The 53,910-nt window shown below is 68.7% G+C and carries 52 protein-coding genes and 1 tRNA gene; 23 read left to right on the top strand and 30 right to left on the bottom strand.

Annotated elements, in window-relative coordinates:
- Positions 1–390 (bottom strand): alcohol dehydrogenase catalytic domain-containing protein (locus VGR06_RS03875; RefSeq protein ID WP_327557542.1); only part of this gene is annotated, 390 nt, incomplete at its 3' end.
- Positions 391–476: 86 nt separating this feature from the next.
- Here VGR06_RS03875 and VGR06_RS03880 point away from each other — a divergent pair.
- Together VGR06_RS03880 and VGR06_RS03885 are read left to right on the top strand one after the other, a co-directional pair.
- Entirely contained in the window at positions 477–920 is a 444-nt protein-coding gene (locus VGR06_RS03880; RefSeq protein WP_327557543.1) for a MarR family winged helix-turn-helix transcriptional regulator, read from the top strand.
- 67 nt (positions 921–987) lie between these two features.
- Positions 988–2,406 carry an aldehyde dehydrogenase gene (locus VGR06_RS03885; protein WP_327557544.1) on the top strand — a complete coding sequence of 473 codons (1,419 nt, stop codon included), beginning with the start codon at positions 988–990 and terminating at the stop codon, positions 2,404–2,406.
- A gap of 51 nt (positions 2,407–2,457) precedes the next feature.
- On the opposite strand, the gene VGR06_RS03890 is transcribed toward VGR06_RS03885, so the two are convergent.
- The 7 genes from VGR06_RS03890 to VGR06_RS03920 form a co-directional block, all read right to left on the bottom strand.
- Positions 2,458–4,737, bottom strand: coding sequence for a M4 family metallopeptidase (locus VGR06_RS03890; RefSeq protein ID WP_327557545.1), 2,280 nt, complete (start codon positions 4,735–4,737; stop codon positions 2,458–2,460).
- Positions 4,738–5,093: 356 nt separating this feature from the next.
- The gene (locus VGR06_RS03895) at positions 5,094–6,392 is read right to left on the bottom strand and encodes a condensation domain-containing protein (protein ID WP_327557546.1); all 1,299 of its coding nucleotides are present in this window, start codon (positions 6,390–6,392) and stop codon (positions 5,094–5,096) included.
- 104 nt (positions 6,393–6,496) lie between these two features.
- Positions 6,497–7,795 carry a condensation domain-containing protein gene (locus VGR06_RS03900; RefSeq protein ID WP_327557547.1) on the bottom strand — a complete coding sequence of 433 codons (1,299 nt, stop codon included), beginning with the start codon at positions 7,793–7,795 and terminating at the stop codon, positions 6,497–6,499.
- A gap of 50 nt (positions 7,796–7,845) precedes the next feature.
- Complete coding sequence (locus VGR06_RS03905; RefSeq protein ID WP_327557593.1) at positions 7,846–8,256, bottom strand: TIGR03668 family PPOX class F420-dependent oxidoreductase; 411 nt, start codon at positions 8,254–8,256, stop codon at positions 7,846–7,848.
- A 15-nt stretch (positions 8,257–8,271) separates the two neighbouring features.
- Positions 8,272–10,521, bottom strand: coding sequence for a TOMM precursor leader peptide-binding protein (locus tag VGR06_RS03910; RefSeq protein WP_327557548.1), 2,250 nt, complete (start codon positions 10,519–10,521; stop codon positions 8,272–8,274).
- Entirely contained in the window at positions 10,521–10,781 is a 261-nt protein-coding gene (locus tag VGR06_RS03915) for a hypothetical protein (RefSeq protein WP_327557549.1), read from the bottom strand. The genes VGR06_RS03910 and VGR06_RS03915 overlap by 1 nt, the downstream gene beginning before the upstream one ends.
- A 69-nt stretch (positions 10,782–10,850) precedes the next feature.
- Positions 10,851–11,093, bottom strand: a complete 243-nt coding sequence (locus VGR06_RS03920) for a hypothetical protein (RefSeq protein WP_327557550.1) — start codon at positions 11,091–11,093, stop codon at positions 10,851–10,853.
- Between the two features lie 153 nt (positions 11,094–11,246).
- On the opposite strand from VGR06_RS03920, the gene VGR06_RS03925 reads away from it, so the two are divergent.
- The 3 genes from VGR06_RS03925 to VGR06_RS03935 all read left to right on the top strand — a co-directional run bounded on the left by VGR06_RS03925 (position 11,247) and on the right by VGR06_RS03935 (position 13,240).
- Complete coding sequence (locus VGR06_RS03925) at positions 11,247–12,119, top strand: helix-turn-helix transcriptional regulator (RefSeq protein WP_327557551.1); 873 nt, start codon at positions 11,247–11,249, stop codon at positions 12,117–12,119.
- A complete protein-coding gene (locus VGR06_RS03930) occupies positions 12,116–12,358 on the top strand; it encodes a DUF397 domain-containing protein (RefSeq protein ID WP_327557552.1) in 243 nt (80 codons plus the stop codon). Before VGR06_RS03925 ends, VGR06_RS03930 begins: the two co-directional genes overlap by 4 nt.
- Before the next feature lie 69 nt (positions 12,359–12,427).
- Complete coding sequence (locus tag VGR06_RS03935; protein WP_327557553.1) at positions 12,428–13,240, top strand: alpha/beta hydrolase; 813 nt, start codon at positions 12,428–12,430, stop codon at positions 13,238–13,240.
- A gap of 61 nt (positions 13,241–13,301) precedes the next feature.
- On the opposite strand, the gene VGR06_RS03940 is transcribed toward VGR06_RS03935, so the two are convergent.
- The 5 genes from VGR06_RS03940 to VGR06_RS03960 form a co-directional block, all read right to left on the bottom strand.
- On the bottom strand, positions 13,302–16,052 hold the full coding sequence (locus VGR06_RS03940; protein WP_327557554.1) for a glycosyl hydrolase 2 galactose-binding domain-containing protein: 2,751 nt from the start codon (positions 16,050–16,052) through the stop codon (positions 13,302–13,304).
- Between the two features lie 170 nt (positions 16,053–16,222).
- Positions 16,223–17,749, bottom strand: coding sequence for a DHA2 family efflux MFS transporter permease subunit (locus VGR06_RS03945; RefSeq protein ID WP_327557555.1), 1,527 nt, complete (start codon positions 17,747–17,749; stop codon positions 16,223–16,225).
- A 3-nt stretch (positions 17,750–17,752) separates the two neighbouring features.
- Positions 17,753–18,214 carry a MarR family winged helix-turn-helix transcriptional regulator gene (locus VGR06_RS03950; RefSeq protein WP_327557556.1) on the bottom strand — a complete coding sequence of 154 codons (462 nt, stop codon included), beginning with the start codon at positions 18,212–18,214 and terminating at the stop codon, positions 17,753–17,755.
- 42 nt (positions 18,215–18,256) lie between these two features.
- Positions 18,257–18,964, bottom strand: a complete 708-nt coding sequence (locus VGR06_RS03955; RefSeq protein ID WP_327557557.1) for a DUF5995 family protein — start codon at positions 18,962–18,964, stop codon at positions 18,257–18,259.
- Positions 18,961–20,196, bottom strand: a complete 1,236-nt coding sequence (locus VGR06_RS03960; protein WP_327557558.1) for an MFS transporter — start codon at positions 20,194–20,196, stop codon at positions 18,961–18,963. Before VGR06_RS03960 ends, VGR06_RS03955 begins: the two co-directional genes overlap by 4 nt.
- Positions 20,197–20,264: 68 nt before the next feature.
- Here VGR06_RS03960 and VGR06_RS03965 point away from each other — a divergent pair, with 68 nt between their 5' ends.
- Together VGR06_RS03965 and VGR06_RS03970 are read left to right on the top strand one after the other, a co-directional pair.
- Positions 20,265–21,194 carry a phosphotransferase family protein gene (locus tag VGR06_RS03965; RefSeq protein ID WP_327557559.1) on the top strand — a complete coding sequence of 310 codons (930 nt, stop codon included), beginning with the start codon at positions 20,265–20,267 and terminating at the stop codon, positions 21,192–21,194.
- Complete coding sequence (locus VGR06_RS03970; protein ID WP_327557560.1) at positions 21,187–21,564, top strand: DUF6285 domain-containing protein; 378 nt, start codon at positions 21,187–21,189, stop codon at positions 21,562–21,564. The genes VGR06_RS03965 and VGR06_RS03970 overlap by 8 nt, the downstream gene beginning before the upstream one ends.
- Here VGR06_RS03970 and VGR06_RS03975 read toward each other — a convergent pair.
- From VGR06_RS03975 to VGR06_RS04005, 7 genes are all read right to left on the bottom strand, one after another.
- Positions 21,546–21,926, bottom strand: coding sequence for a VOC family protein (locus VGR06_RS03975; protein WP_327557561.1), 381 nt, complete (start codon positions 21,924–21,926; stop codon positions 21,546–21,548). The two genes, VGR06_RS03970 and VGR06_RS03975, sit on opposite strands and share 19 nt — an antisense overlap.
- 20 nt (positions 21,927–21,946) lie before the next feature.
- Positions 21,947–23,047 carry an aromatic ring-hydroxylating oxygenase subunit alpha gene (locus VGR06_RS03980; RefSeq protein ID WP_327557562.1) on the bottom strand — a complete coding sequence of 367 codons (1,101 nt, stop codon included), beginning with the start codon at positions 23,045–23,047 and terminating at the stop codon, positions 21,947–21,949.
- 9 nt (positions 23,048–23,056) lie between these two features.
- Positions 23,057–23,659, bottom strand: coding sequence for a choice-of-anchor C family protein (locus VGR06_RS03985; protein ID WP_327557563.1), 603 nt, complete (start codon positions 23,657–23,659; stop codon positions 23,057–23,059).
- A gap of 429 nt (positions 23,660–24,088) precedes the next feature.
- The gene (locus VGR06_RS03990; RefSeq protein WP_327557564.1) at positions 24,089–25,153 is read right to left on the bottom strand and encodes a hypothetical protein; all 1,065 of its coding nucleotides are present in this window, start codon (positions 25,151–25,153) and stop codon (positions 24,089–24,091) included.
- Positions 25,150–25,575 carry an RNA polymerase sigma factor gene (locus VGR06_RS03995; RefSeq protein ID WP_327557565.1) on the bottom strand — a complete coding sequence of 142 codons (426 nt, stop codon included), beginning with the start codon at positions 25,573–25,575 and terminating at the stop codon, positions 25,150–25,152. The genes VGR06_RS03990 and VGR06_RS03995 overlap by 4 nt, the downstream gene beginning before the upstream one ends.
- Before the next feature lie 351 nt (positions 25,576–25,926).
- Positions 25,927–26,706 (bottom strand): IclR family transcriptional regulator, encoded by a 780-nt coding sequence (locus VGR06_RS04000; RefSeq protein ID WP_327557566.1) that lies wholly within the window; start codon positions 26,704–26,706, stop codon positions 25,927–25,929.
- 129 nt (positions 26,707–26,835) lie between these two features.
- A complete protein-coding gene (locus VGR06_RS04005; RefSeq protein WP_327557567.1) occupies positions 26,836–27,882 on the bottom strand; it encodes an aldo/keto reductase in 1,047 nt (348 codons plus the stop codon).
- An 80-nt stretch (positions 27,883–27,962) separates the two neighbouring features.
- Between VGR06_RS04005 and VGR06_RS04010 the strand changes: the two genes are divergently transcribed.
- Entirely contained in the window at positions 27,963–28,874 is a 912-nt protein-coding gene (locus VGR06_RS04010) for a sensor histidine kinase (protein WP_327557568.1), read from the top strand.
- Positions 28,875–28,906: 32 nt separating this feature from the next.
- On the opposite strand, the gene VGR06_RS04015 is transcribed toward VGR06_RS04010, so the two are convergent.
- The gene (locus tag VGR06_RS04015; RefSeq protein ID WP_327557569.1) at positions 28,907–32,674 is read right to left on the bottom strand and encodes a HAMP domain-containing protein; all 3,768 of its coding nucleotides are present in this window, start codon (positions 32,672–32,674) and stop codon (positions 28,907–28,909) included.
- Between the two features lie 164 nt (positions 32,675–32,838).
- On the opposite strand from VGR06_RS04015, the gene VGR06_RS04020 reads away from it, so the two are divergent.
- Positions 32,839–34,062, top strand: coding sequence for a PP2C family protein-serine/threonine phosphatase (locus VGR06_RS04020; protein ID WP_327557570.1), 1,224 nt, complete (start codon positions 32,839–32,841; stop codon positions 34,060–34,062).
- 49 nt (positions 34,063–34,111) lie between these two features.
- Here VGR06_RS04020 and VGR06_RS04025 read toward each other — a convergent pair whose 3' ends face one another.
- From VGR06_RS04025 to VGR06_RS04035, 3 genes are all read right to left on the bottom strand, one after another.
- Positions 34,112–35,623, bottom strand: coding sequence for an FAD-dependent monooxygenase (locus VGR06_RS04025; RefSeq protein WP_327557571.1), 1,512 nt, complete (start codon positions 35,621–35,623; stop codon positions 34,112–34,114).
- A gap of 69 nt (positions 35,624–35,692) precedes the next feature.
- Positions 35,693–36,301, bottom strand: coding sequence for a TetR family transcriptional regulator (locus tag VGR06_RS04030; RefSeq protein ID WP_327557572.1), 609 nt, complete (start codon positions 36,299–36,301; stop codon positions 35,693–35,695).
- Between the two features lie 55 nt (positions 36,302–36,356).
- Positions 36,357–36,545 (bottom strand): hypothetical protein, encoded by a 189-nt coding sequence (locus VGR06_RS04035; protein WP_327557573.1) that lies wholly within the window; start codon positions 36,543–36,545, stop codon positions 36,357–36,359.
- Between the two features lie 202 nt (positions 36,546–36,747).
- Between VGR06_RS04035 and VGR06_RS04040 the strand changes: the two genes are divergently transcribed.
- The 6 genes from VGR06_RS04040 (at position 36,748) to VGR06_RS04065 (ending at position 42,524) form a co-directional block, all read left to right on the top strand.
- Positions 36,748–38,964, top strand: a complete 2,217-nt coding sequence (locus VGR06_RS04040) for a WD40/YVTN/BNR-like repeat-containing protein (protein WP_327557574.1) — start codon at positions 36,748–36,750, stop codon at positions 38,962–38,964.
- A 44-nt stretch (positions 38,965–39,008) separates the two neighbouring features.
- A tRNA-Arg gene (locus VGR06_RS04045) sits at positions 39,009–39,080 on the top strand.
- Positions 39,081–39,702: 622 nt separating this feature from the next.
- Positions 39,703–40,260 (top strand): NUDIX hydrolase, encoded by a 558-nt coding sequence (locus VGR06_RS04050; protein ID WP_327557575.1) that lies wholly within the window; start codon positions 39,703–39,705, stop codon positions 40,258–40,260.
- A gap of 44 nt (positions 40,261–40,304) precedes the next feature.
- Entirely contained in the window at positions 40,305–41,126 is an 822-nt protein-coding gene (locus VGR06_RS04055) for a hypothetical protein (protein ID WP_327557576.1), read from the top strand.
- 5 nt (positions 41,127–41,131) lie between these two features.
- Positions 41,132–41,974: a radical SAM protein gene (locus tag VGR06_RS04060; RefSeq protein WP_327557577.1), complete on the top strand. Its 843-nt coding sequence runs from the start codon at positions 41,132–41,134 to the stop codon at positions 41,972–41,974.
- A gap of 25 nt (positions 41,975–41,999) precedes the next feature.
- The gene (locus VGR06_RS04065; protein ID WP_327557578.1) at positions 42,000–42,524 is read left to right on the top strand and encodes an AAA family ATPase; all 525 of its coding nucleotides are present in this window, start codon (positions 42,000–42,002) and stop codon (positions 42,522–42,524) included.
- Positions 42,525–43,010: 486 nt separating this feature from the next.
- Here VGR06_RS04065 and VGR06_RS04070 read toward each other — a convergent pair whose 3' ends face one another.
- Entirely contained in the window at positions 43,011–43,925 is a 915-nt protein-coding gene (locus tag VGR06_RS04070) for a LysR family transcriptional regulator (protein ID WP_327557579.1), read from the bottom strand.
- A 121-nt stretch (positions 43,926–44,046) separates the two neighbouring features.
- Between VGR06_RS04070 and VGR06_RS04075 the strand changes: the two genes are divergently transcribed.
- Positions 44,047–45,012: an alpha/beta hydrolase gene (locus VGR06_RS04075; protein ID WP_327557580.1), complete on the top strand. Its 966-nt coding sequence runs from the start codon at positions 44,047–44,049 to the stop codon at positions 45,010–45,012.
- A gap of 207 nt (positions 45,013–45,219) precedes the next feature.
- Here the strand turns inward: VGR06_RS04075 and VGR06_RS04080 are convergent, their stop codons facing one another.
- On the bottom strand, positions 45,220–45,522 hold the full coding sequence (locus VGR06_RS04080) for a CorA family divalent cation transporter (protein ID WP_327557581.1): 303 nt from the start codon (positions 45,520–45,522) through the stop codon (positions 45,220–45,222).
- 301 nt (positions 45,523–45,823) lie between these two features.
- A complete protein-coding gene (locus tag VGR06_RS04085) occupies positions 45,824–46,297 on the bottom strand; it encodes an STAS domain-containing protein (RefSeq protein WP_327557582.1) in 474 nt (157 codons plus the stop codon).
- Positions 46,298–47,112: 815 nt separating this feature from the next.
- Here VGR06_RS04085 and VGR06_RS04090 point away from each other — a divergent pair.
- The 3 genes from VGR06_RS04090 to VGR06_RS04100 all read left to right on the top strand — a co-directional run bounded on the left by VGR06_RS04090 (position 47,113) and on the right by VGR06_RS04100 (position 49,348).
- Positions 47,113–47,964 (top strand): hypothetical protein, encoded by an 852-nt coding sequence (locus tag VGR06_RS04090; RefSeq protein WP_327557583.1) that lies wholly within the window; start codon positions 47,113–47,115, stop codon positions 47,962–47,964.
- A 94-nt stretch (positions 47,965–48,058) separates the two neighbouring features.
- Positions 48,059–48,967: a tetratricopeptide repeat protein gene (locus VGR06_RS04095; protein ID WP_327557584.1), complete on the top strand. Its 909-nt coding sequence runs from the start codon at positions 48,059–48,061 to the stop codon at positions 48,965–48,967.
- A gap of 87 nt (positions 48,968–49,054) precedes the next feature.
- Complete coding sequence (locus VGR06_RS04100; protein WP_327557585.1) at positions 49,055–49,348, top strand: hypothetical protein; 294 nt, start codon at positions 49,055–49,057, stop codon at positions 49,346–49,348.
- 313 nt (positions 49,349–49,661) lie between these two features.
- Here the strand turns inward: VGR06_RS04100 and VGR06_RS04105 are convergent, their stop codons facing one another.
- The 3 genes from VGR06_RS04105 to VGR06_RS04115 all read right to left on the bottom strand — a co-directional run bounded on the left by VGR06_RS04105 (position 49,662) and on the right by VGR06_RS04115 (position 50,786).
- Positions 49,662–49,904: a hypothetical protein gene (locus VGR06_RS04105; protein ID WP_327557586.1), complete on the bottom strand. Its 243-nt coding sequence runs from the start codon at positions 49,902–49,904 to the stop codon at positions 49,662–49,664.
- A 16-nt stretch (positions 49,905–49,920) separates the two neighbouring features.
- Positions 49,921–50,418, bottom strand: a complete 498-nt coding sequence (locus tag VGR06_RS04110; protein WP_327557587.1) for a hypothetical protein — start codon at positions 50,416–50,418, stop codon at positions 49,921–49,923.
- Positions 50,419–50,492: 74 nt separating this feature from the next.
- On the bottom strand, positions 50,493–50,786 hold the full coding sequence (locus VGR06_RS04115) for a GlsB/YeaQ/YmgE family stress response membrane protein (protein WP_327557588.1): 294 nt from the start codon (positions 50,784–50,786) through the stop codon (positions 50,493–50,495).
- Between the two features lie 828 nt (positions 50,787–51,614).
- On the opposite strand from VGR06_RS04115, the gene VGR06_RS04120 reads away from it, so the two are divergent.
- The 4 genes from VGR06_RS04120 (at position 51,615) to VGR06_RS04135 (ending at position 53,786) form a co-directional block, all read left to right on the top strand.
- The gene (locus VGR06_RS04120) at positions 51,615–51,995 is read left to right on the top strand and encodes a LapA family protein (protein WP_327557589.1); all 381 of its coding nucleotides are present in this window, start codon (positions 51,615–51,617) and stop codon (positions 51,993–51,995) included.
- Positions 51,996–52,405: 410 nt separating this feature from the next.
- Complete coding sequence (locus VGR06_RS04125) at positions 52,406–52,960, top strand: DUF5994 family protein (RefSeq protein ID WP_327557590.1); 555 nt, start codon at positions 52,406–52,408, stop codon at positions 52,958–52,960.
- Between the two features lie 86 nt (positions 52,961–53,046).
- Positions 53,047–53,202: a DUF6307 family protein gene (locus tag VGR06_RS04130; protein WP_327557591.1), complete on the top strand. Its 156-nt coding sequence runs from the start codon at positions 53,047–53,049 to the stop codon at positions 53,200–53,202.
- Positions 53,203–53,372: 170 nt separating this feature from the next.
- Positions 53,373–53,786, top strand: coding sequence for a dihydrofolate reductase family protein (locus VGR06_RS04135; RefSeq protein WP_327557592.1), 414 nt, complete (start codon positions 53,373–53,375; stop codon positions 53,784–53,786).
- The last annotated feature ends 124 nt before the right edge of the window (positions 53,787–53,910 follow it).

Consider the following 53,910-nt stretch of genomic DNA (forward strand, 5'->3'; position numbering starts at 1 on the left):
GCAGCGGTGTGCGGTCAGCGCCGGGATGCCGAGGCTGGCGCCCAGCTCGAAGGGCGCCTCTTCGGGGAGGGGTACTGCCTGCCGGGCGGGTACCGTCACGTACTCCTGTGCCGTCCCGTCGGTGCGTTGCCAGGCCGCCTCCCACAGCCATACCCGCTGGCCCACGGACAACCCGCCGGCCCCCGGGCCGATCGCGTCGACCACGCCGGCGCCGTCCTGGTTGGGCACGATCTCCCCGTCCGGCTCCGCCGTGCGGCGGTGGGCCTTCCAGTCCGTCGGGTTGACCCCGGACACCACGACCCGCACCCGCACCTCGCCCGGACCCGGTTCGGGCACCGGCCGCTCGATCAGCTCGAAACCGCCGTCCTTCGCGTAGATGATCGCTCGCATATCCGTTCCAAGCCGGTGCGCCGGCGGCTTGTTCCCGACGATCGGCGGGTCCATCTGTTTGGGCCCAAATGGTTACCCTGCGGGGTGTGACCGGCAACCACACGCACCAGGTGCGGATGCGAGCCGTCGCCAATCTGCACCGGGCCGCCGCCGCGGTCCGGCTGCACCTGGAGAACACCGTGCTGCGCGAGCCGGATCTGACCTGGACCGCGTTCACCGTGCTCCGGGTGGTGTGGATCTGGGGTGAGATGGAGACCCGGCACGTCGCCGCCGAGGCCGGGATCAGCAAGGGCACGCTCACCGGTGTGGTGAAGACGCTCGAGGCCCGCGACCTGGTCCGGCGCACCCGGCACGCCACCGACCGCCGGCTGGTCCTGCTCTCCCTGACCCCGTCCGGCGAGCGCCTGATGTCCCGGCTGGGCCCGGAGTTCACCGCGGCGGAGGATCTGGTGACCCGGCGCCTGGCCGCCGCCGACTGCCGCAATCTGGCCGACCTGCTCGGAAAACTGGTGAACTCGGCCGAGAGCTGAACCTGCTAGGTTGTTTGGGCTCAAACGACCTGGGAGGCGCGCCTTGGTTGCTGTGGACACCAGAAACGTGGATTCCAAACATTGGATCGGCGGCAAGCGGGTCGACTCACCGGCGACCTTCCCGGATCTCTCTCCGATTGACGGCACGGTGATCGCCGACATCGCCCGCGGCGGGGCGATCGAGGTGGACGCCGCGGTGGCCGCCGCTCGGGCGGCTTTTCCCTGCTGGGCCGGCACATCCCGGGCCGAGCGGGCCCGGGTGCTGCACGCCGTCGCGGACGGTGTGGAGCGGCGGATCGACGAGCTCGCCGCGCTGGAGGCCGCCGACAGCGGCTCGGTGGTCCGGTGGAATCGCGGCACGATGATGCCCAGGGTGGTACGCAATTTCCGGTTCTTCGCCGATTGGCTGACCAATTCCCTCGGCCATCCGGATTTCCATACCGATGGGCATGAAAACCACGTGACCTGGGAGCCGGCCGGGGTGTGCGCGCTGATCACCCCGTGGAACGCGCCGCTGATGCTGGCGTCCTGGAAGGTCGCGCCGGCGCTGGCGGCCGGCAACTCCGTGGTGCTCAAACCCGCGGAGTGGTCCCCGCTCACCGCGTCGCTGCTGGCCGACATCGCCGCCGAGGCGGGCCTGCCGGACGGTGTGCTCAACGTGCTGCAGGGCTACGGCGACGAGGTCGGCGCGCTGCTGGTCGAGCATCCCGACCTGGACCGGATCAGCTTCACCGGGTCGGTGGCCACCGGCCGGCTGGTCGCGGCGGCGGCCGGGGCCAACCTCACGCCGGTCAGGCTGGAGCTGGGCGGGAAGTCCCCGCTGCTGGTGTTCGCCGACGCCGACCTCGACCTGGCCGTCGACATCGCGGTCGGCCAGTACGCCAACGCCGGCCAGTTCTGCCTGGCCGCGAGCCGGGTGCTGGTCGACGCGGCGATCGCGGACGAGTTCACCGAGCGGTTCGTGGCCCGCGGAGCCGAACTGCGGCAGGGCGATCCCCGTGACGAGCAGACCGATGTCGGCCCGCAGATCCACCCCGAGCACTTCGCCCGGGTGGACGGATTCGTGCTGCGTTCGCTCGCCGGAGGTGCGACGGCCTTGCTCGGCGGCGGCCCGAACGCGGATCTCGGCGGGCTGTACTACCAGCCGACGCTGCTCACCGGCATGGCGGAGGGCGCGGAGATCCTCACCGAGGAGGTCTTCGGGCCGGTGCTCACCCTGCAGACGTTCGACACCGAGGAGCAGGCCGTGGCGATGGCCAACGGCACCCGGTTCGGGCTGTGCGCGGTGGTGCTCACCGGCGACCGGGACCAGGCCCGGCGGGTCAGCGGCGCCCTGGCGGCCGGCACGGTCTGGGTGAACTGCTTCTACGTGCGGGACCTGCGCGCCCCGTTCGGCGGCGTCAAGGAGTCCGGCATCGGCCGCGAGGGCGGCACCTGGAGCTTCGACTTCTTCTGCGACGTCAAGAACACGGTGACAAGGCACTGAATGACCCATTCAGTGCGCCAGGCGCACTGAATGGGTCATTCATGGCACGAACTAGCTCACGTTCAGCGCGAAGTCATCGACCACGAAGGACGTCTGCAGCGAGATGTCCTCGGTGCCGGTGAATCCGAGCGTCACGGTCTGGCCGGCGAACGCGGCCACGTTGAACGTCCGCAGCTGGTAGCCCGCCGCCTTGTTCAGGTTGGAGAACGTGGCGATGGTCGTCGAGCCCATCCGGACGGTCAGCCTGTCGAACTGGGTGGTGGTGGTCGTCTCCGAGGAGTCGATGTGCAACCAGAACGTCAGGGTGTAGTTGGTGCAACCGGCCGGCAGGGTCACCGACTGAGACAGCGTGTCGGTGTGCGTGGTGCCGTAGCCGTCCATCCAGGCGAACCGGGTGCCGCTGTGCGGCACCTGCCCGGCGAACGCACCGATCACGTTGGCCGTCGCCGTCCATGGCGCCGAACCGACCTCGAAGCCCGGGTTGCCGATCTTCTGGCCGGGGCTCGAGCAGCTGCCCGGCGGGACGATCGTCCAGGTGAACGTGGTCGAACCGCTCTGCGGCGGGCTGGCGCTGTCCGTAGCGGTCACGGTCACGGTGAACGTGCCCGCGGTGCTCGGCGTGCCGGAGATCAGGCCGGTGCCGGCGCTGATCGCGAGGCCGGTGGGCAGCCCGGTGGCCGACCAGGTCAGCGCGCCGGTGCCGCCGCTGGCGGTCATCTGCAGGCTGGTGGCCACGCCGACGGTGCTGGTCCGGTTGCCCGGGTTGGTGACGACCGGTGCGCCGCCGACGGTGCAGGTCGGGTCGGCGGTCTGGGCCGGCACGCTCACCGCGTCCCACGCGGCCTTCACCACGTTGAAGTTGGCGCAGTTGCCCGGGGTCAGGTTCTTGGCCGCCTGCAGCGTCCAGGTCCGGTAGCGCAGGTACGAGCTGCCGGTGGTCTTCATCAACATGGCGTTGTAGAAGATCGTCATGGCGGTCTGCAGGCCGATGCCGGTGATCGTGGAGCCGTTGCACGTCGTGCTGGCCGGTTGGCCGTTGGTCGGGTTGCTGCCGTTGACCAGCAGGTAGTACCAGTGGTTGCCGGGCCCGGCCGCGGCGTGCACCTCGGTGCTCGGGATCGCGGTGGACCAGCAGTTCGGGTCGCCGAGCGCCGCCGGGTTGAACATGTTGCGGATCGGGCCCTGGCCGACCAGGTTGATCTCCTCGCCCACCAGGAAGTCCGGCACGTCGAACGGCGAAGGCTCGTTGGCGAAGCCCTCGGTGGTCGCGCCGAACACGTCGGCCACGAACTCCTGGGTGCCGCCGCCGGAGATGCCGCCCGGGGTGTGGTCGTCGATGCCGTGGCCGAGCTCGTGCGCCACGACGTCGATCGAGCTGATCCTCTGGTTCTGCTGGTTGTGCCCGATCTGGACCTGGGTGCCGTCGTAGAAGGCGTTCAGGTCGTTCAGGCCGATCCGGATCGGCCAGCCGCTGCCGTTGCCGTCGAAGCTGTTGCGGCCCAACCACTGCGAGAGCATCTGCTCCTCGGTCTCGGCGGCGAACAGCGCGTCCAGGCCCTCGGTCTCGCGGTCGGTGGTGTTTCCGTTGCCCCACACGTCGTCCGCACCGCTGAAGGTGGCGTTGCCGGTCGCGTTCTGCGCCTGGACCGTGGGGTGTGCCGGGTCGCGCAACAGGAACGTGCTGCCGGACTGGGTGGTGCTGACGGTGATCGGGTTGGGGCCGTTGTAGCCGGACGTGCCGGTGCCGTGCATCACGTGTTCCTGGGTGTGCAGCACGGCGCCGGTGGCGGCGTCGACCGCGACGGTGAGCCGGCTCGGGCCCTCGGCGTTGCTGCCGGCGACCGTGGTCTCCCAGGCCAGCTTCGGGCTGCCGAGTGCGAAGACGGCCAGCCGCGTGCTCTCCACCCGGTCCACGGTGGACAGCTGGCCGCGGGCCACGGACTCGGCCTTGTCCTTGCTGACCGACGGGGTGGTGCTGGCCAGGTTGATGGTCTGGTCCTGGGCGACCGAGGTGCTCAGCACCTGGCCGGCCGCGTTGGTGACCACGACGAAGTCGCCGCCGACCACCGGAAGGCCCTTGTAGCTGCGGTCGTAGGAGACGTACTGCAGGCCGTGGGACGAGATCACCCTGTGCTGGGTGAAGGAGTCGTCGGTGCTGGCGTGCAGCTCGGCGGAATGGTTGGCGACCAGGCTGCTCGCCGCGTCGGCCGCCAGCGTCGCGGCGTCGATGCTGGCGCCACCCTGGGGTTGTGCCTGTGCGGTGGTGGCGGCCACGGTGGCGGCGATCAGCGCGCCCGCCGCGGCTAAGACGACAACGCGTCTGCGTGTCATTTATCGATCTCCTCGCAGGGCGAACGCGACCCCAGAATTGCCCTCGCTGGGATCGCATACGGATAGAGGTTGAGCGGAACAAGGATGGTCGCTCGCAGTCCGTGGCACAAGAGTGGCCGACCGTCAACGTATTAACAGATACGGAGCGGCTAGGGGGTTGCCGTGTTAACGAGCGCAAACCGGGCAAACCGGGGCGCCCCCGGTCACCGAGCGTACCGGCGTTATTGGCAAGGATAACCATGTTCCATCACTGGGCGAGTGCGGCGGACTGACGGTGTGGAACCCGTTCTGGCAGGCGCTTTCCATCGCCATTTCTGAAGGCGGTCTCACATTGGTCAGAAAATGCCACTGAAAGGTCAACGAGATGTCGTGGCCGCGCCGGTGACGGCCGCCTCCATGCCGCGCAGCACGGCTTCGGCGTTGGCGGGGGAGACGTGCCGGGTGTCCACGCGCAGGCGGATGTCCACTGTGGCCGGCACGTTGTTGATGTGGAGGAAGAACCGTTCGCCGGTCTGGTTGACCGGCGGCACATGGCGCAGTGTGGTCCGGCCCGCCGCCCGCACCTGCTCCGCGGTCGGTGCCGGCCGGGTCTGGTCATCGCGCTGTACCCGGCGGTCGTTGTAGTAGCACGACAGTTCGATCCGCTCGCCCCGCTCGGCTTGGACGCGGTTGATCAGCTCCTGCCTGGCGACCGGGTCGGAGTACGCGTTCTTGGTCGCGCGCAGGGATGCCCGCCAGGCCCGGGCGACGACCTCGTCGAAGCTCGCGTCGGCGTCGACGACGCACAACCCCGGGTGGCTGACCGTGCTGACACTGTCCGCGAGGCCGGGCCGGAACCGGTTGCTCACAACGCTTTGCGTGACGACCGGGTTGATGCCGATGACCTTGGCCTGCGCCACCGCGAACGCGGCGAGCAGCACCGCCGAGGTGGTGACGGCGTTGCGGGCCGCGACCGCGAGCGCGGCCAGGTGCGCCGCCGGGGAGGAGAACCAGACCTCCCAGAAGGGAGGCACGTGTGCGTCGGTCGGCCCGGGGAACCGCCGGGCCGGGATCGTGCGCAGCGCGTTCTCCCAGTACCGCAGGGCCGCCTCGCTCTGCCGCCGCCCGGCCGGCGACCGCTGCCATCGGGCCTGCTCCAGCGGCGGCATCCCGGTGACCGGTCCCGCTCGGTCCATTGTGGACAGCTCGGCCTTCAGCACGGCCAGCCCGAACCCGTCGCTCGCCAGATGGCTGCACAGCGACACCAGGTGCGTGGGCCGGCCCCCGTGCCGGACCGCGGCCATCCGCACCGGCCACTCGTTGACGTAGTCGAACTCCACGTCGTAGTAGCGGGTCCACAACGCCTCAGCCACCCCGCCCGGGTCCCCATCGGTGTCCACGATCTCCAACGGGAACTCGCCCGCGCTGCTGACCACCTGCCGAGGCTGGTCTCCGGCGCCGAACTCCAACCTGGTCCGCAGCGAGGGATGACGACTGATCATGAACCGCACCATCGCCGCGACGTCCTCGACGGTCGCCCCCTCCGGTAGCGGCACCACGCCACCGATCCCCAGCGACGACCGGTTCCGCCGCATGGCCGGCCACATCTCACGTTGTCCCCAGGACAGCTCACCGGAACCCGAGCCGTCCCCCTCGAACCCAACCAGGATCTGCACCCAACCGAATATGTCACGCTTTCCCTGACGCACAAGGGATGTGGCCGATTTACCGCGTTCCTGCCCAAACCGCGTCAGGCGGGCACCTCGATCCGTTGCCTCCCTCAAGCGACGGCGCTGACCAGCGCGGACTCCATGCCGTGCAGGAACGCCTCGGTGTCGGCCGGCGACACGTACCGGGTGTCCACCGACAGCCGGATGTCCACGGTGCCCGGCACATCGTTGATGTGGAAGAAGAACCGCTCGCTCGACCCGTCGATCGGGCGCACCCAGCGCAGCGTGGTCCGGCCGCGGGCGGCGCTGATCTCCGGTGCGCCGGGGATGTGCCCGTTCGGCTCCTCGCGGTGGCGCACCCGCCGGTCGTTGTAGAAGCAGGAGAGGTCGACCGGCTCGCCGCGCTCCCGTTCGACGCGCTCGATCAGCGCCTGCTTGCCGGCCGGGTCGAAGTAGGCGTTCTTGTTCGCCCGCAGCAACGCCCGCCAGACCCGGACGACGGCCTCGTCGAACGGGACGCCCGCGACGTCGATCACGCACAGGCCCGGGTGGCTGACCGTGCTGACCGAGCCGGCGAGGCCGGGCCGGAAGCGGTTGCTCACCACCACCTGCGTGACCACCGGGTTGACGCCGGTCACCGTGGCCAGCGCCACCGCGAACGCGGCGAGCAGCACCGACGAGGTGTTGGCCGTGGTGCGTGCGGCGATCGCGAGGGTGGCCAGATGTGCCGCGGGCGAGGAGAAGTTGACCTCCTGGAGGGTCGGCTCGTGCCACCGGTCCGAGCCGCGGAACCGGCCGGGCGGGATGGTCCGCAGCACCGTCTCCCAGTACGCCAGCGCCGCGTCGCTCTGCCGCCGCCCGGCCGGACTCCGTTGCCAGCGGGCCTGTTCCAGCGGCTGGGTCGCGGTCACCGGGCTGGCTCTATCCATTGTAGACAGTTCGGCTCGAAGCACGTTCAGCCCGAACCCGTCGGTGGCCAGGTGGGTGCAGACAAACACGGCATGGGTGGGCTGGCCGCGGTGCCGGACGACGGCCGCGCGCATCGGCCATTCGTGGACGTAGTCGAACACCACGTCGTGGTACCGGGTCCACAGCGCCGCGGCGAACCCGGCCGGATCCTCGTCGGTGTCGATGATCTCGAGCGGGATCTCGCCCGCGCTGCTGACCACCTGCCGGGGCTGGTCTGCGGCGTCGAACCGCAGCCGGGTGCGCAGCGACTGGTGGCGGCTCATCATGAACCGCACCATGTCCGCGACATCCTCGACGGTCGCGCCGCCGTCCAGGGGCAGGACGCCGCCGATCCCCAACGACGACCGGTGCCGGCACATGGTCTGCCACATCTCCAGCTGGCCCCAGGAAAGCTCACTGGAACCGGAGCCGTCACCCTCGAACGGCACAAGGATTCGCACCCAACCGAATATGTCCGCGCTTTCCCTGCCGCACAAGGGACATGGCTGATTTACCGCTCGCCCGTCCAGCCCCGCCAAACGAACACCTCGATCCGGACCACCGGACCCTCCGGCGGCTGTTCGGAGTACTGCGCATACTTGGCGGCCAATGCCCTGAGCGGTTCGTCCTGTTCATCCTCGGGCAGCACCTCGGCGAGACCATCGGCCCGCACCCACCACAGCCGCGACCAGTCCTCCTCGTAGTGGTCCGCGAGCAGGCACACCTCCGGCCGCTCCCGGATGTTCCGCAACCGCCGAAGATCGTTGGTGCGCTTGGGTTTGTGGTCCACAGCCGTGAACACCACGTCGCCGCGCACGGCGAAGGTGACCGGCACCAGGTGCGGCCGGCCATCGCGCCCCACGGTGCCCAGCCGCGCCACCCTCGCCGCGCTGAACCGCGCCCGCGCCTGCTCCTTGTCCACGTCCACCGGATGAGGCTAGAGGAACAGCGGCATCGGGTTGAGATCCTCGTACCCGGTGGGCGTGGCCAGCCGGCCGAGCCGGACCGGCACGTCGTAGAGCCGGCCCGGGGCGAAACGCGCCCAGAAGCCGCGCAGCCCGGGCACGATGACCTTCACCACCGGCAGGCCGATGTCCGGGCGGGTCTGGTCGAGCACCAGCACCTCGAGTCCGGCCGCCTCGAGCCGGGCGCGCACCGACGCGGTGTCCTCGGCGATATCGGCCGTGAAGGCGTACCCGTAGTCCGCGGGTTCACGTTGCGGCACCGAGGGATCCGGAACCAGGTACAGCGCCTTCGCCACGGTGGCGTGCGCCCACCAGCGTCGCGCGTCCGGATCGTCCGAAGTGGACTCCTCGGTGAGCATGGCGGGCAGCAGCTGGTTCAGCTCGGTCAGCGCGCGGCGCAGCGCCGTCGCCGGGTCGAGGTGCGCGCCGAAGCCGAAGATGATGTCCTCCCGCGGCCCGCCGGTCCGGCGGGACACCGCGACCATCACCGGTACGCCGAGGTCGGAGGTCACGTCCAGCACCCAGACCTCGCGGGCAAGGCCGGCGTAGACGTCCTGGAGCTCGGTGAGCCAGGGATCGCCGAACGCGTCCAGCGCCACGCCCGGCGCCCGGGTCCGGTTGTACCACCAGATCGCCACCGCATCGCGCTCCACGAGCTCGAGCATTCCCTGCAGCACGGCGTCTTCCAGGGTGGCGCCGGCCGCGTTGCCGTTCGAGTCGGCGCGCACGTACACCGGACCGTGGCCGGCGGGCCCGCCGAAGTACAGCAACCCGGTGGGCAGCAGGCGTTCCCGCTCTCCGGTGAGCGACCAGACCGGCGTCCAGTCCAGCACCGCCTTGCTGTCGAACGGATCGCACACGTACTGGAAGGCCGCGTGCGCGGCGTTCCACCGGGCCCGGTCCGGGTACTGGCGCGGGTGGAACAGCTGGCAGGTGTCCGGGTGGACGGCGGCGCTGCCGAGCTCGTCGAAGCTGGCCCGCACGCGTTCCTCGTCGCCCTCGAACCATGCGCTGTGCCGTTCCAGGCCTTCGGCCAGCGCGCTCACCTCGGCGTCGACCGGCGTGACCCCCTTGCCGCCGTTCTCCTGCCGAAGGGCTCCGCGCAGGTGCTCCGCACCCCGGGCGCCGAGCGCGAGGTTCGGGCCGGAGCGGAAGGCGTTCAGGAACACCGGACCGCGGGTGTCCCGCCGGATCTCCTTCACCACACCGGTCACCGGGCTGACCAGGTGCCGGTAGGTGTCCAGGATCCGCTCCGGCGGCACGGCCCGGTGCCCGCCGCCGGTGGTGTGCGCCTTCGGCCGGCTGCCGAGCACCACCGGCCGGCGCGCCTGCCGGCGCATGATCGAGCTGTCGCCGCACGAGGCGCACTGCGGGCGCGCCCGGATCTCGTGGTGCCGGCCGGTCAGGTCGCGGCTGTCGAAGATCCATACGTGGCGCTGCCCGGGATGGCGGTGGCCGGCCAGCCAGTTGCCGGCGTCCAGCGCGACCAGGTTCAGCGCCACCGCGGTCAGCGCCGGAACGGTCGCCGGCGCCCCGGCCACCGGGCGGGGCAACCCGAGCGCGGTCCGCACGTGCGCCTCGACCGGGCGGTTGGCCCGCAACCGGGTGGCCAGGCAGTGCCAGCACGGGCCGTCTCCGGGGGTGAACACCGGCCCGAGCCACACCCGCGGGCCGGCCGGCCGCGCCAGCAGCCAGGGCCGGCCCGCCGCGCGGTGCTCCGCGTCGATGCCGGCGAGATCATCCGCCAGATAGTCGTCGCACAGCACGACGGACAGGTCGGCGGGACCGGTGCCCGGCTCCGCCTTGAGGCCCGCGGCCCGCAGCGCGTCCAGTGCGGGGCCGGGCTCGACCCCGGCGGTGATCAGGGCGATCCGGCCGGGCTCGGCCTCGCCGGGCGCCACCCCGCAGGCATCCTGGTAGGCGAGGGCCAGCGGATCGGTGTCCGGCCCGGCCGGTGCGCGCAGCGCGACCAGACCGCGGCGGCCAAGCTTGGCGAGATCAGCCGCGACCTGCTCGGGGTTCGCGCCGGGCGGCAGCTCCCGCCGCAGCGTCGCGAGATCACGGCTGCCGTCCAGGAGCGGTGCGAGGTACTCGATGTACGGGCCCCGCAGTGCGGTCACCGAGTCTTCGGAGAAGACGTAGACCGCGTCACCCGGCACCACTTCCACGCGGAGGTGCCGTCGGAATCCGATGAGCCGATCGCCGGGGCCGCCGGCGACCATCAGCTCTCGAGCCGGTCCGGCGGCGCGAAGCAGGGGCTGACGCTCCCGTCGCCGAAGCAGGCACTGAAGGCCGCCCTGTCGGTGTCGTGCGGGTCGGGGCTGAAGCACGGGTGGCCGTTGCCGTCGCTGCAGAAGGTCGACGTGCAGAACGAAGCCGTCAGGCTCTCGAAGTCATCGATGACGAGACTCGTCGTGACGCTGGGCAGCCGAGCCGGATCAAGGTCGAAGGCCGCCGCCAGCGTGGCGTCGAACTGGTCCATCAGTCCTCCCGATCGGTCGCCGAGCATTGCCAACCTGCCAGTGCGCGGCGTTCCCGTCAACACCACTCCTCACTGGTCATCCAGGGCGATCCGGTCCCGAAGCTGCCGCGCTCCGTCAGCCGCGACGACCGCCAACCGTTCCAGGCTGTCCACGTCGGCGAAGTCCATGATCACGTCTGGGCCGGTGCGTCCGAAGTGGATCGCCGCCCCCAGCCCGCCATCGCGTTCCATCGACAGCGTGATCTCCACGTCCGTATGCACACCGATGGTCGCGTACACCAGTGCTGGATCCGTCCTGACATGCGTTTGCACGGTGACCCTCCTAATTGGTCCGAAGCCGGGGTGGGGCATGATGAGGAGTATCTGGCGGCCGTCATCATGCCATGAGGAATAAAGTACATCCGGCATCGTGGCAGCACCTGTACCCGAAAGAATGAATCTGACTCCCCAGCAGGGACGGAGAGTATGCCTGTCTCAACCACGCCAACCGTGATCCGCCGCTACGTGGCCCTCGAACTGCGCCGGCTCCGCGAGGAGAAGGGTGACATCAATCAGACCAAGGCCGGCGAATACATCGGTTCACGTTCACCCCAATCGGTGATCGCGAAGTTCGAGAAGGGCGACCGGATGCCGAAACTGGGAGATGTCCGCCTTCTCCTGGATCTCTACGGCCACCCCGAGCTGTTCGATCAGTTCCGCGACCTGATGCTGCACACCGCATCGCCCGGACCGGCCTTCGACCTGGACAACGTCAACCTGCCCGAGAACTTCGACATGTATCTGGGTTTGGAACAGGGCGCGTCCAAGATCTTCTCCTACGGCGCGATGACTGTCATGGGTATCTTGCAGTGCCGGCCCTATGCCAAGGCTCTGCTGCGCGGCCACGATCGGGGGTTGTCCGAGGGGCAAATAACGACAACGCTTGATTTGCGGATGCGTCGCCGGTCGGCGCTCGACCGGGCGGACCCGCAACTGGAGTTGGTTGCCGTGATCGATGAGTCAGCGTTGCACCGCCAGATCGGCGGGCCGGCTGTGCTGGCCGAGCAACTCGACTACCTCGTGTCGGCCGCGGGCCGGCCGAACGTGACCATCAGGGTGCTGCCGCACTCGGTCGGCGTGCATCCGGCGCTGCATGGGCCGTTCATCTTGCTGGACTTCCCGATCAAGCGGGATCCCGGTGTGGTTTACCTGGAAGATCGAATCGGAGGCCGCTACCGCGATGACGTCCCCGATATCGACGAGTACCGGTCGGTGGCGCAGCGGCTGCTGGAGCTGGCGCTGTCCGAGAAGCGATCGGTGGCATTGATCAAGAAGGTGCGAAGGGAGATAAGAGCATGAACCCAGCACAGTGGGCCTGGCGGAAGTCGTCCAGGTCGGCGACGAGCGGCGAGTGTGTCGAGGTCGCGTGGGCGTGGCGGAAGTCGTCCAGGTCCGCGACGGACGGCGACTGTGTCGAGGTCGCCTGGCCAGGCCGCATCGTGGCCGTTCGCGACTCGAAGAACCCGGCGGGCGGCCACCTGACCGTCGATCCGGCCGCGCACGCGACATTCCTCGCGATGCTGCGGAACGGCCACTGACCCGTCCGGTCGAGAACGAGTGTGGTACCGAGAGCCCACACGCCGGACAGCACGGAGGTCTCGACCACGATGCATCCTCATGATGACGAGCTCGCACGATTCGAAGCGCAGGGCGCACCGGGTTTGCCCTCAGCCGCCGGGCAAGGCCATGTGGAGCATGACGGCGCGCGCATCTGGTACACGACCTACGGTGCGGGTCCGCCGGTCGTCATGCTGCATGGCGGCCTCGGCCACAGCGGCAATTGGGGCAACCAGTTGCCGGCGGTGATCGGGGCCGGCTGTCGCGCCATCCTCGTCGACAGCCGTGGCCACGGCCGCAGCACGCGCGACGAGCGGCCGTTCACCTACGAGCTGATGGCCTCCGACGTCCTGGCCGTGATGGATGCCGTGGATGTGGACAAGGCCGCGTTCGTCGGCTGGAGCGACGGTGCCTGCATCGCGATGATCCTTGCGATGCAAGCGCCTGAGCGCGTCAGCGGAGTATTCTTCTTCGGCTGCAACATGGATCCCAGCGGCACCAAGGAGTTCCGGTCCACGCCGGTCATCGACCGCTGCTTCGCCCGCCACGCCAAGGACTACGTGGGCCTGTCGGCCACGCCCGGCGGATTCGCGGACTTCGTCGACGCGGTCACCCGGATGCAGCGGACCGAGCCGAACTCCACCGCGCACGACCTGGCCCAGATCCGCGTGCCCGTCACCATCGCGCACAGCGAGCACGACGAGTTCATCAGGCGCGACCATGCCGAGTACCTCGCGCGGACAATTCCCGGCGCGGACCTGTCCATCCTCCCCGGCGTCAGCCACTTCGCGCCGCTGCAACGGCCCGAGGTGTTCAACGTGGAGATGCTGAGCCTCGTCCGCAGGGCGACGGCAGTCACCTGATCACCGTCCTCGACCGGCGCCTGCCGGTGGCCTTCTCGGTGGAGAGACCTTCGGCGAACCACTACCGAGCCGAAACCGTTTGGGGAGCGCTGTTCCAGCCGGTGAGCGAGACCACGGGGGTGGCGCCGTGGAGATCGGTGACGGCGTAGCGGGCGGTGATGGTCTGGGTCTCGCCGGGCCAGAGGGTGAGGTTGTTCTCGCTCCACAGGATGGGGAGCACCTGGTTGTCGCCGGGGAGTGGGGAGCCGGCGGTGGTGCCGCGGCGGACGTCGGCGCGGAGTTGGAAGCCGACCGTGGGGCGGGACGACACGTTGCGCACGGTGACCGTGGTGATCATGTCCTCGCCGCTGGGCGCGGAGCTTGCCGTGACCTGGATCTGGGCGGGCGCAAGGGTTTGCAGGCCGGTGAGGTCGGCGTAGCCGTTCGGGGCGAACTCGGTGCCGCTGCCCTCGCCGAGGGTCCGGGCGAAGTCGACCACGTCCGGTTTGGTGGACAGCCAGTAGACGTTGCGGCTGACCACGCGGTCGCCGGCGGTGAGGGTGAGCTTGAGGAAGTAGGTGGGGGAGATGCCGGTTGGTACCGCGGGGCGCAGCACGGTCGCAACGTCCTGACTGGACAGTGCGGGCACGTCGGCGCGGTGCGTGGCGCGCGTGGTTCCGTTGAGGTCGACGAACTCCGCCGCGACCCGCAGCCCGGTCTGCCGCTGCCGGGTCAGGTTCGCCACCTTGATGGAGCCGTCGTCGTAGGCGTACATCACGTGCACCGGCTCGCCGGCCTTCTGCGCGCCGAAGTAGACGCCGGGCTGGTCGAGGTCGAAGCCGTAGAGCTCCCACTGCAGGGACGGCCACGCCTTGTTGAGCTGCCAGTAGATCAGGCCGGTGCTCGGGTTGGCCGGGTCCTTGGCGTGCCCGAGGTAGGCCTCGAACTGCGCGCGGGTCACCTCGTACCCGCCGGCCTGCGCGATGCGCTGGTAGGACGCCAGGTCCGACCAGTGGCCGTAGCGGTTCCACAGTGGAGTGTTGTAGCGGCCGAGCCGGCCCACGGCGGTGTAGTCGTCGAAGGGGCTGGTGTGGTAGATGTCCGGGCCGGTGCCCTTTCCGTTGGTGGAGCTGACATCCCAGAGCTGGCCCTGCTCGGCCGGGGTGAGGAACCGGTTCAGCGAGTCGGGTGTCGGGATCGTGTTGCCGTTCCCGGTCTCGGTGTCGTAGCCGAACGCGCCGCCGGCGTTGGTGAAGTCCCCGCCCAGGTTCATCTCCGGCCCGTTGTTCCACCAGTAGCTCGGCGGCGAGTAGTTGTACGGCCCCTCCTTCGCGCCTGCCTGCCCGAGCTGCGCGGACGCCTTGTACTCGGCCGAGGCGATCTGCGGCAGCGCCCAGTCGGCCGCCCGGAACGCGTCGAGGAAGATCTTCTCCTTGTCCGGGTCCGGTTCGTTGTCGCTGCCCTGGAAGAAGCAGAACACGCTGGGGTGGTCGCGGAACCACCGCGCGACGTTCGCCGCCTGGTTCGCCGCGCTGGCCTTGATCTGGGCGTTCCACCGGGACGAGTCCTGCTCCCACTTGTCGCAGCACTGCCAGCCCGGCATGGCCAGGACGCCCATCCGGTCCATCTGCCGCAGCATGTCGTCCGGCGGGAAGTTTCCCTCGAGCCGGATCGTGTTCAGCCCGAGGTTGCGCACGTAGCTGAGCTGGTCGTGAATGTTCTTGGGGCTGTAGCGCAGGAACAGCTCCTGCGACCACCCGCCGCCGCGGATCACGAGCGGCTGACCGTTGATGACGAACTGCCGGTACCCGTCCGGCGCGAGCGTCCGGCCCGGCACCACCGGGGTCAGGTGCGAGGTGACCGTGCGGATGCCGAAGTCCTCGGCCTGCTCGTCGCTCCGCGTCCCGCCGGCGTCGGCCCGCACCGCGAGGTGGTACATCGGCTGGTCGCCCATCTGGTAGGGCCACCAGACCGCCGGGTGCGCCAGGCGCAGCGCCGGCAGCGTGACCGTCCGGGTGGTCCCCGCCGGCATCGTCACCCTGGTGCTGAACGGAAGCAGCGTGCCGGGCCGGGAGATCTCCCCGGACACCGTGGTGGTCACCGCGGCGCCGGTGTTGTTGCGCAGGTCCGCCTTGACGGTGAGCTCGGAGCTGCTCAGGTCGGCCGCGTTGCGCTGCACCACATGGGCGTTGCGCACCGAGATCGCGCCGTCCTGCTCGAGCGCGGGGGCGAACTGCAGCCCGGTCCAGTTGTCCGGCGAGTCCGGGTTCCAGTCCACCATGTCCAGCGTCAGGAAACCCTTGTTCTCGCTGGTGTCGTTGCGGAACATGTCCAGCGCGATCGCGTTCGCCCCGTCCCGCAGGTGCGGCGTGAGGTCGTACTCGAACCGCGAGTACGCCCCCTGCAGCTGGCCCTGATCGGCGATCTTGGTGCCGTTGACCCACAGGTTGGCGCGCGACAGCACCCCGTTCATCACCAGGAACGAATGCCGCCCCGGCCGCGGGTGCAGCGTCACCTCGTTGCGGTACCACCAGTTCACCGTGAACTGGTCGGCCGGCACCCGGGCCAGGTTGTCGGACCTGAAGACGTCCGGGAACCGCCCGTTCTCCAGCAGCCCCGCCATCAGCGTCTCCGGCTGCGAGATCGGCAACCACCCCGCCGTCGAATACCCCGGCTGCGAGACCCGCGCCCCCGCATCCCGCACCACCGCCGAGGACTGGATCCTCCACCCCTGCACCAGCTCGCCGGCCGGCGTCCCGGCCGGCTCCGCCCCCGCCCCCGAGACCGGAAGGGTCGCCAGAACCAACGACGCGACGATGGCGAACTGCCGCATGACGGCTCCCTCGAGTCCGGTGCTAGTAGATAGGAACCTTAACTAACAGATAAGGTCTAGTCCTCTCCCCGGCCGACGTCAAGGGCTCACCTGCGGGGGTCAAGGGCGATGAAGGGGGCCTTCCTCACGCTGGGCGTGAGGAAGGCCCCCTTCATCGCATCCCGAACCGGCTAGAGAACCACGGGGATCTTCTCGTCCTCGGCGACCTCCGGCATCTCGGGTGCCTTGCCGCGCGGCAGGAGCAGCGCGGGCAGGAAGGCGACCGCGAGCAGGACCAGCGACCACACGAAGGTCGAGCCGAACGCGTCGGCGATCAGCGGGTTGATCGTGGCCCGGGCCTCCGGTGGAACTCCTTGTGCCGCACCGAGTCCGCCGCGGGAGCCGGTGGCGGGCAGGCGGTTGGCCAGCTCGCTGGAGAGAATCACCGACATGGTCGCGGTGCCGATCGAGGCGCCGATCTGCTGCACGATGTTCAGCGACGTGGACGCGTTGGCGACGTCGGTCCTGGTGATCGTGCGCAGCGCCGCGGACATCATCGGCATCATGGTCATGCCCATGCCGAGGCCCATCACGAACAGCGCGCCGCCGAGCAGCCAGTAGGAGGTGTCCGCGCCGAGTTGGGTGAACACCACCATGGCCCCGACGATGACCACGATGCCGGTCTGGGCGATCCGGGCCGGGCCGTACCGGTCGGCGATCACCCCGGCCAGCGGCATCGTCAGCATCGCGCCGATGCCTTGGGGGGCGAGGAGAAGCCCGGCGCTGAGCGCGGTCTCCATCCGCACCGTCTGGTAGTACAGCGGGAACATCAGCATGGCGCCGAAGAACGCGACCACGAACAGCACCATGGCGATGGCCGACACGGAGAACGTGCGGTTGGCGAACAGCTTCAGGTCGATCAGCGGGTACCGGGTGCGCAGCGCGCGCACGATGAACGCACCGATCAGCACAACCCCACCCAGCGCCGGGATGAGCACCTCGGCGTGGCCCAGGCCGCCGTGCTTCGGCACCTGCGCCAGCCCGTAGATCAGCGCGGCGAGGCCCGGGGAGAGCATGAGCAGGCCGGGCACGTCCAGCTTCTCGGTCGGCTTCGGCTCGTCCTTGTCCAGGATCCGCAGGCCGAGCACGAACGCGACGATGCCGACCGGCACGTTGATGAAGAAGATCCACCGCCAGGAGATGTCGTCGACCAGCCAGCCGCCCAGGATCGGGCCGAAGATCGGACCGAGCAGCATCGGCACGCCCAGCACGCTCATCACCCGGCCGACCCGCTGCGGGCCCGCCGCCTGGGTGAGGATCGTCATGCCGGCCGGCATGATCATGCCGCCGCCGAGCCCCTGCAGCACCCGGAAGAAGATCAGCGATTCCACCGACCACGCGGTGCCGGCCAGCGCCGAGCCGGCCAGGAACAGCGCGATCGCGGTCAGGTAGAGCCGTTTCGTGCCGAACCGGTCGGCCGCCCACCGGCTCAGCGGGATGACCGTGGCCAGCGCCAGCGTATAGCCGGTGACCACCCACTGGATCGTCTCCAGCGACGTGTCGAACTCCACGGACAGCTTGTTGATCGCGACGTTGACGACCGTGATGTCGAGGATCGACATGATCGCGCCCAGCACCACGACCGAGCCGATGGCCAGCAACCTCCGATCGAGCCCGGCGCCGCCTGAGGCGGCCGCGGGCCTGCCCCCCTCACTCATTCCCTACTCCTTCTCTCGGAACTCCGGCCGGGACAGGATCGGCGCCAGCGCGTTGTACAGGTCGGTCCGCTCCCGGTCGGTGAGCAGCCCGGCGAACGTCCGGAGCGGCTCCTGCTGTGCCTTGCTCAGCCGCTCGATGAGGCGGTTGCCGGCGTCGGCCAGGCTGATCCGCTTCACCCGGCGGTCGTGCTCGTCCTCCCTGCGGACCACCATCCCGGCCCGGACCAGCGAGTCCACCGCCCGCCCGGTGGCCGCCACGGAGAGCCCGAGCCGCTCGGCGAGCTCGTGCAGGGCCAGCTCGTGGTCGCTGGTGTCCAGGATGAACAGCGTGCAGAGGTGGGAGAACGGCAGGTCCAGCCCGGCCGCGAGCTGCATGCTGCCCGCGTCCCCGAGCCGCTTCAGGTGCGTGGTGAGGTGGATCAGCGCACCGGTGAGCGCGTCAGCCGACACTCGAGTTACTTGCACGGGCGCAACCATAACCTGCGAGCAACTGCTGTGTCGTCACATTTATTGTGTGATCGCAACCACGGTCTCGGCGGGGAGCAGTGGAACGAGCAGGTGCCGGCTGGTCATCCCGGCGGCCTTGGCCGAGACCGCGGCCAGCTCCCGGTACAGCGGCGGCTCGTCCCGCAGCCGCCAGAGCACCTCCGCCCGCACCCAGGCCGCCTCCCGCGCCTGACCGATGCGCCAGCTGCTCAGCAGGTGCACGAACGGGCCGAGGCGATCACCGAGCTCGCGCTCCAGGTCCGCCAGCAGGGTCCGGCGGATCTCCGCCTCGAGCTCCTCGAGCACCTCGTTGACCCGCCGGAAGTCGTAGGCGACCGAGCCCTCGCCGGGCGCGGTGTGCTCGGCGGCGCAGGTGTCCACGACGGCGAGCGCCAGATCGTGGTTGATGTGCGCGTTCATGCCGGCGACCACGAACTGCGCGGCATGCACCCGGCGGTCCGCGCGCTGCTTGAACAGCGGTCGCCAGGCCGCGTCCACCCGCCGGCCCGCCGCGGCGTCGTCGACCGCGGCGAAGTACCGGTCGGCGAAGACCACGTCGAGGTGCTCGGTGAACCGGGCGTCGGCGAAGAACCCGTCCCGGAGCCGCTCCTGGATCCGCTCGGTGGTCAGCCGGTACACCCAGTTGAACCAGCGAACCCCGTCCCGCGGGTCGGTCGATTCCTCGATGTCCCGCATCCGGACGATGACCTCGCTGATACTCCCTGTCATCGCCCCGATGTTAGCGGCATCTCCGCCGGTTGCCGGGTCCGCTCGGCCCACCGGACGGCCGGGGTCATTGCCACCGCGGCCAGCACGAACAACCCGCCGAGCACCAGCCAGCCCGGCGCGCCCCAGGTGATGATCAGCGCGGTGAGCAGCAGCGGGCCGAGCATCCTGGCCACCGACACGCCGGTGCCGAAGAAGCCCTGGTACTGGCCGTGCTTGTCGGGTGGCGCCAGGCCGAAGCTGATCTCCCAGGAGCCGGACGCCAGCAGCATCTCGCCGACCACCTGCAGCCCGGCACCCACGACCAGCACCAGGCCGGCCAGCCAGCTCGAGGTGCCCACGGTGGAGAGCGCGAACACCGCGCAGGCCGCGAGCAGGAACAGGCCGGCGTAGCGCACCAGCCGGGTGGCGCTGGCCAGGCCGGTCACCCGCCGGGCCACCCGGACCTGGAACAGCACCACCGCCACGGTGTTGAGCACCAGCAGCGCGCCGACCATCCAGCGCGGCGCGACCGTCCACTGCACGATCCACAGCGGCAGGATCAAGCTGAGCATCGGCATGTACAGCAACATGATCATATTGAGCGCGGAGATCGCGGCGTACGGCTTGTCACGGAGCACCGCGAGCGCCGGTTCGCCGTGCGGCGCGGGCGGCGCCCCCGGCACGGCCGGCAGCCGGAGCAGGACGAGTGCCGAGGCCAGGAAGCTCACCGCGTCGACGGCGAACGCCGCGAGATAGGCGCCGCGGGTGTCGAACTGCAGGGCCGCCCCGCCGAGCGCCGCGCCGATGGCGATCCCCGCGTTCGTGGTGGCCTGCAGGTAGGCCCGGGTCCGGGTGCGCGCCGTCGCCTCCACCAGGCCGGCGAGCAGTGCCTGCCGGGCCGCGCCCAGCCCGCACTGGCAGCTGGTGTACAGGCAGGCGGCGACCAGGAACGGCACGAACGAGCGCACCATGAGGAACAGCGCCACCGCCGCGCCGGTCGCCAGGGCCAGCAGTACGGCCGTCCCGCGCGGACCGCGCCGGTCGGCCAGGTGCCCGAGCGGCACACCGGCGAACGACCCGACCGCCCAGCCGAGCGTCAGCCCGAGCCCGACCTGGGTCGGGGACAGCCCGATGATCCGGGTGAAGTACAGGGCGGAGCAGACGTAGTACGCGCCGTCCCCGATGGAGTTGGTGAGCTGGGCCAGCGCCAGCATCCGCGGCGGCCCCGCCGGCGGAACAAAACGGCTGCTCATGACCCACCTCCCAGGCAAAGTCAACACCGTACATTAGAGCCCATGCCGGCCACGGTTCGTTTCTCCTGATGGCGCTGGACGCCGCGACGGTGGCCACGGTGCTGGCCCCGGTGCTCCCGGCACCGGTCACGGTCGAGCGGATGGCGCCGCTGACCGGAGGCGCGTCCGCGGAGACCTGGTCGGTGGACGTCACCGACGGTGCCGGAACCGCGCACGGGTTGATCGTGCGCCGGGGCTCCGGGGTGGGCGGTCTCGGCCTCGACGCCCGGATGGAGTCGCTCGTGCAGCGGGCGGCCTTCGACGCGGGTGTGCCGGTGGCCCGGGTGGTGGCCACTTTCGACGGTGGGTACGTCATGGAGCGGTTGCCGGGCGAGGCCATCCCGCGCCGGGTGCTCCGCGGACCGACGGCTGAGCTGGCCGGCGACTGCGCGGCGGCGCTGCGGCGGATTCACACGGTGGGTACGGTGCCGGGGCTGCCCCGGCTGCCCGCGCCGGAGCAGCTGGCGCTGCTGGAGTCGCTGCACCGGTCGGCCGGGGCGCCGGTGCCGACCTTCGAGCTCGGATTCCGCTGGCTGCGGGCGCATCTGCCGCCGCCGGGGCCGGTCACCTTGGTGCACGGCGACTTCCGGATGGGGAACTTCCTCGTCGAGGCCGGGCGCCTGGTCGCAGTGCTGGACTGGGAGCTGGCCCACCTCGGTGACCCGATGGAGGACGTCGGCTGGCTGTGCATCCAGGCGTGGCGCTTCGGCGGGGCCGGCGAGGTGGGCGGCTTCGGCTCCCGGGAGGCGTTCTCCGCCGCCTATGGTCTTGGAATCGACCCGGGCCGGGTGCGGTTCTGGGAGGTGCTCGGCTCGCTGAAGTGGGGCGTGATCTGCCAGCTTCAGTCCGGTGCGCACCTGCGGGGCGAGGTCCGCTCGGTGGAGCGCGCGGCCATCGGGCGCCGGGTCGCCGAGGCGGAACTGGACCTGCTGCTTTCCTTGGAGGGCAAGGATGCTTGACGAGCGTCCGGCCGCCGCCGAGCTGATCGCCGCGGTCGCCGAGTTCCTCGAGCGCGAGGTCCGCCCGGCGCTCGAGGGCCGGGCGGCGTTTCACACCACGGTGGCGGTGGGCGTGCTGCGCATCGTCGAGCGCGAGCTCGGCGCGGACCTGGCCGCCGAGCATGCTCGGCTACGCGCGCTCACCGGTGCCGACGGCGACCTCCGCGAGCTGAACGCCCTGCTGGCGCAGCGGATCCGGGACGGCGATCTGTCCATTGAGGACGAAGTGCTGCGGGATCACCTGGTGCGCAGCGTGCTCACCCGGCTCGCCGTGGACAACCCGGGGTACCCGTCGCTGGCCGAGGCCGCCCGCTACTGGCCGCTGCCGTAGGGCCGGGTGATGATCTCCAGGTTGTGCCCGTTCGGGTCCTCCCAGTACACCCCGCGCCCGCCGTCATTGGTGTTGATCTCCCCGGCGCGCTGGTGGAACGGGTCGGCCCAGTACGGCAGGTCACGCTCCCGGATCCGGCCGAAGATCTCGTCGAACTCGGTCTCGCTGACCAGGAACGCGTAGTGCTGCGAGGTGACCTCGTCGGCGTCCATGAAGTCGAGCGTGATGTCGTTGTCGACCTCGACCATGACGAACGGCCCCCAGGACTTCGGCGCCGGCAGCCCCAGGATCTCGGCCAGGAAGGCAGCCGAGACGTGCCGGTCGCGCGCCGCGACGATCGTGTGGTTCAGCTGAACAGCCATGCTGCCAACGTACCCCGGTTTCAGCACCACGGCGGCGTGCCGCGGTACGCGTCGGCGATCATGGTGACCCACTGGTGCACCGCGTCCTCGTTGGGCGCGAACGGGCCGGGGCGGAAGTGCGGCGAGCCGAGTCCGCGTTGGACGGACTCGCAGGCGGTCCAGTCCTGGCGGTTGGTGCGGTCCCAGAACTCCTCCGCGTAGCTCGCGTCCGGCACCCCGTCCTGGACATACCAGGAGCATTCGACGCGCGTGCGGCCGGGCGCGGCCGGGCGCAGCCGGTGCGCCATCACGTAGTCCGGGTGCAGGGACAGCAGCAGGTCCGGCAGCAGTGACAGGTACAGCACGCGGCGCCGGTCCACGCCGGGCAGGAAAGCGCCCGCGGAGCGCCCGTCCAGAGACATGGTCTCGACCCCCTCGCGCAGGTCCATGGCGCCCCCGACCCAGGCCCCGGGCAGGTCAAAATTGTCGCCGCTGGTGGGGGGCGACACCGCGCACAGCTCGGGGTGGATGTGCGGGCAGTGGTAGCACTCGTGGTAGTTCTCGACGATCACCTTCCAGTTGGCGCGCACCTCGTAGTCGTGCCGGGCGGCCAGCTTCAGGTGCTCCGGCGCGTACGGCGCGACCAGGCCGGCCATCGCTCCCACATGGACGGTGAAGTCCGCGGCGTCCCCGGTGGCGTTGACGAACACCCAGCCGTGCCAGGTGGTTGACGGGAGCCGGACCAGGTCATGGCCGGCCGGCTTCTCCGGAAACCGCGGCGCGGCACGGAGTTGACCGTCCAGTGTGTACACCCAGGCGTGGTACGGGCACACCACCACGTTCCGGTCCGATGACCCGCCGTCGGGCAGCAGCTCGTGAGCGCGGTGCCGGCAGGTGTTGGCGAACGCGCCCTCCGGCGTGAGCAGCACCGGCACGTCGCCGGCCACGACCCCGTACTGCGTCGGCAACTCGTCGACCCGCCCGACGCAGCTCCACGTCCCGGCGAACAGGTGCCGCTGCTCCCAGCCGTACACCTCGGGCGAGATGTAGGCCCGCGCCGGCAGCATCGTCGACTCCCCGAACGGCCGCAGCGCGCCCGCCAGCTCCTCGGCGGGCAGCGGTGCGGCCGGCCAGGAAGTCACGCCCCGACGCTACCCGAGGCAGATGACCAGCAGGCAGCTCTCCACGTCGACATCGTCGATGACCGGCCCGAAGCCACTGCCCGTGGTGCTCCGGAACACGAGGGTTGAGGAAAGGCCGGTCGCCACGAAATGCGCCTCCTTGTGCACGTACCCCATGTTCGTGAAGGACTTCCCGGTGATGTCGAACGAGAAGCTCTGGATCACGCCGCCGTTCGCGACGACCTCGCCGGTCTTCACGGTCGGGCCCTGAGCGGGGTTTCCGGCCAGCCGGTAGATCACCCGGTACTTCAGCAGCGGAACGGTGGTGAACGTCTGGGCGACCCCGCCCGTCAGCGGCGCGGAGCTGCCGTCAAGATCCACGGACTGGACCCCGTCCGCCGCCTGCCAGAAGCCCGCGCCGATGAGGTCGACGTGGCCCTGGCTGACCGTCCACGCGCCGATGGACGCGCCGGCCCCCAGATTCTGGAACGTGCCCGGCGTGACCACCGGCGTCTCGAAGCTCCCGTTGCCAATTCCGGTGATCGCCTGGGCCGGCGCGGCCGCGACCACGCTGAGACCGGTCAGAAGTCCGGCTGACATGCTCGTCACGACCAGCCGCCGGAATGTGCGCACGATGGTCTCCTTTTCGTGTCGAGAACTTTGTGGCTCAGGCCGGGCAGACCTGCGGCCAGCCTTCGGAATGTGTTTTCATCATTCGCCCAATCCGGTAAGGCCAGTGCTGGTCGAGCGTAATGACTCCATGCACCACAAGCGATCCGCCGGAGAGCCGCGATATTTGCTCCGGCCGGACCCCGCCCCGCACAGTCGTTCCACACATACCCGTAACGTGCATTCCGCACAGGGTTGGCTATGTGCCAATCGGCACCCACTTGGCCGGCGCGCCCAACCAACCCCTCGGGTGCCAGCACCCTCAGGGAAGCGACCAACCTCATCGGTACCTTGTAAACCGGAGGTGGGGTTCACGCGCGAAATCCCCGATGCCGACACCATCGGACTCGCGCTGGATCGGGAGATGTCAGACTGCGAACTCCACCCGCCGAATCAACTTGCCTTTCTCGTCCCTTCGATGAGGGTAAGTCGGGTGGCGCCGTCCATGCGGCGCTGCTCGCGCTCGAAGACCGCGTCGAAGGACAGCGAAAGGCTTCGCGGGCTTGTCGTCATCCAGTCGGGTTTCACGCGAAATTTTTCGAGTTCGGCAGGATCTATGCGGGCCAACTCGTCCCTCATCCTGCCGATCATCTTTGCCACCTGATCCTCTTGGCCGAGGCATGCGTAGGCCCAGCCCTGCAATGCGCAGATAAGCGCTACGAGAAGGAAGGAGCCAGTCTCCTGTGCGCCGATCTGTCCAAGCTGAAACATCTTCAATGCGTCGTCAGGAGCGTCCACCTGCAGATAAATGTTGCCTACTCGGCATAGGACATGCGATACCATCAGGTCATTGTTGGCGGCCTTCGCCAGCTCAAGTGCGCGTCCGAAATGTTGCCTGGCGTTATCTATCGAATCACGGTCGAAGGCAAGTCGGCCGGCCAGGCTGTGGAGCCTGGCAAGCACCGAGAAGAACCGCAATCTCAGCCGCTCCGCACCTCCTGCGAACAGCAGCGGCGTGGACTCGACGAGTACGGCATGAACGGCCGCCTGGCTGAAACCTTCGCCTTGTTCAGCGAACAGTCGCTCCAGCGTGAGCACCGCCGACTCGATGCGATCGACCTGGCCTTTGTCCATGCGTCCCGCGGGAGGCGGCCGGTCATGCGTGGACCACATGTCACCGGAATCACCAAGGACCCATGCGCCGACGGCGACGGCGGCCGCATGAACCAGGAAATCGCGGCGCATCTCCATCTCGTCCTCGTCAACAGTTGTCGTCGAGACGCTTTTGCCATCGAGACATCCGGCCAACTCCTCATAGCCGCGGCGCCGCAACAGTTGCGTATGATTCTCGTCGGCCAGCAGCGCCAACTCTGTCCGCCAACTGCGAATGGCCTCCGGTGATTGAGCGCGCCACTGATACTCCTCGTCAAGTTGGCGATAGGCGCGCCTAACTTCGAGTGGCTCCGGCGAGGCCCACGCCGCCTGCCCAACCGAGTTGAGCAAATTATCGAGGTTCACTCCGCACCTGCCCGGAGGAGCTTACGCAAGCGGTTGCGCGCCAAGTGAAGGTGCGTCTTCACAGTGGCCGGTGTGACACCCATGATCTTGGCGCTATCGGCGACCGGGTATCCCAGCATCTGCAGGATGATTGCCTCACCTTGTCGTCGAGATAGCCTTCGCACCGCGGCATAGACTTGCTCATTCGTCACGACGATGCAGCTTGGATCCGATATCGCTGGCGGTTCGACGTAGGATACGCGATACCGATCTTTGGCCTGAATTTTCCGCAACATCCGCCAGGCGACCGTGATGACCCAATGCTCTGGTTTGTCGTAGTTCCTGATGCGGCTCCAGTCATGACGCGCCAAAAGAAAGGCTTCTTGAACAACATCGTCAACGAAACGGTCGTCCGCGGCTCGCAGCGCTACTGCCAACCGCACCGGTCGCCAGTAGCGAGTGAAGAACTCCTGATAGCCAGTTTGGTGGTCAGGTTGCTCCGGTAGGCCCGGGACCGACCGCGCATCGGATCGGCTCCGCTCGTCAGGCGCTGCCGGCATCAGACCCCCTGCCCGCGAATCTGACGTGGCACGTCAGTCCGGATCGCCCACGTCACCACCACCCGGGCATCCAGTAACACTGTGCTGCGCACGCGGAACATCCTTTCTCCGTTGGACCAGTCACCCCATACAGGCCAACCACACCGAGGAAGGTTGAACCCACGGCACGATCTTCGTCCGAACGGGCGAACCAGGTACTGCCACCATCTGGCTCAGTTCCGGGCCATGGCCTGGTCAGCCCGCGGCGGGGAGGTGGCCGAGGCGGCGGGAGAGAGTGCCCGCCGCCTCGGCCACCATCGGGCCGAGTTCGGCGATGCGCAGCAGTACCCGGGCGGCCGGGCCGGCGATGCTCACCGCCGCGACCGGCCGGCCGGTGCGGTCCCGGATCGCGGCCGCCACGCAGCCGACGTCCGGCTCGTTCTCGATGTTGTCGATGGCCCAGCCGCGCCGGCTCGTCCGGTCCAGCTCGTCGAGAAGCTGGGCGCGGTCGACGATTGTGTTGGGGGTCAGGCGGTCCAGGCGCATCCGGGTCACCCGCTCGACGCGTTCAGTGGGGGGCAGCGCGGCGAGCCAGGCCTTGCCGAGGGACGTGGCGTGCTGCGGGCGGCGGGTGCCGAGCTGGCAATGCGGGATCACCGTGTTCGTGCCGCGGTCCTTGCCGACGTAGCTCATGGCGTCGCCGTCGGGTACCGCCAGGAAGATCGTTTCGCCGCTGCGCGCGGCCAGGGCGGCGAGGAACTGCGGCGCCGCCTTGTGCAGGTCGGTCGCGGACATGGCCTGCACACCGAGCTCGACCAGGCGCGCGCCGAGGCGCACCCGGCCGGTCACCCGGTCGGCCTCCAGGAACTGCAGCTCCTTGAGGGTGTTGACGATCCGGTAGACGGCGCTGCGGGAGAGGCCGAGCTGGGTGGCGATGGCGTTGGTGGAGATCTCCTGGCGGGCGCCCACATGCTCGAGGACGGCGAGGCCGCGCTCCAGGGTGCCGCTGTGGTGCCGAAGCTCCGGACCGCTCATCTGCTGCCCCCGGAAAGCAATGTGACATTCCTGCGCTAGAAGGAAAGCAATGCCACATTGCTTCCCACCGACTGGCGAGGAGGCTAACACCTCCGATGAATTTACGGAAGGTGGCGGAGCGTGCTAGACCTAGAACGGTTCGTGCCCGTCCAGCTCGGTGCGGGCCCGCGGCCAGGAGGAAACCTTGTCCAGGCGGTCAACTTCGTCCCCGGCGAGGGCGAGTGCGGCCGCCGGCAGCAGCGAGCGCAGTTGCTCCACCGAGTTCGCGCCGACGATCGGCGCGGTGACGAACGGCCTGGTCAGCAGCCATGCCAGGGCCACCTGAGCGGGCGTCGCGGCATGCGCCTCGGCAACGGCGACCAGGCTGTCGACCAGCTCCCAGTTTTGGTCGGACATCCGACCTTTGTTCCCCTCGGCGCGGACGCTGTCCGGTAGCGGCTGGTCCCGCCGGTACTTGCCGGTGAGGAAGCCGCCGGCCAGCGGGCTGTACGGCAGCACCCCGACCCCGTACGCCAGGCAGGCCGGGGCGATCTCCCGCTCGAAGTCCGCCCGGGTCGGCGCCGCCAGGCTGTACTCCGGTTGGGCCGACACGAACCGCTCGAGCCCGCGCGCGTCGCTAGCCCACAGCGACTCCATCAGCCGCCAGGCGCTGAAGTTGGAGCAGCCGACGTAGCGCACCAGGCCGCGCCGCACCAGGTCGGTGAACGCGGAGAGGGTCTCCTCGATCGGCGTGTACGGGTCGAACGTGTGCGCCTGGTACAGGTCGATGTGCTCGATCCCGAGCCGGCGCAGGCTGTCCTCGCAGGCCTTGAGGATCCACCGCCGGGACAGCCCCTCCCGCTGGTACCGGGTCGTGCGGCCTTGAGAGAACCTGGCCCCGCCCGGGCTGCGCACCTTGGTGGCGATCACCAGGTCGTCCCGGTTGCCGCGGGCCGCCAGCCACCGCCCGATGATCTCCTCCGAGACCCCGCCGGCGTTGCCGTCCGCCCACGCGCTGTAGGAATCGGCCGTGTCGACCAGCGTGCCGCCCCACTCGGCGAACGCGTCCATGATCGCGAACGAGGTCTGCTCGTCCGCCGTCCAGCCGAACTGCATCGTGCCCAGGGCGATCGCGGAGACGTGCAGGCCGCTCGAGCCGAGCCGGCGGTAGGTCGCGGGGGTGAGCTCAGTCGTCATGACCCGACGCTAGCGAGCGATCAAGCAGATCGGCGGGACGGGTCGTACCCTGCTGATTATCGTGGCTTGGGGTGATGTGCGTGAGTGGTGCGGAGCAGTCGGACACGGGGTTCACCCACCCCGCGTTCTTCTACTCCGGACCGGAGGAGTACCTGGCCGGCGTCGGCGGCTTCGTACGGAGCGGACTCGCCGCCGGTGCACCCGTCTTCGTGGCCGTCCCACCTGAACGTCTGGCCGCGCTCCGCGATCACCTCGGCTCGGACGCCGACCACGCGCAGCTGGTGAACATGGCCGAGATGGGCCGGAACCCGGGCCGGATCCTGGCCGCGCTCACCGACTTCGCCGACCACCACGCGGCGGCCCGGCCCTGGCTCGTCGGCGAGCCGATCTGGGCCTCCCGCTCACCCGCCGAGATCCGCGAGGCCACCCGGCACGAGGCGTTGATCAACCTGGCGTTCGCCGGCGTCCCGGCCACCGTCCTGTGCCCCTACGACCGCGCCGGCCTCACCGCGGACACCCTCACCGGCGCCGAACGCACCCACCCGATGTTGCTGAACCGCGAACGCACCGCCCCCTACGCCGACCCCCTGACGATCAACGCCGAATGCGACATCCTCGCCGGCCCCGAACCCGCCGCCGCCGAACGCCTGGCCTTCGGACCGTCCTACCTGCACATGGTGCGCCGCCGCGCCGCCGAGTTCGGCCGCGCCGCCGGCCTCACCCCCGAACGCGCCACCGACCTGAAGCTGGCCGTCGGCGAAGCCGCCGCCAACACCCTCCGCTACGGCGGTGGCCTCGGCAAAATCGCCCTCTGGCGCAACGGACCCGGCGTGATCGCCGAAATCCGCGACAGCGGCAGGCTGGCCAACCCCCTCGCCGGCCGGCGCCGCCCGCCCCCCGACGCCCCCGGTGGCCGCGGCCTCTGGATGATCCACCAACTCTGCGACCTGGTCGAGCTCGGCCCCGGCCTGCTCCGCCTGCACGTGTCCTGAGCGCGGGAAGCAACGTGACGTTGCTTCCCGCGTCACATCGTCCTGGCGCTTTCCTGCTGGGGCACGCCGAGGTCCTCCTCGAGATGCGTGGCCATCAACTCGATGAGCTGCTCGGCGTCCACCGGCTTCGTCACGTAGTCGTTGGCGCCCGCGGCGAGGGTGCGCTGGCGGTCCTCGGGCATCGCCTTGGCGGTCACCGCGATGATCGGGAGGTCGGCGTGCAGCGACATGTTGCGGATGGCGGCGATCGTGGCGTTGCCGTCCAGCTCCGGCATCATCACGTCCATCAGCACCAGGGCGACGTCGCGGTGCTGTTCGAGCACGCGGATCCCGGCGACGCCGTTGTCCGCGGACATCACGTCGAAGCCGTGCTGCTCCAGGGCGGCGGTCAGCGCGAACACGTTGCGCGGGTCGTCGTCGACGATGAGGACCTTCACGCCGCGGAAGCGGGCCGGGCGCGGGGCGCGGGCGGGTTCGGCGGGCGGGGCCGGGAACTCGCCGTTGACGCCGACCGGGACGACCGCGGGCATGGGCACGGTGGCGGGCAGGTAGAGGGTGAAGGTGCTGCCGACGCCGGGTTCGCTGACCACACCGAGCTCGCCGCCGAGCAGGTGGGTGAGGTCGCGGCTGATCGACAGGCCGAGGCCGGTGCCGCCGTAGGCGCGGTTGGTGGTGCCGTCGGCCTGGCGGAACGCCTCGAAAATCACGCCGAGTTTGTCCGCGGGGATGCCGACGCCGGTGTCGGACACGGCGAAGGCGAACACTGCGGGCTCGGCCTGGAGGGCGGGGTTGGTGACCTCGTCCCGCCCCGCCATCCGGATGTCCAGGCGGACGGTGCCCTTGTGGGTGAACTTCACCGCGTTGGACAGCAGGTTGCGCAGGATCTGCTGCAGCCGCTGCTCGTCGGTGTGCATGTTGGGCGGCGTCTCCGGGTCGACGACCACCTCGAAGTCGAGGCCCTTGTCGGCGGTCAGCGGGCGGTACATGGACTCGACGTAGTCGGCCACGGTGCGCACGGAGACCTCGGTGGGCAGCGGCTCCAGGTGGCCGGCCTCGACCTTGGCCAGGTCCAGGATGTCGTTGATCAACTGGAGCAGGTCGCTACCGGCCGAGTAGATGGTCCTGGCGAACTCCACCTGCTTGCCGGTCAGGTTCCGCTCGGCGTTGTCGGCCAGCACCTTGGCCAGCACCAGCGCGCTGTTCAGCGGGGTGCGCAGCTCGTGCGACATGTTGGCCATGAACTCGGACTTGTACTTCGACGCGATGGCCAGCTGCCGGGCACGGTCCTCCAGCTCCTGGCGCGCCTGCTCGATCTCGAAGTTCTTCACCTCGATGTCGCTGTTCTGCCGCGCCAGCAGCGCCGCCTTCTCGGCCAGCTCGGTGTTCGAGCGCTGCAGCTCGTCCTGCTGCTCCTGCAGCTCCTGGGCCAGACGCTGGGACTCGGCCAGCAGCGCCTCGGTCCGCTCGTTGGCCAGGATGGTGTTCAGCCCGATGCCGATCGGCTCCTTGAGCTGCTCGAGCAGGTCCTGGTGCACCTCGGTGAACCGGTTCACCGTGGACAGCTCGATCACGCCGAGCGCCCGGCCCTCGAACAGCAATGGCAGCACGATCACGTTGACCCGGTTGGTGGAGCCCAGCCCGGAGGTGATCTTGATGTAGTCCGGCGGGGCGTCGCTCACCACGATCGTCTTCTTGTCCAGCGCCGCCTGCCCGACCAGCGACTCGCCCAGGCCGAACCTCGGCGGCACCTGGTTGACCCGGCCGTACGCCGCGGTCTGCTCGAGCGTGGCGCTCCCCTTGTGGGTCGCGCGGCTGAGGAAGAACGCGCCGTGCTGGGCGTTCACCAGCGGGGCCAGCTCGGAGAGGATCAGCGTGGCGACCGTGCCGAGGTCCCGGTGCCCCTGCATCAGCCCGGAGATCCTGGCCAGGTTGGTCTTGAGCCAGTCCTGCTCCTGGTTGGTGCGGGTGGTCTCCTTCAGGTTGCCGATCATCCGGTTGATGTTGTCCTTGAGCTCGGCCACCTCGCCGGACGCGTCCACGTCGATCTGCCGGGTGAGGTCGCCGGCGGTCACCGCGGTGGCGACCCCGGCGATGGCGCGCACCTGCGTGGTCAGGTTGCCGGCCAGCTGGTTCACGCTGTCGGTGAGGTCCTGCCAGGTGCCGGCCACGCCGCTGACCCGGGCCTGGCCGCCCAGGATGCCCTCGGTGCCGACCTCGCGGGCGACCCGGGTGACCTCCTGGGCGAACGCGGAGAGCTGGTCGACCATCGTGTTCAGGGTGGTCTTGAGCTCCAGGATCTCGCCCCGCGCGTCCACGTCGATCTTCTTGGACAGGTCGCCGTTCGCCACGGCCGTGGTGACCTGCGCGATGTTGCGCACCTGGTTGGTCAGGTTGTTGGCCATGAAGTTGACGTTGTCGGTCAGGTCCTTCCAGCTGCCGGCCACGCCGTGCACCCGGGCCTGGCCGCCCAGGATGCCCTCGGTGCCGACCTCGCGGGCCACCCGGGTGACCTCGTCGCCGAACGCGCGCAGCGTGTCGACCATGCCGTTGAACGTGTCGGCGAGTGCGGCGACCTCGCCCTTGGCCTCCACCGTGATCTTCTTGGACAGGTCGCCGTAGGCCACGGCGCTGGCCACCGCGGCGATGCTGCGCACCTGACCGGTCAGGTTCTCCGCCATGACGTTGACGGTGTCGGTCAGGTCCTTCCAGGTGCCGGCCACGCCGCGGACCCGGGCCTGGCCGCCCAGCTTGCCTTCGGTGCCGACCTCGCGGGCGACCCGGGTGACCTCGTCGGCGAAGCCGGAGAGCTGGTCGACCATGGTGTTGAGGGTGTTCTTGAGCTCGAGGATCTCGCCCTTGACGTCGACGGTGATCTTCTGCGTCAGGTCGCCGCGGGCCACGGCGGTGGCGACGGCGGCGATGTTGCGCACCTGGGTGGTCAGGTTGTCGGCCATGAAGTTGACCGAGTCCGTCAGGTCGCGCCAGGTGCCGGCCACCCCGGGCACCTGGGCCTGGCCGCCCAGCCGGCCGTCGCTGCCGACCTCGCGGGCGACCCGGGTGACCTCGTCGGCGAACGCGGAGAGCTGGTCGACCATGGTGTTGAGGGTGTTCTTGAGCTCGAGGATCTCGCCCTTGACGTCGACGGTGATCTTCTGCGTCAGGTCGCCGCGGGCCACCGCGGTGGCCACCGTGGCGATGTTGCGCACCTGGGTGGTCAGGTTGTTCGCCATGAAGTTGACCGAGTCCGTCAGGTCGCGCCAGGTACCGGCGACGCCCGGCACCTCGGCATGGCCGCCCAGCCGGCCCTCCGTGCCGATCTCCCTGGCCACCCGGGTCACCTCGGTCGCGAACAGCGAGAGCTGCTCGAGCAGGCCGTTCACCGTCCGGCCGAGGTCGGCGAACCGGCCCTGCAGCGGGCGGTCGTCCATCAGCAGTTCCATCCGCTGGGACAGGTCGCCCCGGGCCACGGCGGCGAGCACGCGGTTCAGCTCGACCGTGGGCCGGGTGAGGTCCTCGATCAGGCCGTCCACCGCGTCGGCCGCGGCGGCGAACCCGCCGCCGCCGCGATCCGGGGAGAGCCGGTCGTCGAGCCGGCCGTCCTTTCCGACCGTCGCCCGGACCCTGGTCAGCTCCGTGACCAGCTTCTCGTTGCGTTCGGCGATGTCGTTGAACACGGTCGCGAGCTCGGCCGGCATCCCGTTGCCGTCCGGCGCGATCCGGTAGCTGAAATTCCCGTCGCGCAGGTTCTCTAACGCGACAAGCAACCCATCCGGCACCACAACACCCTCCCGGTCCGCCATGGTCGGGACTCCAGCCTGCCACGCTGATGGCCTAGAGCACGAACTCGGATACGCTACGTCCGACCGGACCGTGCCAGCGGTCAGGAGGTTCACATTGGGCTGGCGTGCATAAGGCGAGGCCGCCGGCTGCGGGTCCGCCGGCTTCCGGCCAAGAATACGACCAGGTGTTGGCATTTCTCGCCGACGCCGGGGGCCGGCTTGTTGGTACGAGCGGTTTGGACGCCACCGCGAGCCTGGTCGTGGAGCTCGCCGTGCCGGCCCTCGCCGACTGCGCCGTGCTGGTCCTGCCGGATGTGCGGGGCCGCCTGGAGTGGTGGCGCTGGTCGCACCGCGGGCGCTGCACGCGGGGCCGGATCCGGCGCCCGTCCGGGGACCTGGCCCCGGGCCTGATCGCCGCGCTGGACGGGCTGAAGCTGGTCGCCGAGCTGTCCCCGGCCGAGGTCGGCGCGCTGCCCCGGGTGCTGGCCGAGCCGCTCGCCCGCTACTCCGCGGTGTCGGCCGTGTCGCTGCTGGCCACCGACGCCGTGGCGCCACCGGGGGCGCTGGTGCTGGCCCGGCGGGACGCGCCGGATCCCGGCGACGAGATGACCATCGCGTTCACCGAGCGGGCCGGTCGCGCGGTGGCCGCGGCGAACCGGTTCGAGCGGCTCACCGCGGCCGCCGAGGACCTGCAGAGCACGCTGCGGCCGGCGGCGCTGCCGGTGCTGCCGGGCATCCGGATGGCGGCGATCTACCGGCCGGCGGCGAGTCCGGTCGCGGTCGGCGGCGACTTCTACGACATCCACCCTCAGGGCGACGGCACCACGCTGTTCACCCTCGGCGACGTGTGCGGCAACGGACCCGAGGCGGCCGCGCTGAGCGGTCGGGTCCGGCAGGCACTCGCGGCGCTGCTGATGGTGGAGAACGACCCGCAACGGCTGCTGCGGCTGGTCAACCAGGCACTGCTGGGGATCGGCCCGAGCAAGTTCGCCACCGTGGTGGTCGGGTCGATGCACCGGCGGGCCGGCGGCGCCCTGGTGCTCCGGCTGAGCTCCGGCGGGCATCCCGCGCCGATGGTGCTGCGCCGGAACGGCATCGTGGACACCATCGCGGTGCCCGGCATGCTGGTGGGGATCATGCCGAAGGCCGAGTTCGGGGAGAACACCGTCGAGCTCGGGCCGCTGGACACCTGCGTGCTCTATACCGACGGCATCACCGAGGCGCGGGGCGGGGACGACGGGGACGAGCTGTTCGGCTCCGACCGGCTGCGGGTGGTGCTCGCCGGTTGCGCCGGCCTCCCGGTGGAGATGGTGGCGGCCCGGGTCGACCAGGCGGTGCAGCGCTGGTCCGGCGGTGACAGCCGGGACGACATCGCGCTGCTCGCCCTCCAGAGCGTCCCCGGCCAGTGAGGTGCGATGAAGGGGGCCTTCCTCACCGCGGGCGTTAGGAAGGCCCCCTTCATCGCACGGTCCCCCCGAACCAGGTGCTGAGCGCGTTCTCGAGCCCCGCGAGCTCTTCTCCCGCCCAGGCGACATAGCCGTCAGGGCGGATCAGCACGGCGTCCGCGGGCGGTTCCGGGGTGCTCGCGGTGATCACGTCGACCCGGTCCGACCAGCCGGCCGCGGTCTTCGTGACGTCGTCCCGGCCGGCGAGGTCGAGCAACACCGGGCGGGCCGCGTGAAGCAGGGTGGCCACGCGCTTTCCGTTGTCCAGCACCAGGTCCGGCATCCAGGCGCCGGTCAGCGGGTGGTCATCGCGGGCGTAGCGGACGTCGGCGCCGGCCATCAGGCCGGCGACGTGCGCGGTGGTGCCCGGGTCGCGCAGCAGCTCGTCGAGCAGCTCTCGCAGCGCCGTGATGTGCGGCCCGGGGGAGATCAGCGCGGTCTGCGCCCGGGTCGACATGATCACCCGCTGGCCGACCGGGTGCCGCTCGGACTCGTAGGTGTCGAGCAGCCCGTCCGGCGCCCAGCCGCTGATCTCGGCGGCGAGCTTCCAGGCCAGGTTGATCGCGTCCTGCAGGCCGAGGTTCAGCCCCGGCCCGCCGATCCCGGAGTGTACGTGCGCGGCGTCGCCGACCAGGAACACGCGGCCGTGCCGGTACCGGTCGGCCAGCCGCGAGTTCGACTCCGTCGTGCGGGTCAGCGCGGCCGGCCGACCGTCCGGCGGCTCGGACATCGGCACCTGGCCGCCGAGCACCCGGCCGGCCGCCGCCTGCAACTCCTCGATCGGCATGGAGTCGGTGTCCGGCAACGACTCCGCCGCCCACTCGTACACGGCCACCCGGTAGACGCCGGGCTGGAACATGCCGTAGGCGAACAGCCCGCGGTCGGTGCGGGTGAACGTGGCGGGCCGCAGCCGGCCGAACCCGACCACCTCCAGCTCACCGTTCTGCTGCGCCACCGGTGGCAGAACGGCCACCTGACCCGCCCGCCCGACGAATCGGCTGTCGGTGATGCCGGGGAACCCGATGCCGCAACGCTTGCGCACGGTGCTCCGGCCGCCGTCCGCGCCGACCAGGTACCGGGTGGTGAGCTGGTAGGCGCCGTCCGGCCCGTGCACGTCGACCGTCACGGCGTCGCCGGTTTGGCTCAGCTCGGCGACTTCGTGCCCGCGGCGGATCTCGACGCCGAGCTCGTGCGCGCGCTGCTCGAGCAGCTCCTCGATGCGGCGCTGCGGGATGGGCAGGATGTACATCGGGTTGTCGTCCACTGTGGACAGGTTGAGCGGCAGCGCGCCGAACTGGAATCCGGGCACCGGGTGCGGCGGCGTGGGGCTCTGGCTGAACCGCTCGTACAGGCCGCGGTAGTGCAGCGCCTGCACGACCCGGCCGACCAGGCCGTTGGCCTTGGGCATGGTGGACCGTTCCGGCAGGCGCTCCAGCACGACCGGGCGGACGCCGGCCAGGGCCAGCTCGCACGCGGTCAGCAGGCCGTTCGGGCCGCCGCCGACAATGACGACGTCGATGGGCATGGTGTCTCCCCTTGTGTTGTGGGCATGGCGAAATAGCGGTCCGGCGGACCGCGCGTGGCTATGGATGTCCTATGTGGATGGTGGTGGTGGCAGCCCGGCGGCGACCTGCTGGAGCGCGTCCCGGAGCAGGCCGGTGAGCGACACCGGCGGGTCGGCGTTGAGCCAGTGCTCGTTGGCGATGTTCGTCGCGGCCCCGACCGCGGCCGCGACCAGCCGCGGGTAGAGGTCGTGTTTCGGGTCGGTGCCGGTGCGTTCCGCGATGGCCGCGGCCAGCTCGCGGTCGGCCAGCGCGTTGGCCCGGAGGAACTCCCCGACCAGCGCCGGCTCGCTCAGCATCAGCTTGACGCCGGCCTGCCAGTCGGCGTCGGGCGTCGGGTGGTCGTCCTCGAACGGCGCCAGCGCCGCGTGGGTCAGCGCCGTCCACAGCGGCTCGTCCGGCGGCCTTGCCCGGAGCGCGTCCGAGACCGTGCGCATCCGGTCCAGGTGCCGGGAGCTGATCGCCTCGGCCTTACTGGAGAAGTAGTTGTTGAACGTGCGCGTGGACACCCCGGCCTCGGCCGCGATGTCCTCGACCAGGACGTTGTCCAGGCCGCGCTCGACGGCCAGGCGCAGCGCCGCCCAGCTCAGGGCCTGCCGGGTCTGGCGCTTCTTGCGCTCACGCAGGCCCAGGCTGTCCATGGGCTCACGGTACCGACAAACCTGCGCGTCGCGCAAGTTTGCTTAGCGCGCAGTTTTACTCGTACTCGGCGTAGTCGTAGCCGTGCACCGACGTGTCCATGGGCACCGGGCCGGCGGAGTGCCCGCAGCGCGAGCAGGTGGCGTCCGGGTTCGTCCGCACCTCGCACGGCTCGGTCCGGCCGTCGGGATCCATGGAGCTGCCGCAGAAGCAGTAGCTCTCCACCACCTGGCACCAGGAACACATAGCGGGCCTCCTATGGATCGGCGTTGGCGCACCGTAGCGCCGGTTTCGTGGCTCCGCGGCCGGCCCGGCACGTGTTCTTTCGGGAGGAAACGGCTGCCCCAACGGAATCCCTCCGGTGAATACGCCGTTCGGCGGCACCGGGCGCGCACGCCGGCTCATACCGTCGCCGATGTCGCCGCCGACCCTGCCAAGAGGTGGACCAATGCGCCGTCTGGTGATCTTCCTTGCCGCTTTCCTGGCCGCCGCATTGCTTGCCCCGCAAGGGTTTGCCGCGGCCGAGCCGCCGGACCCCGGTGAGGACGGGGACCTCGGCCCATCCGCGCCGTTCGAGCACCGGTTCCTGCAGAAGACCTTCCCCGGCGAGGAGCTGCCCCGGCACGCGTTCGACACCGCGGCGGCGCAGGCCGACCGGCTGCCGACCGTCGGCGGGAACTGGGCGCTCGCCGGTCCGACCAGCATCGGCGGCCGGATCGTCGACCTGGCCCTGGACCCGCGCCGGCGCGACACGCTGTACGTGGCCGCCGCGTCCGGCGGGCTGTGGCGCTCCACCGACGCCGGCGCGACGTTCGCCCCCGCCTGGCCGGAGAACCTCACCCAGGCGCTCGGCTCGGTGGCCGCCGCCCCGGACGGGACGCTCTACGTCGGCACCGGGGAGGCCAACCCCGGCGGCGGCAGCCTGACCTACACCGGCACCGGCCTCTACCGGTCCACCGACAGCGGCCGCACCTGGACCAACCTCGGCCTGCGCGACTCCGGCGCCATCGGCAAGATCGTCGTCGACCCGCGGGACCCCCGGCGGATCTTCGTCGCCGCCACCGGCTCCCTGTTCAACCAGGGCGGCGACCGCGGCGTCTACCGTTCCCTCGACGGCGGACGCACCTGGGCCCGGGTGCTCAACGGGATCACCGACACCACCGGCGCGTCCGAGGTCATGCTCGACCCCACCGACTCCCGGCGGGTCTACGCGGTGCTCTGGGACCACCGCCGCCAGCCCAACAAGCGCAGCTACAGCGGCGTCGGCTCGGGCGTGTACCGCTCCGTCGACGGCGGCACGACCTGGCAGCGGCTGGACGCCCTGGTCCCGTCCGCCGAGGACCTCGGCCGCATCGGCATCGGCGTCGCCCCGTCCGACCCGCGGCGCCTGTACGCCATCGTCGGCCGCGGTCCCACGTCCACCAACACCTTCTCCGGCTTCTTCACCTCAGCCGACGGCGGTTCGACCTGGACCCGCCTCCCCGACGACCCCGCACTGGCCGCCTCCCAGTCCAGCTTCGCCTGGTGGTTCGGCAAGATCTGGATCAACCCGCGGGACGCGCTGCACCTGCACGTCGCCGGCACCGCCCTGATGACCTCCCACGACGGCGGCCTGTCCTGGACCGAAGAGGACGGCGTCCACGCCGACCAGCACGCCATGATGTGGGACCCGGCCGTGCCGCACCGCGTCTACCTCGGCAACGACGGCGGCACCTACCGCTCCGACACCGACGGCGACGGCAACTGGGCCAAGGCTGTGTACGAGCCGTACACCCAGTTCTACAGCGCCGCGATCACCCCGCAGGACCCGTCCCGCATCTCCGGCGGCGCCCAGGACAACGGCTCCCTCCGCTCCTGGGGCCCCACCGGCTGGGAGGCCTACGTCGGCGGCGACGGCGAGGAAAACCAAATCAACCCGCAGGACGTCAACAACGTCTTCGCCTGCTTCCAGTACGGCAACTGCTTCCGGTCGACCGACGGCGGCGACACCGTCACCTCCTTCATCGAGCAGACCGTCTCCGACCGCCGCAACTGGTTCACCCCCGTCGTCTTCGACCCCGCCGACCCGTCCGTCATGTACTACGGCGGCAACAGGCTGAACCGCTCCACGGACAACGGCGTGACCTGGACCCCCATCAGCCCGGACCTGACGGGCGGCCCGAGCCAGGACGCCTACCCCTTCGGCACCATCACCACCATCGCCCCCCTCGGCCGCACGGTGTACGCCGGCACCGACGATGGCCGCATCTGGCTCACCCGCGACCAGGGCACCACGTGGACCCTGCTGCTGTCCGGCCAACCCTGGGTCACCCGCCTGGTCGTCGACCCGTCCTCCCCGTCCACCGTCTACGCCACCCTCTCCGGCTACCGCGCCGGCTCCCCCACCCCCCACGTCCTCGTCTCCCACAACAACGGCACCACCTGGCAAGATCTCTCGCGCAACCTCCCCTCCGCCCCCGTCAACGACCTGGTCGTGTCCCGCACCGGCCTCTACATCGCCACCGACCAGGGCGTCTTCGTATCCCTCGCCGCCCGCACCCCCTGGTTCCGCCTAGGCCGCCACCTCCCCCTGGTCCCCGTAGACGACCTCGAATACGACCCCACCCACCACCGCCTGGTCGCCGCCACCTTCGGCCGCGGCATGTACGAAATACGGACGCTCTGATACCCCGTGGCACCCGTAGGCTAGGCTCTCGATATCGCGCGCCCGCCCCCGTAGCTCAGGGGATAGAGCACCGCCCTCCGGAGGCGGGAGCGCAGGTTCGAATCCTGCCGGGGGCACGCGATGAGGAGCCCTCTGATCAGCGGAAACGCGGTCAGAGGGCTTCGTCGCGTGTCCAGGTGTGTCCCGTCCGGACTTGGCCGGATCTGGCGGTCACGGCCAACTGTGCCCAATGGCGATCCAGGCCCGCCGGTACCCAACGCCACAATGGGCCCGGGGCGACGCTGTCGACCATCAGCTCAGCCCTATGGGCTGGCACCTGTTTCGATGTCCGCTCTGTACGGAGCCCGTGCCAGACGGTCGTTCGGAGTCGGGTGACGTGGTCGGGTCGGAGTGGGGCACGAGCCGTGACTCTCGCCGAAGATCACACACAAATCTGCACGGCTGTGCCCCTACAGGCCGAGGGTCTCGCTACGCAACGTTGCAAGCGGCACACTGCGACTGATCGGCGTCGCCCTCGTCGCGCTCCCGCCCACTCGCCCGCCCACTCGCCCGCTCAGTCGCGATCTCAGGCATCGCCTGACGACTTACCGACCCTGTGTAACTCGGTCACGCTCGGCACCGATACTGATTCCGAGCTGAAGACGCTGGCCAGGTGGATGGCGGAGGAGTTCAGCATGTCTTACCACCGCCGCGAGACGGACCGTGTGATGGTGTGGCGAGTGCTCGGTGGTGTTTCAGATGAACAATGATGATGACCTCATCGATGGGCTTGTCGCAACGTTGCGGAACCACGATGCTTACGACCGTATCGAATCGGGTCACAAATACAAGACGCTGAGGTTCCTGGCAACGGTGTCCGCTCCCACCGATCCAGAGTTCTACTCGCCGGGTCATGTTGTCGGCAGCGCGTTCGTGGTATCGGTGGATTTCAACAGATTTGCTCTAGTACGGCACAAATCGCTCGGACGTTTGCTGCAACCGGGCGGTCATGTCGACGTTCTTGATCAGACGCTCGCTCATACGGCCAGCAGGGAGGTGCAGGAGGAGTTGGGCTTACGGTCGACGAGTGCTCCGGCCGACGAATTGTTCGACATCGACGTACACCGGATTCCTGTGGGCGTCGATTGGCCTAGTCATTTACATTTCGACTTCAGGTACCTTCTGGTGGCCAACCCTTCCGAGTCAAATAGCGTCACAGCGCACTGGTTTGCTGTTGTCGATATTCCCAATTTGAGTCTCGATGATGGACTGAAAAGGATGGTGTCAAAGTGTCTACGGCGGGGGCTTCTGTGCTAGCGAAGAATCGTATGCGAGACGTTGTTACAGCTGCTATCGCGCTGGTGCTCGCCGCCATCTCGTTCTTCATCATTCCCAATAGCTGGAACCCGTCTGCTCGAACGCTCGGCAGCGCGGCGATTGCGGTGGGTTTCTATCTAATTGTTCTAATGGCGGTAAAACTCAGTGCGCCTTTTGGCAGATGGTTTGCCGCCAAACTGATCGGCGTTCTCGTTTTTGGTCTCCGACAGTGGGCCACCGAAAGTCGTAGTCTCACCGAGAAAGACACGGTATGGAACTGGCTCACCGATCAACTCTTGGTCGCACAAGGGCGTTACGCCTTCAGTGTGAGTTGTATCGCCTTTGCAAGAGGCAACGATGGCTCACTGCGCTGTCTGTTAGTGAAGAGAAAGTTCGCGCAATTTGGTGAAGCGCAAGTGTGGATGTGGCCGGGTGGACGTTTTCGTGGCTCTACTGGAAGCATCGAAAAAGAGTTGAGGCGTTTGGTGCATGCGGAAACAGGCTGTACCGTTGATCTCATGCGAGGATCAGGAACCCTGGTGCGGGGCGGATTCTCGGAGGTAATCGCGACATATAATCAGGAAACAGGAAGGACTGACCTCGAAAACGAGCTTGTCGGTAGTCCGCTTATCGTCATGCAGCAAAACCGTCCACAGCGATATGATATACCTGGACACATCGACTTGATCTATCTTGCGAGAGTGCGGGAGGGGCAAACTGTTTCAGGTGATGCGGCGCTCTTTAGTCTGAGAGGGATAGAGACGTTCCACGAGAGCCAGTTATGGTCGGACACGAAAGAATGTATAAGGCGGGCAGCCGAGGAATTCGATGCCTTGACTGGCAGTTCCCAGCAGGCTAAAAGGTGACTCGCATGGTGTCTGATCTTCGTGGTCATATCTCGGACGTCGAACGCCGGGATTGCTGTTTCTCGGCAGGTCGGCTGATTCTCTTGCAGGTAACTGAGTCGTGTAACCAGTACTGCTTCCATTGTATGAGAGATTCAGGGCCGACACGAGTTTATCCGATAGACCTCTCACTTGTCGGACCGGCACTGGACGTGGCGGTAAGGACCATCGTGCCTGACCGGATTGTCATTTCAGGTGGAGAGCCAACCCTTGTGCCTAACGTGGTTGAGTTGATTGAGTTTGTGAATGCGCTCTGCATTCGCTCCAGCCTGTGCACCAACGCGACGACCATAACGCCGTCCCGAGCTAGTCAGCTCCGGGCGGCAGGGCTGACGTCAGCGACGGTGGGAATCGAAGGCGTGAACGCTGACTACGACGAGTACAGACGAAGTAATCGAGGATTCGAGCGCGCGATCGCCGGAATCGAAGCACTCGTGGACGCCGACATCAGCGTGACGATCAATGTAACCGTTAATGATCGTGTGATCCACACCGCCGCCGAGGTGGCAGATTTGCTGAAATCCACCGGTGTGAAGCGGGTGTGCGTGACATCGCCCATTAGACAAGGCCGCTTGCAAGCCATTAGTCAGGCCAATGGGGGAAGGGTGACCAAAGACTCGTTCGAGGACTTTGTTCGGCGATTGAGGGCCTTGGTAGAAGGCCCGATTGCTGTTCGTACGCCGCGATGCAATCGTGATACATTGTGTCCGTCCGGTTACTCTGTGTTTTCGATGGACAGGCGCGGTAGGCTGGGTCCTTGCCCCGATGTTGGCGCGATGAATATACTGGATCTTCCAGAGAATAGCTAAGTCGAGAGGCGATTCAATCTTGTTCGTGTCGATTAGCGGCCCACCGCTCGCGGGCAAAACTACTCTCTTCAATGCTGTTAGAGAACATTGTTCTCGACGCCGCCGCGATATTACCTTTGTTGGTGACCTCGTACGACAGACGATTGAATCGCTGGGCGTTGGTCTAGTCGAGAGTGATCGTGCGGCGTTTCAACACTATGTCGGATTTAGGCAGCTTGCAGTCGAGGCGGAGCTGGACTCGACGAAGCTGGTGATTCTAGATAAGTCTCTGGTCGATGCGATAGCATACTGGGACGTCCTGGTGGGGGAGAATCGTCCAATCTGGAGCGCTCAGTTGGAGCAAGATCGTTACGGGATCGTTGTTCTGTGTGACCATGCGGAAATTGGCGAAACTGGTAACGAGATCGACCTGATGCACGCATCGTTGCGTGACCGGCTAGCGCACCAGATCATCACGGTATCGGGCGGAGTTAGTACCAAAGTGATCAGCGTTGCCGGCAGTAGAAGCCAACGGCTCGATACCGTGTTGGCCGCAATTGACAGCTTGTAGGGTAAGCCTACAGGTGTCCTCTGTTCGGCGGCTTGGGGTCTGTCCTCCCTCATGGGCATGCGGCTGGCCAATTGGCGTGACACGTCGGGGAGTTTAGCAGGGCCGTTTCAAGATCGTTTTGAGTAGCGGCTCAGGCGGCGGTACCGGGGCTGATGGCGTGCCGGTGGTGCTGGAACCCCTGCAGCAACCGAGTGTCCACTGTGGAGTGAGTGCGACGAAAGCGTCCTTCCTCACGCTCAGCGTGAGGAAGGCGTCCTTCGCCGCACGACTTCGGAGCCACTGGAGTACCTGGCGTCACCACAGTCCCATCAGCAACAGCATCCACCTAGGTGATCTTGAAATAGCCGTGCCCGTACGAGTGTCGCTGGGGTTGCAGGGGTTGCGGGTCTCGAGCCGGACGAGGGATGCGGTCACGACGATCGGCGTCCTTTGTCGACAGAACGCGGTGCCGAGCCCGTGCGGGAGACCTTCAGTCAGTTGGACAGGTCAGTCGCCGCCGGCGGCCGCGGCTTGATCGGGCTGGTTGATTTCGGTGGCGAGGGCCAGAAATTGTTGTGTGGCAGGAGTTGGCGGTGTCTTGTAGGCGAGCCCGACTCGGGCTCGGGGTTCCGGCGCGATGAACCGGCGGTAGACGACACCTCGGGTGCGCAGCGTGGTGGCTCGGGACCGCAACAGGAGGGTGACGCCGGTGCCCTCAGCGACGGCGACGATTCGCCGGTCTTCGCTGGGTTCGAGCCGGACGATGTCAGGGGTGTGGTCGGGTCCGTAGACTTCGGCGAGTATCCGGTCGTGCAGCCCCGGGTCGGTCCGCCGGGGGAAGTAGATCAGCGGGAGGCCGGTCAGGTGGTCTCTGCGCAGCCGTCGGTGCCTGGTCAAGGGGTGGTCGCTGGCGAGGCCGACGACGATGGGTTCGGTGGAGATTTCCACGCAGGTCACATCCGGGATGTCCGGTATCGGTGGATGGACGACGACGAGTTGCATGCTGCCCCTGCGCAGCGCTGACAGGTTCTGGCTGGTGGTACCGCTACCCAGCTCGAAGTCGATGTCGGTGTAGCGATGCCGGAACTCCTCGACCGTTGCTTCCACCACGCCGCCCGGCAGGGAGGGCGTCACCGCGACTCGCAACCGGCCACGCGACCCCGCACCCACCGATCGCACCAGGGCGGTCGCCGCCTCGACCCGGTCCAGGATGGCCAGCGCCTCCGGTAGCAGAGCCGCGCCGGCCGGGCTGAGCTCGACCCTGCGCCGGTCGCGCACGAACAACGAGAAGCCCAGTTCGGCCTCCAGGTTCAGGATCTGCTGGCTCAGCGCGGGTTGGGACACGAACACTCGCCCGGCCGCGCGCCCGAAATGCAGCTCGGTGGCGACCGCGACGAAGTAGCGCAGGTGCCGAAGTTCCACACAGTACGATAACCCTCGCCTATCACAGAGACACAACCGGGTCTTGGACGGCACGGCTGCCGGCGTGGTCAACTCGCCTTGTCAACAAACAGAAATCCAACACAGAGCAGAGGAGTCTCTTGTGAGTAGCCCTACCATCACCCGCGTCGTTCTCGAGCCTGCCGCCCAGCAGTTCGCCGATGCGGCCGCCAAACCGCCCTACCTTCATGACCTTGGGCCAAGCAGGGGCCGGACCACGGTCAACGACGCGCAGGCCGGCGAGATCGCCAGGTCGCCGGCGGACATCCAGGACCTGAAGATTCCTGGTGGCCCGTCCGGCGAGGTCTCGGTGCGCATCGTGCGGCCGCAGAACGCTCCCGCCACGCTGCCGGTCGTCCTCTACATCCACGGCGCTGGTTGGGTGTTCGGTAACGGTCACACCCACGACCGGCTGATTCGTCAGCTCGCTGTCGGCGTCCAGGCGGCAGTGGTGTTCCCGATCTTCAGCCTCTCGCCGGAGGCCAAGTACCCCACGGCGATCGAAGAGATCTACGCCGTGGCCACCTGGCTGGCTGAGCACGGGCACGAGCACGGTCTCGACGCCGGTCGGCTGGCGATCGCCGGCGACGGCGCCGGCGGGAACATGGCCGCCGCGGTCAGCCTGCTGTCCAAGACGCGCGCGGGTCCGAGGTTCGTTCAGCAGGTGCTGTTCTACCCGGCCACCGACGCCAACTTCGACACCGGCTCCTACCGGCAGTTCGCGACGGGCTATGGCCTGCGCCGCGACGACATGAAGTGGTTCTGGGATCAGTACACCACCGATCCCGGCCAGCGCGCGGAGATCACGGCCTCCCCGTTGCGGGCGACCACGGAGCAGCTCACCGGCCTTCCCCCGGCGCTGGTCATCACCGGGGACGCCGACGTGCTCCGCGACGAGGGCGAGGCCTACGCCAGCAAGCTCCGCGAAGCCGGCGTACCCGTCACCGCGGTGCGGTTCGAGGGCATGATCCACGACTTCGTGATGCTCAACGCACTGGCCGACACGCAGGCCGCACACGGAGCGATGGTGCTGACGAACAACATCCTCCGAGAGGCCTTCAACAAGTAGTCCTCACCAGTCGACAACGGGCGGACTCGCCGGATCAGCCCCGGCGGGTCCGCCCGCCGGCGTCTCCGAATATTGTGGTGGTCGCCGACGCACGAGCCAGCAACGTCCGCCCGGCCGCGAGTCTGTTGAGGACAATGGCCCGTACCGACAGGTCCCAACGCTTGGCGTACCTGGCGACGTCACCATCAGCCAGGCGATTTGTCGCGGTCATAGCCAGCCGCGGTGTTTGAATATCAGGTAGAGGCTGGCGCAGACGGCGGCCATGAGGAGTAGGGCGAAGGGGTAGCCGAGAGTCCAGTGCAGTTCTGGGATGTGTGGGAAGTTCATGCCGTAGATGGTGCCGATGAGGGTGGGGCGAAGAGGATGGCGGCCCAGGCGGAGATCTTTTGAGTTCTTCGTTTTGGGCGTTGCTGGCTTCGGCGAGGCGTTGCATGTCTTTGTTTGGGTTTGGGTGACCAGGGTGGCGTTGACGGTGAGGATGTCGCGGAAGTTGTCGACCTGCTCGACCACGGTGGTGGCGTGGTCGGCGACGTCGCGCAGGTAGCGTTGCAGTTCCTCGTCGGTGCCGTATCTGGTGAACCCGGCGGAGAGGCCGTCGAGAACGTTCAGGAGGGGGCGGATGGCGCGTTGGAATTCGACCGCTTCCCGACTCGTTCCGGGTGCGCGGTGCCAGTGTTCGTAGTGGAGCAGACTCCAAGCCAGGCGGCGGCTGAGAACCTCACCCGACGGCCGAGCGAATGCCCTCGCCGACCGTGCTCCGGGTGTTCGCCATGATTGCTTCGGCCTCGCCGGGGCGGGTCCGTGCGGCAGATCAGAGGACCAGGGCAGGTTCCAGCCTGGGATAGACCCTCAGCGTCTGATCCAACCCGGTGATGCGCAACGCCCGGCAGACCGCATGCGTGCTGGCCACGACCCGCAGCGTGATGCCCTGGGCGTGTGCACCCTGGTCTGCGGCTACCAGCACACTCAAGCCCGCCGCGGCAAGAATATCGACCCGCCGCAGATCGACCACCACGATCAACGCAGTCCCGTCGGCCACGGCCGCAGAGAGGTGACCGGCCAACTCGGGAGCGGTGCGCAGATCGACCGAGCCGGCCGCCTCCACCACCCGCACCCACGGCGAACCCCTTGTCGCCACTACCAGGCCGTACTCAGATGGACGGGCCGGCACAACTAACGGGACTTGGCTGTGACGGTCTTGCGCTACTGATCCCACGATCGGCTCCTCACCCTCGGCCGACCGCAACCGGTCCTTGTCGGACCCAGACCTCCATGGATGCGTCACGGGACACGTGCGGCCTGCTCACTGATGATCTAGGTCGTCGATCGCAGGGTCTGGGCACTCCCGACGGCGTCAAGGAAACGCTAGCACCGCCGGCACCCCCACCAACAGAGTCCTCGACCGGTGGTGGGCACGCTGACCTGCACTCCTTCGCCAGGCCGGGACACCTTCATGTGAGAGCTTGTTGGTGCCGTGGGTGGGTGTGGTGGCAGTCATCGTGGAGGTTGAGCGGTGCCGCGCGCCGGCGACGTCAGACCCCGCCGGGATTGTCGCATGAGAACTTTCCTGGAACGTGGCCGAACAAGAAGCTCAAACGTCCTGCGGAAACGGTCGCCGACCAAAAATAACCCAGCTCAGGTGTGGCACACCAGCGCGTTCGACAGGTAATCGGCTATGGGGCTCGCGAGAGTGATTCTGTTCGGTGAGCCTGCGAATGTGAGCGGGTGGGCTCTCTCGCGACTTTACGTTTCGCCGAGTGTCGTTCTCTGTGAGCGATTCTCGGCCGCCGACGCGCTCCGGCGTTGCCCACGCACCCGGTCGGGCCTCGTGTCAGCACCAACGGGGTACGCCCATGTGGAGGACTGCGGTATCGATCACCGCGGCGGAGGAGTAGATTGTCTTTGTTACCCCGGACCTCGGTGGCGTGACCTGCCCGTGACGATCGCGGACGCAGATCATGAGCCGAGGTCCTTTCTTGCGTGGATGTAGCGAACGCCGAGGGTTTCGACAGCGTGGCGTGCGTGTGGTTCGCGCAATTGTGTCCGTTGGCGCGCCGCGCCGCACGGTTCTCTCTTTGTGTTCCAGGAAATGAAGTTGTCATGCGACGTACCCGAACCGTTGTCCAGGCCCTGCTCGGGGTCGCCGTGGTGGCCGGGGGCCTGGTTGCCCTCACTCCTGCGGCGCAGGCCATCACGATCCCAGTGGCCTGCAGCGAGAACGCTCTGGTCGCGGCGGTGAACCTGGCCAACTCCACCCCCACCGCCGACACCCTGGTGCTGGCGGGCGGGTGCACCTACGCGTTGACCTCCGCCCACGGCGGTCTACTCACCACGGGGTTGCCGGTGATCGACACCCCGATCGAGATGATCGGCCCAGCGACCATCACGCGCTCTTCGCTGCTGCCGTTCCGGATCGCCGAGGTCAGCTCGACCGGCAGCCTCACCCTCACCACCTCGATGATCTTCACCAACGGCAGCGCCGTCGGTGACGGGGGCGGCATCCTCAACCGGGGTGCGGTGACGCTGACCAGTAGCGGCTTGATCGGCAACGTCGCCACGCTCAATGGCGGTGGGCTGGCCAACGCCGACACCCCGTCCGGCACCGCGCCCGCCGCGACGTTCACCAGGAGCGATGTCACCGGTAATACCGCGTTGCTGCGCGGTGGCGGGATCTACAACGGGCTGCGGGGCACGTTGACCACCACCGGGGTGTCCGGCAGCCCGCTGTTCATCCTGAACAACACCGGCTCGGAAGGTGGCGGTGTCGCGGCGGTCAACTCCACCGCGACCACCATGACCCAAACGGCCGTCACGGTGAACCACGCATTGCTGACTGCCGGTGGCGTTTACCGCGAGGGCGGCGTCATGACCACCACCAACTCGCCGATCACCGCCAACACCCCGAACAACTGTGTCGGCAGCACCCCAGCCGTGCCGAACTGCACCGGCTGACGCCGCGTTGTTCAGCCCAGCCGTGATCGGGGACCGGGAGGCCGTTATGGCAGCACCCGCACCGACCCCGTCCCGCCATCCCCGGCGGATCGGGATGACCGAGGTTGAGCAGCTGGTCGTCGCGGCCCGCACGGGGCGAGGCCGCGACTACCGGCACGGCGGTGGTTCCTGTTACGCCGCCGTGCTCGACCGCCTGGCCTGGGGGCACAAGCTCCTCGGGGTGTGGGCCAGTGACCGGGTCACGACCGCGCTGCAGGTCGCCCTGGCCGATCTGCACAATCTGGCGGGCTGGATCTGCTTCGACACCGGCCGGGTCGCCGACGCCCACACCCACTTCCAGCAGGCGCTCACCCTGGCCCGATACAGCCACCACAACGCGCTGATCGCCAACATTCACTACCGAATCGGCCGCGTTCACCTGCACAACCACGCCCCAGATCAGGCGTTGACACAATTCCACCTCGGCCGGGCCGCCGCCCAAGCATGCGGCTCGGACCACGCCCTGGCCATCCTCTCCGTCAACCAAGCCTGGGCCCACGCCACGATGGGTGCGGCCGACCAGACGCTGCGGCTGCTCGACCAGAGCCGAGAAGCCTTCGCTGGCGCAGACCTCGGCCACACCCCGGGGTGGGCGGCGTTTTTCGATGAGACCGACCTGTCCGCCATGGTCGGCACCGTGCACGCCGAACTGGCGCAGACCGTGCACCCCCGACACACCCGCTCGGCTGTCCCCGCCCTGTCGTATGCGGCCACCCGCTTCACCGAGGCCATGGCCCGCAGCAAGACCTTCACCCTGATCTCGTTGGCGACCTGCCATTTCCTCGACGGAGACACCGACCACGCCACCACCATCGGCACCCAGGCGGTCGAGCTGGCCACCACGCTCACCTCAACCCGGGCCGCCGACCGGATGCGCCCCCTCCACCACCAGGCCGACAAGCACCGCGACAACCCGGACGCCCACCACCTCGCGCACCTGATCACCACCTTCGCCGCGGCCTAACCCCTCCCACGCCGGTCCGCGTGGTGCGCGACGCTGGCACAAAGAGGAGGTGCTGATGGACGAGACAGGGTTGAGGTGAACCGGTCGGTGGTGGGTCGGCTCCTGGAGGAGCTGTCCTGGGAAGGGCCGCGGGTTCGCCAGTACCGCTTCGGCGGCCGGGGCCTGGAGAACGTGCTCACCGCCGAAGTGTTGACCGCGTTGGATTTCCTGCCGCGCCGCGGGTTCCTCGGTGCGGTGCTGGCCGCCGCGCACGGCGCCGACCCACCCGACTCGCCTGCCAGTACCTCGCGCTCACCCACACGGCCGCTGAACGCACCCCGCTGCTGCTGCTCCTGCTCGCAACCCCACCGCCGATCGCAATCACCGGCCAGGGCCGCCTGAGCATCGACGAGGCGATCACCCGACAGCTACCCTCGACCTACCCGCGCGTCGCCCACCACCCCTGGTCTCTGCCCGACCTCCTCGACCGGATCCCCACCACCTGTGCGTGGACCACCTGGACCGACCTGGCCGAGGTCGTCGCCGAACAGGCATCCCGCTACCCCACGGCGGACCCGTCCGTGCGCGCGTGCATCAACCGGCTCGCCACGTCCCTCACGCGAGCGATCGCCCGACATGCCTGACCACACCCCGAGCGTCAGGTGACCGAACCTGCCTGCCCGGAACGCCGGGCGGGTCGATGCTGTCCGTCGGACTATGCCGGGAGTGGGGTCAGCGGGATGGGGAACCGCCCGCCGGTCTCTGTGGCGGGGTAGGTTCGCCAGTCTAGGAGCCGGCCGGTGTCGTCGAGTAGTTCCATCCGTACCTGCCGGCCGACTCCGACGCCCAATTCCGCGGCGCCGCGCTCGTATCCGCAGGCCAGGCCGTAGGCGAGGGTGGGCTCCTCGCGCAGGACGCTGCCGTTGTCACTGGCGGCGAACCGCAGGATGTGTTGCATCGCCGTCCTGCCCGCGTTAGCGCGGCGGGGTGGGTTCGATGTTTCTTCGCCGCAGCGCCACGTAGCGCAGGGGCCGGCGCGGACCCGGTAGCGCGAAGCGGCGAATCAGCGTGGTCGCCACCGCGCCCAAGCCGAGCCACACCAGCGCGGCGAGGCCGTCGTTGAGCAGGACCTGCGCTTTGGCGTTGGCCGGGGTGAACAGGGTGTCGAACCCCAGCGACACTCCGCTGGCGAAGCCGCGCACGAACGAGGCGACCCCGTTGGCCGGGTTCGCCTGGCCCAGGACCATGATGATGTTCGCGGCGAGCACCACCGCGAACACGCTGGTGATGATGGTGATGATGGTGCAGATCAGCCGGACCGCGCGGGTCCGACCCCACCGCCGCTGTTCGCGGTCCTGGGCCTCAGCCAACGGGGAGATCCCGGCCGGGGTCAGCTCGACCAGACCCGGGTTCGGATTCACATAGGCAACCGGAACGGGACCCGGGTCGGGATCTGGCTCGAAACTCGTCATGATTCTGGTGTCCTGTCTCGCGGGTGATCCGAGCGGCGGGATCGGATGCCGTTGCGGCTCGGTGGGGGCGTCGGTCATCTGCGGGCGCGCCGACGGCGGGTGGTTCTGAGGCCGCCGCTGGTGATGGCGTGGTAGATCAGCAGCAGGACGACGGATCCGATGATCGCGATGATCCAGGTGGACAGGTCGAAGAACCCACCGGTGGCGGCGATGTTGAAGAACTTCGACGCCGCCCAACCGCCGAGTAACGCCCCGGCGACACCGATCAGAATCGTGACGATGATGCCGTGTTTCGCCCGGCCACCCAACAACGATTTGGCGATCACGCCGGCGATCAGGCCGAGCACGATCCAGCCAACAATGCTCATATTCACTTGTGACTCCTCAATAAACTCTTCGGATCGCGGACATTCCGCGTGTTCAGGTCAGGGGTCGCGTTCGGACAGTCCACTCCGGACTCATGTCGGGTCGGGTCGCCGCGGCCAGCGTGGAGGTGATGGCGAACAGCACGTCCAAGCCCGTGACCCGCAGAGCGCGCAACGAGCACCGGCCGGCCGGGCGCACAGGCGGCCTCCCACCCCGGCCCGCAGCGCCGCAGCCAAACCGTCCACATGGCGGAGGTCGACCTCGCCGACGACGCGCACCCACGACCGTGGTGCCCATCCGATCGGTGATCACCCGCAGGCCAGGGATCACCTCATCAGACCGGACCGCGACAGGTTGCTGCCCGGGTCGACCGACCACCCGGCGGGGATCCCGCACGGCATCGGGCACGGGCCCGTCGACCATCCCGGCGGGCACCTCGACCACGGTGAGAACCGCGACCAGACCGTGGGCCGCGCCGTCCCCCGGCATGCCGGGAGGGAAAAGCCACCGCGAGGACATGGGTTTCTCCGGTCATCGAAACTCTGCGTTCGACTGCCGGGGTCCGGGACAGCGCCCACCCATCTGAAGTGGGCTCAGTATGCGCCCCGCCACCACCCACCACAAGCACCTCCAGACCCGCCCGATCGGCACGCCGCCACCCCGACCAGGCCGTTTCTGTGGCGGGTGTTGGCGTCCTAGCGGGTCACGCCGCCTGGCCCCATCGCGCCGATCACCCCTGCGGCGCGTAGGCTGAGCTGTATTCCGGTCGCGACGACATCCCACTCCCGAGGTGCCAGCCCCTCCGGCCCATCTTGGAAGTAGTGATTGGTATGTCCCTCCTCCACCGCACCGTCCGTGAACGCACCGGCCAGGCTCCACCCGCGGATGCCGGTACGTCGACACCAGCTGAGCAGCTCACCCCACCGCCGCCGGCCCAGCCACCGACTGCGGCACCGGCACGGGTGCCCCGCACTCGCACCGGAGCCGCCTGGATAGCCCTCATCGCCGCCGCCCTCCTCGCCGTTCTGCTGATCGTCTTCCTGGTGCAGAACACCCACAGCACCGAGATCTCCTTCCTGTGGATGACCACCAGCACCCCACTGGCCGTCGCGCTGCTCATCGCCGCCGTCGGCTCCGTGCTGCTCACCCTGATCGTCGGCACCGCGCGCATCACCCAACTCCGCCGGCTGGTCCGCAAGAACCGCACCTGACCACCAGCGGGCGACACCTCGCCCTCCGGGGGTTCGGGATGCGCGACAGACCCGACCGTGACAACCGGCCGCAACCAAACACGGCCTTCCGGGTTCCGCGAGGCCGAAAACGCGGCAACGTGATCCGAGACAGACGCATGTGCGGGCCGGCACTGACAGGGTCGAGTAGAAAACTCGGTGGCTGATCGGACCGTATTGTTGTCACGATCACGATGGCGGCCAAATAATCCACGTGCCGAATACTCACGGGCGATTCTCAGGCAAATGTGCATCAGAATCGACCGACCACATTTCCAAACGGGGTAGAATCGAGTTGTCGAGAACATCTCGCACCGGGGCGGTCAAGCCCCCGTCGTCTTCGACGACCCACCCAGACCGGCCACAGTTCGGCCGGGGACAGGAGCACCGACATGACGTCGGGCCCACACCTTCGCCTCGCCACCCCACCGGCCACCATGGTCACCGAGCCGCCTCGGCAGACACTGCGGTTGAAGCTCAAGCCGAAGGCGCCCACCACGGGGTACGTCGACGGAGCGTGGTGGCCCCGCTCATGGGATCTGTCCACCGAACTGCCAGCGCTGCTCGCGGTGCTGGCTATTCGGCTGGGTCGCGTCTCCCGGGTCAGCTACAACCTCACCACCTGGAACGCCGCCCACCGCCGCCTCAACGTCGACGGCCACCAGGTGCGGCTGGGCGGATTCCACGTCCAACACCCGCACACCATCGACGTGATCGCATCCAACGGGACACGACTGACCCTGCTGGTCCTCCCGCCCGCAACCCACCCGGCAACCGCACACCCAATCATGATGATCGCGGCCCGGCGCAACAACATCGACAGCATCGACGAACTGCTCACACCCATCGCCGCGACCAAGCCGGGTCCGCCGACCAGCGACCAGCCCGACGACCCCGCCATGCAGCGCTGGGAGGTCGACGGCGGCCTGGTGTCTCTCCATGCCTAACCACCCGCGACGTCCGGACCCCAACCGGGCGATCGGCATTCCTAACAGCACCTGAAAACGCCATCAGACATCGTAAGGAATACCCGATGACCACCGTTGAATACACTTCCCTCTACGACCTACGGGTCAAGCTCGTCCACGACACTCTGACGAAGCACTCAACCCTCGGCGATCACGCGTCACACGATCTCGCCGTGCAGGTACTGGACGCCCTGGACCACATCCCAGAGAAACGGCGCTGAACGTCCCAACCCATAGCCCGAGATGATTTCAACCACGCAAACACGCGACAGGCCGCAAACGAAAAGCACTATCACCTCGGCCGACGACGCCCGGCTGCACCTGCCCGCCCTGACCGAATACACCAAACCGCTGGCGCGCCGGCAGTTACAGTGAACCGCGGATCGGGCGAGTGTGGGGCCACCCCGGATGGCACGAAGACCCGGAGTGGAAGGGCGCGTGGGGTCCCAACCCGCCGTTCCACACGCCGGTCTTCGTCCTCACCCATCACCCGCGCCCGTCGATCGAGATGGATGGCGGCACGACGTTCCACTTCATCGACGCTCCGCCTGCCGAGGCGCTCGAGGCCGCCCGCCAGGCCGCCAACGGCCAGGACGTGCGCATCGGCGGGGGTCCCACCATGATCCGCGACCTCGTCGCGGCGGGGCTCGTGGACCACATGCACATCGTGGTGGTCCCGATCCTGCTCGGCCGGGGCGTGCGCCTCTGGGACGGACTGGAGGGCCTCGAGAAGGACTACGCGGTCGAGGCCACCTCCTCGCCCAGCGGAGTCACACATGTGACCTTCACCCGCGCGGGCGTCTGAACGTCGGGCGTTGTTCGGTACCCGACCGGGTGTCGTTCTGTGCTCCGAGGTCACGCTTAAGCTGACGCCATACCCGTCGATCTGGGCGCGTTGGGGAGGGTCCCGATGCCGTGCCTGCGTCACC

Source organism: Actinophytocola sp. (genome assembly GCF_036002505.1).
Taxonomy (GTDB): Bacteria; Actinomycetota; Actinomycetes; order Mycobacteriales; family Pseudonocardiaceae; genus DASYTH01.

Coding starts and splice junctions, on each gene's coding strand:
- VGR06_RS04130 (WP_327557591.1), top strand. CDS start 53,047: ATGACCACCGTTGAATACACTTCCCTCTACGACCTACGGGTCAAGCTC.
- VGR06_RS04105 (WP_327557586.1), bottom strand. CDS start 49,904: ATGCAACACATCCTGCGGTTCGCCGCCAGTGACAACGGCAGCGTCCTG.
- VGR06_RS04035 (WP_327557573.1), bottom strand. CDS start 36,545: ATGTGTTCCTGGTGCCAGGTGGTGGAGAGCTACTGCTTCTGCGGCAGC.
- VGR06_RS04050 (WP_327557575.1), top strand. CDS start 39,703: ATGAACAATGATGATGACCTCATCGATGGGCTTGTCGCAACGTTGCGG.
- VGR06_RS03960 (WP_327557558.1), bottom strand. CDS start 20,196: ATGAGCAGCCGTTTTGTTCCGCCGGCGGGGCCGCCGCGGATGCTGGCG.
- VGR06_RS03910 (WP_327557548.1), bottom strand. CDS start 10,521: ATGGTCGCCGGCGGCCCCGGCGATCGGCTCATCGGATTCCGACGGCAC.
- VGR06_RS04120 (WP_327557589.1), top strand. CDS start 51,615: ATGTCCCTCCTCCACCGCACCGTCCGTGAACGCACCGGCCAGGCTCCA.
- VGR06_RS03935 (WP_327557553.1), top strand. CDS start 12,428: ATGCATCCTCATGATGACGAGCTCGCACGATTCGAAGCGCAGGGCGCA.
- VGR06_RS03915 (WP_327557549.1), bottom strand. CDS start 10,781: ATGGACCAGTTCGACGCCACGCTGGCGGCGGCCTTCGACCTTGATCCG.
- VGR06_RS04095 (WP_327557584.1), top strand. CDS start 48,059: ATGACCGAGGTTGAGCAGCTGGTCGTCGCGGCCCGCACGGGGCGAGGC.
- VGR06_RS03970 (WP_327557560.1), top strand. CDS start 21,187: ATGCTTGACGAGCGTCCGGCCGCCGCCGAGCTGATCGCCGCGGTCGCC.
- VGR06_RS04005 (WP_327557567.1), bottom strand. CDS start 27,882: ATGACGACTGAGCTCACCCCCGCGACCTACCGCCGGCTCGGCTCGAGC.
- VGR06_RS04060 (WP_327557577.1), top strand. CDS start 41,132: ATGGTGTCTGATCTTCGTGGTCATATCTCGGACGTCGAACGCCGGGAT.
- VGR06_RS03975 (WP_327557561.1), bottom strand. CDS start 21,926: ATGGCTGTTCAGCTGAACCACACGATCGTCGCGGCGCGCGACCGGCAC.
- VGR06_RS04040 (WP_327557574.1), top strand. CDS start 36,748: ATGCGCCGTCTGGTGATCTTCCTTGCCGCTTTCCTGGCCGCCGCATTG.
- VGR06_RS04125 (WP_327557590.1), top strand. CDS start 52,406: ATGACGTCGGGCCCACACCTTCGCCTCGCCACCCCACCGGCCACCATG.
- VGR06_RS04025 (WP_327557571.1), bottom strand. CDS start 35,623: ATGCCCATCGACGTCGTCATTGTCGGCGGCGGCCCGAACGGCCTGCTG.
- VGR06_RS03930 (WP_327557552.1), top strand. CDS start 12,116: ATGAACCCAGCACAGTGGGCCTGGCGGAAGTCGTCCAGGTCGGCGACG.
- VGR06_RS04030 (WP_327557572.1), bottom strand. CDS start 36,301: ATGGACAGCCTGGGCCTGCGTGAGCGCAAGAAGCGCCAGACCCGGCAG.
- VGR06_RS03925 (WP_327557551.1), top strand. CDS start 11,247: ATGCCTGTCTCAACCACGCCAACCGTGATCCGCCGCTACGTGGCCCTC.
- VGR06_RS04000 (WP_327557566.1), bottom strand. CDS start 26,706: ATGAGCGGTCCGGAGCTTCGGCACCACAGCGGCACCCTGGAGCGCGGC.
- VGR06_RS04110 (WP_327557587.1), bottom strand. CDS start 50,418: ATGACGAGTTTCGAGCCAGATCCCGACCCGGGTCCCGTTCCGGTTGCC.
- VGR06_RS03965 (WP_327557559.1), top strand. CDS start 20,265: ATGGCGCTGGACGCCGCGACGGTGGCCACGGTGCTGGCCCCGGTGCTC.
- VGR06_RS03955 (WP_327557557.1), bottom strand. CDS start 18,964: ATGACAGGGAGTATCAGCGAGGTCATCGTCCGGATGCGGGACATCGAG.
- VGR06_RS04090 (WP_327557583.1), top strand. CDS start 47,113: ATGCGACGTACCCGAACCGTTGTCCAGGCCCTGCTCGGGGTCGCCGTG.
- VGR06_RS03940 (WP_327557554.1), bottom strand. CDS start 16,052: ATGCGGCAGTTCGCCATCGTCGCGTCGTTGGTTCTGGCGACCCTTCCG.
- VGR06_RS03945 (WP_327557555.1), bottom strand. CDS start 17,749: ATGAGTGAGGGGGGCAGGCCCGCGGCCGCCTCAGGCGGCGCCGGGCTC.
- VGR06_RS04115 (WP_327557588.1), bottom strand. CDS start 50,786: ATGAGCATTGTTGGCTGGATCGTGCTCGGCCTGATCGCCGGCGTGATC.
- VGR06_RS04015 (WP_327557569.1), bottom strand. CDS start 32,674: ATGGCGGACCGGGAGGGTGTTGTGGTGCCGGATGGGTTGCTTGTCGCG.
- VGR06_RS03890 (WP_327557545.1), bottom strand. CDS start 4,737: ATGACACGCAGACGCGTTGTCGTCTTAGCCGCGGCGGGCGCGCTGATC.